Genomic DNA, 57,671 nt, shown 5'->3' on the forward strand with positions numbered 1-57,671 from the left:
GCTGGTCGGCGGCGTCAACACGGGCACGTTCTTCGGGTGTTACCTGCTCCTCCACCCCTGGATGCCGTACTTCGCCGCGTACTCCCTCGCCTTCCTCATCAGCATGGTCGGCTCCTTCTTCCTCAACACCTACTTCACCTACCGCACCCGGCCGACCTGGAAGAAGTTCGCCCTCTTCCCCCTCACCAACGTCACCAACTACCTCGTGCAGAGCGTCGGCCTGTACGCGCTCGTCACCTGGGCCGGCATGGACGACAGGATCGCGCCCCTCGTCGCGGCCGTCGTGGCGATCCCGTTCACCTATCTGCTCTCCCAGCGGATCCTGGTTCCCCGGAAGACTCCAGACGGTCCGGGGGGTCAGGGAGGTCCGGGGGGCCCGGAGGGGTCCGGTCCAGAGAACGGAATGGGCGAGCGGCAGCCGTCCCGGCTCGCGTAGATTGCCTCGCAGCCGCGGCGGGGCACGCGCGGCGCGTGGGACATCCGAGTGAGGACGACGCAGGTGACGACGCAGGTGACGGGACAGACGGACGTGGCAAGGCAGTACGTGACGGAGGCCCGCAGGATCGTCGTCAAGGTCGGCTCCTCCTCGCTCACCACCGCTTCCGGAGGCCTCGACGCCGACCGCGTCGACGCCCTCGTGGACGTCCTCGCCAAGGTCCGCAGCGGCGGCGAGAAGGAGATCGTCCTCGTCTCCTCCGGCGCCATCGCGGCAGGCCTCGCCCCGCTCGGCCTCACCCGCCGCCCCAAGGACCTCGCCCGCCAGCAGGCCGCCGCCAGCGTCGGCCAGGGCCTCCTCGTCGCCCGCTACACCGCCTCCTTCGCCCGCTACGGCGTCCGCGTCGGCCAGGTCCTCCTCACCACGGACGACACCAGCCGCCGCGCCCACTACCGCAACGCCTACCGGACGCTCGACCAGCTCCTCGCCATGGGCGCGCTGCCCGTCGTCAACGAGAACGACACCGTCGCCACGGACGAGATCCGCTTCGGCGACAACGACCGGCTCGCCGCCCTCGTCGCCCACCTCGTCCGGGCGGACCTGCTCGTCCTGCTCTCCGACGTCGACGGTCTTTACGACGGCGACCCGGCCAAGCCCGGCACGTCGAGGATCGCGCAGGTCACCGGCCCCCAGGACATCGCCCACGTCGAGATCGGCTCGGCCGGCAAGGCGGGCGTCGGCACCGGCGGCATGGTCACCAAGGTCGAGGCGGCCCGGATCGCCGCCGCCGCCGGCACCCCGGTGGTCCTCACCTCCGCGAGCCGCGCCGCCGACGCCCTCGCGGGCCGGGACACCGGCACGTACTTCCACCCCACCGGCCGCCGCTCCGCCGACCGGCTCCTCTGGCTCGCCCACGCCTCCACCCCGCAGGGCTCCCTGACCCTCGACGCCGGAGCCGTACGCGCGGTCGTCGAGGGCAAGAAGTCCCTGCTCGCGGCCGGTATCGCGGGTGTCGAAGGCGACTTCGTGGCCGGTGACCCCGTCGAGCTCCGCGACACGGAGGGACGAGCCGTCGCCCGCGGCCTCGTCAACTTCGACGCCAAGGAGATCCCCCAGCTGCTCGGCCGGTCCACGCCCGAGCTCGCGCGGGAACTCGGCCCTGAGTACGAGCGCGAGGTCGTCCACCGTGACGACCTGGTCGTCATCCGCTGAAACGGCTGAAAGTACGGCCATCCGGAAGGGACCTTTACCAAAACCGCCCCATCTGCCGCCTCGGGCTGGTCAACTTTGTCTCGGGGGTAAGAGCAAGGCGGGGTACAGCACCACACGCATCACACAGGAGGCCGCCGGTGAGACGAGCGCGCCCTGGGGCACCGCCCCGCGGGACTGCCGAACGCGCCCTGACCAGTGTCGAGGCCGGAGCCGACTTCGACGAGGCACGGGACAGGTCCACGGACACGAAGACCGAGACCACCACCGAGACACGGGAATCACGCGCCGAGGAGCGGCCCGTGTCCAAACTCTGGCACATCACCCTCAGCGTCTCCGGAGCGGAGTCGCCGCTGAAGGAGGTGCGGCGCGGGCTCGAACAGCTGGCCCACGACCACCCCTTCCTGCTGACCAGCCGCTACGCCAACGACCACGCCGAAATCCGGTACTGGGAGGAGGCCCGCGACCTCCACGACGCCGCGGCCGTCGCCCTGCGCCTGTGGGGCGAGCACCGGCAGACGGCCAAGCTGCCGCCCTGGGAGATCGTCGGTCTCGAGGTCATCGACCGCGAGACCTACCACCTGCGGATCGCGGAGGGCTACGGCCCGCCACCGGCCGCGCCGGTCGGCGTCCACCCCTACTGAGGGGTGTCTCGGAGTGCGGGATACGTGAGGGATGTCCGCAGGGGTGCCAGTACCCTGCGGGCATGACCTCGCTCACGCCCCTCGACAACCTCTCCCCGGTCACCCGGGCCGCCTACCGGGCCCGTGGCGCCGCCGCCGAAATCGCGCCACTCCCGCGCGCGGCCAAGGACGACGCCCTGCTGGCGATCGCGGACGCCCTCGAAGTCCGCACCGCCGAGATCGTCGAGGCCAACGCCGAGGACATCGCCAAGGCCCGTGCGGCCGGCACCGACGAGGGCATCATCGACCGGCTCACCCTCACCCCGGAGCGCGTCCGGGCCATCGCCGCCGACGTCCGTCACGTCGCCGCGCTGCCCGACCCCGTCGGCGAGGTCGTCCGCGGCTCGACCCTCCCCAACGGCATCGACCTCCGTCAGGTCCGCGTCCCCCTCGGCGTCGTCGGCATCATCTACGAGGCCCGCCCCAACGTCACCGTCGACGCCGCCGCCCTCTGCCTCAAGTCCGGCAACGCCGTCCTCCTCCGCGGCTCGTCCTCCGCGTACGCCTCCAACACCGCCCTGGTGAAGGTCCTGCGCGACGCCGTCGGCGGCGCCGGACTGCCCGCCGACGCCGTCCAGCTCGTCCCCGGCGAGTCCCGCGAGTCGGTCCGCGAGCTGATGCGCGCCCGCGGCCTCGTCGACGTCCTCATCCCGCGCGGCGGCGCCTCCCTCATCCGCACCGTCGTCGAGGAGTCCACCGTCCCGGTCATCGAGACCGGCACCGGCAACTGCCACGTCTACGTCGACGCCCACGCCGACCTCGACATGGCCGTCGACATCCTGATCAACTCCAAGGCCCAGCGGCCCAGCGTCTGCAACTCCGCCGAGACCCTCCTCGTCCACCAGGACATCGCCGAGGCCTTCCTGCCCCGGGCCCTCGACGCCCTCGCCGAGGCCGGCGTCACCGTCCACGCCGACGAGCGGGTCCTCGCCCACGCCCCGGCGTCCAAGGCCACCGTCGTACCGGCCACGCCCGAGGACTGGGAGACCGAGTACCTCTCGTACGACATCGCCGCCGCCGTCGTCGACTCCCTCGACAAGGCCGTGGAGCACATCCGCATGTGGTCCTCCGGCCACACCGAGGCGATCGTCACCACCTCGCAGGCCGCCGCGCGCCGTTTCACCCAGCTGGTCGACTCCACCACGGTGGCCGTGAACGCCTCCACCCGGTTCACGGACGGCGGGCAGTTCGGTTTCGGCGCCGAGATCGGCATCTCCACGCAGAAGCTCCACGCCCGGGGCCCCATGGGGCTTCCCGAACTGACCTCGACCAAGTACATCGTCACCGGCGACGGCCACGTTCGATAACCGCCTCCTTCCGGGACGGGCGGGGAGGGTTCGCGCTCTCCCTGCCCAAAACCGGCTCCCGGGTCTACTCTGAATCCGTGCCGGACGACGTGGGGGGCACGCCGTTCCCGGACGGCGGCGACCCTGAGGACTCTGTCGACCGCGGAGGCGCCGACGAGGACTACGCCACCGTGGTCTTCGACGAGGCCTTCGTGCGGGCCGCCACGGTGCACGAGCCCACCGCGGTCGAGCGACTCCTCGCCGCCGCCCAGGCCCGAGCCGAGGCCGAATCCGCCCGGGCCCGCGCCGGCGGCGGATCCATCGACGACGACCCGTACCCGGACGGCTACGACCCCACGGGCCTCACCTACGAGCCCGACGACATCGGGGACGACGCCAGCCCCTACGGCCGCCACGGCGGCGCCCTGCGCCCCTACCGGGGGCGCGCCCGCTGGCACCGGCCCGTCGCCTGGCTCCTGGCCCTCCTCATGGGCATCGGCATGGTCGCCCTCGCCTTCAGCGCCGTCTACCGCGGCGCCGTCGCCAACCGCCAGGACCGGATCCCGGCGCCGGCCACCACCGGCGTGGACACCCCGAACCCGGCCCCGGCCCCGCCCGCGGCCCACGGTTCCCCGGTCCCCGCGGCCCCTCGTACACCCTGACGGCGGAACTCTTCCGAAGTTGTCGCACACCTGGGCGTTTACCGGAGCCTCCGCGGACCTACCCTGAAGGTATGGCAGGGCGTGGCGACCCGCCTGAGGGGACACCCGAGGGTCTCCCCGGCGGTGGTGAGGACGAATACCGATCCGTCGTCTTCGACGAGGCGTTCGTCCGTGCTGCCCGCCTCCAGGAGTTCTCCGCCCAGGAGCGGATGGGGGAGTACGCCCAGGCCGTCAGGTCCCGGGCCTCCAGAGAGGGCCGAACCGGCTCCCGCCAGGCCGTCCTGCTGGTCCTGCTGATCCTCCTCGCCTTCGGCACCGCCATCTACCTGGGCGTCCGCAACCCGTACCAGCCCCCCGTCGACCAGCGGGCCGAACCGCTGCGGACCACCGTGGTCCCGCTCGCCCCGCAGGGCACCGTCCCGGGCGGCCGGCCGGATCAGCTCTTCTCCCACAGCCCGGCCGCCGAGTACCGCACGGGAGCCGCCGGCATCAATCTGCCCGTCGTCGGACGCACCTCCCACTTCGCCGAGAGCCAGGTCGTCGCCGCCCTCAGCATCGCCAAGGACTACCTCGTCGCCTCCTCCCTGGCGCCCGACACCCTCTCCGGGACGACCGTGCGGCCCGTCCGGCTGCTGCTCGACCCGGATCAGCTGGAGCAGTTCGACCGGAGCGTCGAGTCGCCGGCCGACGACGGACAGCACGCCCTCGCCGGCTGGCTCGTCCGCTTCGACCCGCGGCAGGTCGCGCTCGCCGATCCCGGCACCCGCGTGCAGGGCACGCTCCGCTTCGAGGAGTCCGGTCCTGACACGCTGGACGTCACCGCCGACCACACGTACACCTACGCCCTGCGTCCGGCGACCGGGGGTGTGGGACCGGTCACCGCGGCCTCGCTCTTCACCGTCCATCGCGTCGTGCACTTCCGCTTCGACCGCGAGGACCTGCGCATGCACCGGGCCGAGCTGCTGGCCAGCACGGTGGAGGCCGGACCGCAGGCGTGCGGCCCCGGCTCCACCGGCACCCTGAAGCCGCTCCTGGCCGGCGCGCGGGCCCCGGAGGCGGGCGGGCCGGCGGTCACCGACCCGTACGCCACGGCCAGGCCCGCGGCCCCGTCCCTGTGCGGAGCGCTGGCGCCGAGCGCTCAGCCCTCGCCCTGACCGTCCCCGGTCCCGCCGTCGGTCTTGCCGTCGGCCTTGCCGTCCGCGGCCCCGGTCCCCGGCTTGCCGTCGGTGTCCTTGGCGCTCTGGCCGCCGCTGAAGCGGTTGCGCAGTCGCCCGCCCAGGTCGCCCGCGAGGTCACCGGCGCCACCGGCTATGTCTCCGACCAGCTTGATCAGCGGATCCTTGCTGGTCCGCACCGTCTCCGCGTAGTGGTTGGCCGACTCGCGGAAGGAGTCCGTGACCGAGGTGTCCTTGTCCTCGGAGCGCCGCGGGTAGTGCCCGTCCATGATCCGCTGGTGATCGCGGCTCTCCGACCATTTCTTCAGCTCGGCGGCCCGGACGGTGGTGAAGGGGTGCGAGCGGGGCAGCACGTTGAGGATCTTCAGGACCGAGTCCCTCAGGTCGCCGGCCTTCTCGTACTCGTCGGCCTGGGCGAGGAACGCGTCCACGTTCATCTCGTGGAGGTGGTTGCCGCCGGCGATCTTCATCAGGCCGCGCATCGAGGCCTGCACGTCCTGTCCGGCGAGGAGCCCGGCCCGGTCGGCGGAGAGCTCCGACTTGCGGAACCACTCGCGCAGCGCCGTCACGATGGCCGTGATCGCCACGGTCCCCAGCGGCACCCAGGCGATCTTGAGCGCGAGACTGGTGAGGAACAGCAGGATGGTGCGGTACACGGCGTGGCCGGAGAGCGCGTGCCCCACCTCGTGGCCGATGACCGCCCGCATCTCCTCCTCGTCGAGCAGCTCCACCAGGCCGGTGGTGACCACGATGATCGGCTCGTCCATGCCGATGCACATCGCGTTGGGCTTGGGGTCCTGCGTGACGTACATCGACGGGACCTTCTCCAGGTCCAGGATGTAACAGGCGTCCCTCAGCATGTCGTTGAGCTGACTGAACTGCGCGTCGCTCACCCGGACGGAGTCGGAGAGGAAGAGCAGTCTCAGGCTGCGCTCGGGGAGGAGTCCGCTGAGTGCCTTGAAGGCCGTGTCGAAGCCGCTGAGCTTCCGCAGCGCGACCAGCGCCGAGCGGTCGGCCGGATGTTCGTAGGCCCGCGAGGAGATGCCGGGGAACCGCTTTCGCTGCCTGCTCGGCACGTTCCCCTGGTGGTTCTCGGTCATGGATGCCCCCTGTTCGTACGAGTCGGTGCTCGTCCCCCTGACGGAACCCAGCCTAGGCGGTGGCGCTACCGTGTGCCGGAGCCTGTGGATAACTCGGGCACCGTGGACCAGCGAGGAGCACGACCGACATGCCGGACACCATCGACGCCGCCGCGGCCCTGCTCGCGGCCGCCGAACCCGTGGGCCTGGGGAACACCCTCCGGATCGTGCTCGTCGCCTCGATCGTGGGCGGCGCCCTGCTCGCCTGGTTCCTGCTGCGCGGCTACCGCTCCGGCGACACCGGTACGCCCGCCGAAGCCGACACCGGCGCCGACACCAGCACTGACGACGCCAACGCCTGAGTCGGCGTGAGACTGTCCGGACGGCCCGCATACGATGTGCGCGAAGTCTCCGCTCCCATTCCCGATCGATAGGTCCTGTTGACGATGAGCCTCCACAGCACCGCCGCCAACCTGGTCACGCTCGCCGAGGGCGCTGCCGAGCACGGTGGCAACCACGACAGCCTCAACCCGTACCTCACCGGTTTCGGCGCCTTCGGCGCGCTGCTCCTGCTGCTGTGGATCACCACGCGCTTCAACCGCGACCGCTGATCCGACGACCGCCGATCCGGCGTCAGCCGCGGTGCCAGTAGGCTCTGCACGCATGGGAGAGCAGGAAGTGTCTACCGGCGGCCGCGGCAAACGCCGACTCGGCGTGATGGGCGGAACGTTCGACCCGATTCACCACGGTCACCTGGTGGCCGCCAGTGAGGTGGCCGCCCTGTTCCACCTCGACGAGGTGGTGTTCGTGCCGACCGGGCAGCCGTGGCAGAAGGGCCACAAGGCCGTGTCGGCGGCGGAGGACCGCTACCTGATGACGGTCATCGCCACCGCGTCCAACCCGCAGTTCTCGGTCAGCCGGATCGACATCGACCGACCCGGCGCGACCTACACGATCGACACGCTGAGGGACCTGCGCTCTCTCAACAGCGACTCGGACCTCTTCTTCATCACCGGGGCCGACGCGCTGTCGCAGATCCTCACCTGGCGCGACGCCGAGGAGCTCTTCTCGCTCGCGCACTTCATCGGCGTCACCCGGCCGGGCCACGACCTCACCGACGACGGACTGCCCAAGGGCGGGGTCTCGCTGGTCGAGGTTCCCGCGCTCGCGATCTCGTCCACCGACTGCCGGGCGCGGGTCGCGCAGGGCGATCCCGTCTGGTATCTCGTCCCGGACGGTGTGGTGCGCTACATCGACAAGCGCCAGTTGTACCGCGGCGAGTGAGCTTCGGGGAGGGCCACCGGTGAACGACCAGCAGAATCCGTACGACCCGTACTATCCGCAGCCGCAGATCATCGGCTACGACGCGTACGGGCAGCCGGTGTACCAGCAGCCGCAGCCACCGCAGCAGCCCGGTCAGCAGTATGACGACCCGTACGGCGGTCAGCAGCAGGCGCAGCAGCAACAGCAGGCGTACGGCTACGACCCCTACGCCCAGCAGCAGCCCGTCCAGCCCGTCCAGCCTGCCCAGCAGCCGCAGTACGACCCGTACGGGCAGCAGGGCTACGCCTACCCCTCGTACGACACCGGGCAGCAGTGGGCCGCGCAGGCCGAGCCCGCCCCCGTACAGGCCACGCAGGCGATGCCGACGACCCAGGCCATGCCGACCGCCCAGGCGGTGCAGGCCGCACCGGCGGCTCCGGTGGCTCCGGCCGGTGTTCCCGGGCAGCGCCCCGCGTCCGAGCGGCCCGGCCCGGCGCGGCAGGGCGACGACGACCGGGAGTACCGCACCGAGCAGTTCTCGTTCATCGAGGAGCCCGACGAGGACTCCGAGGACGTCATCGACTGGCTGAAGTTCACCGAGAGCCGCTCGGAGCGGCGCGAGGAGGCCAGGCGGCGCGGCCGCAACCGGATCGTCGCGCTCGTCGTCGTCCTCGTGCTCGCCGCCGCGGGCGGTGTCGGCTACCTCTGGTCCGCGGGGATGCTCCCCGGCAGCTCTACCCCGGAGCAGCAGCAGGGCACGGCGACCGGCCCGCAGAAGCGCGACACGATCGTCGTCCACCTCCACGACACGAGGGGCGGCGGGACCTCGACCGCCCTGCTCGTGGACAACACCACCACCAAGCAGGGCACCACCGTCCTGCTCCCCAACTCGCTCGCCGTCGCCGACGGCGAGGGTTCCGCGACCACCCTCGGCAAGTCCGTCGAGGACGACGGTTCGGGCGGCACCCGCGAGGCGATCGGCAACCTCCTCGGCGCGAAGATCACCGGCACCTGGCGGCTGGACACCCCGTTCCTGGAGAACCTGGTCGAGCTGGTCAGCAGCATCGAGGTCGACACGGACACGGCCGTCCCCGACACGAAGAAGGGCGCGCCGCCGCTCGTCGAGAAGGGCGAGAAGCAGACCCTGAACGGCCGCGCGGCCGTCGCCTACGCCACCTACCGCGCGCCCGGCGAGGCCGAGGCCAAGCAGCTCCAGCGCTTCGGCCAGGTCATGAACGGGGTGCTGCGGAAGATCTCCGACGACCCCGAGGCCGCCACGGTCACCGTCGAGTCCCTGGTCCAGATCCTCGACCCGTCGCTCCCCGAGAAGGACCTCGGCGCCTCCCTCGCCAAGCTCGCCGAGCACGCCAAGAGCGGCGCCTACAAGACGGCCCTGCTGCCGGTCGAGCAGGACGGCACGCTGGCCGAGGGCGCGAGCGACAGCGTCGTGAAGGACATCCTCGGCGGCAAGGTCTCCGCCCCCGAGGCGGGCGACGTGCCGCGGGTCTCCGTGCGGGACGGCTCCGGCAAGGAGGCGACCGAGTCGGCCCGGATCGTCCTGATCAACGGCGGGTACGCCTTCATCGGCGGCACCGACGCGGAAACCCAGGAGAAGTCGCAGGTCGTCTACGGTGACGAGGCCCAGAAGGTGACGGCCGCCGAGGTGGCCAAGACCCTGGGGCTTCCGGCCGGCTCGGTCCAGAAGGGCAAGCCCACGGGAACCGCCGCCGTGACCGTGGTCCTGGGCCAGGACTACAAGGTCCCGAAGGCCCGGTAGAGCCCCCCGGATAAACGTTGGCGGGGTCGTCGGCGGTCCGTGAGACCCTGGAGGGGTACTGGACCGCCGACGAAAGCCTGCTTGTGACCGCTACGGATCGCTCCATCGAGCTCGTCAACGCCGCCGCTCTGGCGGCCGCCGACCGGCTCGCTCACGACATCATCGCGTACGACGTCAGCGATGTGCTGTCGATCACCGACGCCTTCCTGCTCGCCTCCGCGCCCAACGACCGCCAGGTCAAGTCGATCGTCGACGAGATCGAGGAGCGGCTGAACAAGGACCTCGGCGCCAAGCCCGTGCGCCGCGAGGGCGACCGCGACGCCCGCTGGATCCTCCTGGACTACGTCGACATCGTCGTCCACGTCCAGCACAGCGAGGAGCGTGTCTTCTACGCCCTCGAGCGCCTGTGGAAGGACTGCCCCGAGCTCCCGCTGCCCGAGGAAGCCCTGAAGACGCGCGGCAAGGCCGCCGAGCACGCCGCCCTGACCGGCGCCGACATCGAAGCCGGGTCCGGCCTGCCCGAGGGACCGGACGGTGAGCTGAGCTGAGCACCACCAAGGGCGGCATCGGCCGCCGCATCGTCCTCTGGCGTCACGGCCAGACCTCCTGGAACCTCGAGCGCAGGTTCCAGGGGTCGACGGACATCGAGCTGACGGAGGCCGGTGTCGCCCAGGCGCGCCGGGCCGCCCGGCTGCTCGCCGCGCTGAAGCCGGACGCCATCGTGGCCTCCGACCTGAAGCGGGCGTCGGCCACCGCCGCCGAGCTCGCCGCGCTCACCGGCCACACCGTCGACCACGACTCCGCCCTGCGCGAGACGTACGCGGGGGAGTGGCAGGGGCTGACCCACGACGAGATCGTCGGCCGGTACGGCGACCAGTACGCCGCGTGGAAGCGCGGCGAGCCTGTGCGCCGGGGCGGCGGCGAACTGGAGACCGAGGTGGCCGACCGGGCCGCTCCGGTGGTCCTGGAGCACGCCGACAAGCTCCCCGAGGACGGCACGCTCGTCGTCGTGAGCCACGGCGGCACGATCCGCACCACCATCGGCCGGCTCCTCGGCCTGGAGGCCCAGCACTGGGAGAGCCTGGGTGGGCTCTCCAACTGCTGCTGGTCCGTCCTCGGCGAGGGCGCCCGTGGCTGGCGCCTGATGGAGCACAACGCCGGCACGCTGCCCGAGCCGGTCCTCGGCGACGACGACTGAGGCACGTGAGCGGCCTGCCGGACCCGGATTTCGCTTTCCGGCAGGTCACAGGCTAAAGTTCTTCTTGTTCGCAGCGCAGAGCGCGAAGAACACGAGGGGCTATAGCTCAGTTGGTAGAGCGCCTGCATGGCATGCAGGAGGTCAGGAGTTCAATTCTCCTTAGCTCCACAGTCACCGAATCCCGTCCCCAACAGGGGGCGGGATTCGTCGTTTCAGCCCAGCGCGCGGATCGCGCGGCGGCTCTCCTCGTCGTTGGGCGTGTACGTCACGATCCGGCACTCCGGCATCCCGTTGACGGACAGGGAGACCGAGGTCATCCGCATCTCGCCGACCGCGTCGTGACGGAAGGTCTTCACCCGGGTCCCGGGCGGGACGACGTCGCCGCTCCGCCAGAGCCGCGCGAAGAGAGGGCTGGCCTCCGCCAGACGCCGTACGAACGCCTCCCAGGAGGGCTCGCCCACGTGCCGTCCGTACGCGCCCCGCAGCTGGGCCACCATCAGCGGCAGCTCCTGCTCGCGGTCGACCAGGGGGCATATCGGCTCCGGCGCGGTGAACAGCGCCCACAGCACGTTGCGTAAACCGAACGGGCCCGTGTCCAGGGTGCTTCCGTCCCACAGGAAGAGCCGCTCGTACGTGGTGTTCGTCGCCAGCACGTCGTACCGCGCGTTGTAGAGCACCGCCGGGTGCGGGTCCAGGGCGTCGAGGATCCCCTGGATCTCGGGGCTGACGACCTCGACGTCAGGGGCCGTGCGCTCCGGGGCGTACGGCACCTCGGCGAGGTGGTAGAGATGCTCGCGCTCGGGCCGGTCGAGGCGGAGCGTGCGGGCGACGGCGTCGAGCACCTGAGCGGAGGCGTTGATCGGTCGGCCCTGTTCCAGCCAGGTGTACCAGGTCACCCCGACGCCGGAGAGCTGGGCGACCTCCTCGCGGCGCAGCCCCGGTGTGCGGCGCCGGAATCCCGGCGGCATGCCGACGTCCTCCGGTGTCACCCGGGCTCTGCGACTGCGCAGGAACGCGGCCAGCTCAGGCCGTCGGCGCGGCTGGGTCGGTACAGCTGCCAAAGTCGTCACACCCCCATGGTCGAGTCCCCGTGCCGCCGTTGCCAGGTGGTGTCAGTACCAGCATCAGCGGGCTCTCGTTACCCGTATCGGACCGAGGTCACTCTCGTCGTATGCCCTCGACCACAACACGTCCCACACCCAGTAAAGACCGTGCCACCGACAATCGCCCCGGACCGCTGCTCGGAGTGGTGCTGGCCGCCCAGTTCATGGCGCTCCTCGACGTCTTCATCGTCAACGTCGCCGCCCCCACCATCCGCACCGAACTCTCCGCGTCCGGAGCCGGACTTCAGCTCGTCGTCGCCGGATACACCATCACCTACGCGGTGCTGCTCATCACCGGGGCCCGGCTCGGGGACCTGCTCGGCCACCGCCGGATGTACCTCGGCGGCCTCGCCCTCTTCACCGCGGCCTCCCTGGCCTGCGGACTCGCCGCCGGAACCGGCCAGTTGATCGCCTTCCGGCTCGTCCAGGGCGCCGGCTCCGCCCTGATGCTCCCGCAGGTGCTCAGCCTCATCCAGCGGAACTTCACCGGCGAGAGCCGGGTCCGGGCGCTCGGCGCGTACTCCGCGGTCCTGGCCACCGGCGCCGCCGCCGGCCAGGTCGTCGGCGGCATCCTCGTCAGCGCCGACCTGTTCGGCACGGGCTGGCGGCCGGTCTTCCTCGTCAACGTCCCGATCGGGATCGCCCTGCTCGTCCTCGGCGCCCGGATCCTCCCCCGCGACGCCCGTACCGGGCCCGAGCGGACCCGTGGCCTCGACCTGCCGGGGCTGCTGCTCCTCGCGGCCGCCGTGTCCCTGCTGACCGTCCCCCTGGTCCTCGGGGAGGAGCAGGGCTGGCCGCTGTGGTCGTGGGTCTCGCTCGGCGGCTCCGCGGTGCTCCTCGCCGTGTTCGGCGCGTACGAGTCGGGGCTGGCCCGGCGCGGCGGCGCGCCCCTCATCGCCCCGCGCGTCCTGCGCGTGCCCGGCATGGGGCGGGCCGTCGTCCGGATCGCTGTGGCGATGGGCGTCAACGCCGGGTTCCTGTTCACCCTCACCCTGCACTTGCAGGGTGGGCTCGGCCACAGCGCCCTGCGCGCCGGACTCACCTTCGGTCCCGCCGCCGTCGCGTTCGGCGTCGTCGGACTGACCTGGCGGCGCTGGCCGGCCCGGACGCAACGCATGCTGATCCCGGGCGGATTCCTGCTCGCGGCCGTCGCCCTGCTCGCCCTCGGACTGTCCCTCGGGGACGGCGGCTCGGGCGGCTGGATGCTCTATCCGGCCCTGTGCGGCGTGGGCGTGGGCATCGCGCTGGCCTTCAGCCCCGCCCTGACCGGCGCGCTGGCCACCGTACGGCCCGAGGACGCGGCGGACGCCAGTGGACTGCTCGCGACCGTCACCCAGCTCGGCCAGCTCATCGGAGTCGCGGCCTTCGGCGCCCTCTTCCTGGGCCGGGTGACGGTTCCCGGAGCGCAGGCCTCCGCCGACGCGCTGTGGGCGACCACCCTGGCCCTGGCCGCCGCGGCGGTCGTGGGCGCCGTGGCGGGGCTGCCCAGGCGAGCGCGCTGACCCCCTTGCGGGGCCATGGCAGAATCGGACGGCCGGAGGGGGACGAGGATCCGGACGGGAGGGTGACCCAAGTGCTCGGCGACAACGGCAGGGTGTCCTATGGGTGCACGGCCTGCGGCCACAGCTGGAGCTGACTGATGGGTGCACACAGGCGGAAGTGCGACTGGTGCGGCAGCGGTACGCCCATCGTGCGCGACATGGACCCCGTCAACCCCGAGTTCCAGTACTGGTGCGAGGAGTGCGCGCGGGCGCTGATCATAAAAGGCGACCCCATCGAGACGTACCGCGAGCTGGAGGGGGAGCCGATCTACGGCCGGCTCCTCGACGAGCACTGCACCCTCAAGCGGTTCTACTCCTTCGCCAGAGCCTGAAGCGGCGCCTCGGCCGGAGCTCGAGCCGGGGCCCCGGCCTGAGCCTGGGGCGGCGCCTGACGCCGCAGGATCAGCACGTACCCCACGAGCAGCGCCGTCGCGGTGAGCGGATAGACGGCGGAGAGCAGCATCTGTCCCGCGTTCTGGTCCAGTTCGGGACGCCCCGGGTCGTGCGGCACCCACCACAGCGCGAACGACGCGAAGGCCACGGCCACCACACCGGTCACCGGCCACGCGCGCGTGGCGCGGTCCGCGAGCAGGATCAGCAGCGGCACGCACCAGACCCAGTGGTGGGACCACGAGATCGGACTGATCATCAGCGCCGTGAACGCGCAGATGACCACGGCCACCGCCTTGTCGCCGCGGACGGCGGCCCGTACCGCGAGGACCATCGCCGCACCGCCCATGACGGCGGCGGTCAGCACCCACCAGATGCCCGGGGAGTCCGTGTGCATCAGCCGGGCCAGGACACCGCTGATGGACTGGTTGGCGGTCTCCTCGGCGAAGCCGACCCGGCCGGTCGCGAAGAGCGTCTCCGTCCAGAACTTCTTCGAGTCCGCCGGCAGGGCCAGCGCCACGGCCAGCGTCGTCGCCAGGAACACCCCGGTCGCCGTCGCCCCCGTGCGCAGCCACTGGTTCCAGGCCCGGTCCCGGCGCCACAGCAGCAGACCGGCGGCGAGCAGCAGGACCACGAAGAGTCCCGGTGTGAGCTTCACCGCTGTCGCGAGGCCGATGCCCAGACCGGCCCAGCGGCTGCCCTGGCGGCGGGTGAGGTCCCAGAGGACCGCCACCGCTATGAGCAGGTTGATCTGGCCGTACCGCAGCGTCGTCCACACCGGCTCGCACCAGACCACGGCCGCGGCGACCCACAGCGTCGTACGCCACAGGTCCGTCCGGGACAGCGCCGGACGGACCAGCTGGAGCGACAGCTGGACCAGGGCGATCACCAGGAGCAGGTTCCCCGCGGTCGCGAGCGTCCGCATCACCGGGACGCTCACCAGGGTCAGCGGGACGAACAGCAGGGCCGCGAAGGGCGGATACGTCATGGCGAGGTTCGCCGAGGTGGCGCGCATCGCGTAGAGGTCGCCGCCGGCCCGCACCGTCTCGCCCTCGGCCCGGTAGACCATCACGTCGAGCATGTTCACGTGGGCGAGGCGTTGCGCCACCCAGAAGGCCGCGAACGAGAGCAGACAGACCGCCGCGGCGGTGACCAGGGGCCACGGCCGGGCGCGGGTTTTGGAGAGCACGGAGACGGACACAGTCGGCGACCCTACCCGGCAGGTCGGAGGGGGTCGGAGAATCGATTTGGAGTTCTGCCGGGGAGCCGGTTAATGTTCTGTCTGTCGCCGCGAGGGAAACCGAAACGGAGACGGAAAACAGCAAGGGGCTATAGCTCAGTTGGTAGAGCGCCTGCATGGCATGCAGGAGGTCAGGAGTTCAATTCTCCTTAGCTCCACAGAAAAGGAAGCGGGTCACCCGGATCGGGTGGCCCGCTTCTTCGTGTGTCCACGCGTGGAACGCCGGTGCGGCTCGCGCGGGCGCTGCGGTACCCTGGCGCCATGCGTGCCGTACGCCTCCTGCTTACCGAGCCGCGCTGATCAGTCCCGGCGCATGACTGTCGTCCCGTCGACCGTCATCCCGCCGGAGTCGGCGCGGCGTCCCCTCCTGTGCGAGGGGATTTTTCGTTTAACGGCAGTTCGTGGCAGTGGGCAGAGACGATCGATGGAGCTTCAAGGACCATGACCGAGATCAATACGACCGCCGAGACGGCGGCCCCGCATCGCTACACGGCAGCCATGGCCGCCGACATCGAGGCACGCTGGCAGGACTTCTGGGACGCCGAGGGCACCTACGAGGCGCCGAACCCCTCCGGTGACCTGGCGGGCGACCCCGAGGTCGCCGCCCAGCCCAAGAAGTTCATCATGGACATGTTCCCGTACCCCTCGGGTGCGGGCCTGCACGTCGGTCACCCGCTGGGCTACATCGCCACGGACGTCTACGCCCGCCACGCGCGCATGACCGGCCACAACGTGCTGCACACCCTGGGCTTCGACGCCTTCGGCCTGCCGGCCGAGCAGTACGCCGTGCAGACGGGCACGCACCCGCGCGTGTCCACCGAGGCCAACATGGAGAACATGAAGGTCCAGCTGCGCCGGCTGGGCCTGGGCCACGACAAGCGCCGGTCGTTCGCCACGATCGACCCCGGGTACTACAAGTGGACCCAGTGGATCTTCCTGCAGATCTTCAACTCCTGGTACGACGACGAGGCCGGCAAGGCCCGTCCGATCGCCGAGCTGATCGAGCAGTTCGAGAACGGCACGCGTGAGGCCCCCGGCACGCGCGCGTGGAGCGAGCTGAGCGCCGCCGAGCGCTCCGACGTCCTGAGCGGGTACCGCCTGGCGTACGCCTCCGACGCGCCCGTCAACTGGTGTCCCGGCCTGGGCACGGTCCTGGCCAACGAGGAGGTCACCGCCGACGGCCGCTCCGAGCGCGGCAACTTCCCCGTCTTCAAGTCCAAGCTGCGCCAGTGGAACATGCGGATCACCGCCTACGCGGACCGCCTGCTGGACGACCTGGACGCGCTGGACTGGCCCGAGGCCATCAAGCTGCAGCAGCGGAACTGGATCGGCCGCTCCGAGGGCGCCCGCGTCGACTTCCAGGTCGGCGACACCGGTGCGATCACGGTCTTCACCACCCGCCAGGACACCCTGTTCGGCGCCACCTACATGGTCCTGGCGCCCGAGCACGATCTGGTCGAGAAGATCGTCCCGGCCGTCTGGCCCGAGGGCACCCACGACGTGTGGACCGGCGGGCACGCCACGCCGTCCGAGGCCGTCGACGCCTACCGCAAGCAGGCCGCTTCCAAGTCCGACGTCGAGCGGCAGGCCGAGGCCAAGGACAAGACCGGTGTCTTCACCGGCGCGTACGCGACCAACCCGGTCAGCGGCGAGCGGGTCCCGGTCTTCATCGCCGACTACGTCCTGATGGGCTACGGCACCGGCGCCATCATGGCCGTCCCGGCGCACGACACCCGTGACTTCGCCTTCGCGCGCGCCTTCGAACTGCCGATGCGCTGCGTCGTCGAGCCGTCGGACGACCGCGGCACGGACCCGTCGGTCTGGGACGACGCCTTCGCCTCCTACGAGGCGAAGCTGGTCAACTCCGCCAACGGTGAGATCTCGCTGGACGGCCTGGGCGTCGTCGACGCCAAGGCGAAGATCACCTCCTGGCTGGCCGACCGCGGCATCGGCGAGGGCACCGTCAACTTCCGGCTGCGCGACTGGCTGTTCAGCCGCCAGCGCTACTGGGGCGAGCCCTTCCCGATCGTCTACGACGAGGACGGCGTCGCGCACTCGCTGCCCGAGTCGATGCTGCCGCTGGAGCTGCCGGAGGTCGAGGACTACTCGCCGCGGACCTTCGACCCGGACGACGCGAACACCCAGCCGGAGACCCCGCTGTCCCGCAACGAGGACTGGGTCAACGTCACCCTGGACCTGGGTGACGGCGCCGGTCCGCGGAGCTACCGCCGCGAGACCAACACCATGCCCAACTGGGCCGGCTCCTGCTGGTACGAGCTGCGCTACCTGGACCCGCACAACTCCGAGAAGCTGGTCGACCCCGCCGTCGAGCAGTACTGGATGGGCCCGCGCGAGGGCATGCCCACCGGTGGCGTCGACCTGTACGTCGGCGGCGCCGAGCACGCCGTGCTGCACCTGCTGTACGCGCGCTTCTGGTCCAAGATGCTGTTCGACCTGGGCCACATCTCCTCGGCCGAGCCGTTCCACAAGCTCTACAACCAGGGCATGATCCAGGCCTTCGTCTACCGGGACGCCCGCGGCATCGCCGTGCCGGCGGCCGAGGTCGAGGAGCGGGACGGCGCCTTCTGGTACGAGGGCGAGAAGGTCAGCCGCGTCCTGGGCAAGATGGGCAAGTCCCTGAAGAACGCGGTGACGCCGGACGAGATCTGCTCCGAGTACGGCGCCGACACCCTGCGCCTGTACGAGATGGCGATGGGCCCGCTGGACGTCTCGCGTCCCTGGGACACGCGCGCCGTGGTCGGCCAGTACCGGCTGCTGCAGCGCCTGTGGCGCAACATCGTCGACGAGTCGACCGGTGAGGTCACCGTCGTCGACACCGCCGCCGACGAGGACACGCTGCGTGCCCTGCACAAGGCGATCGACGGTGTCGCGCAGGACATGGCGGCCATGCGCTTCAACACCGCCATCGCCAAGGTCACCGAGCTGAACAACCACCTGACGAAGACCGGTGGCGCGCTGTCCCGGCCGGTCGCCGAGCAGCTGGTGCTGCTGGTCGCCCCGCTGGCCCCGCACATCGCCGAGGAGCTGTGGCGCAGGCTGGGTCACACCGAATCGGTCGTCCACCAGGACTTCCCGGTCGCCGACCCGGCGTACGTCGTCGACGAGACCGTGACCTGCGTCGTGCAGATCAAGGGCAAGGTCAGGGCCCGCCTGGAGGTCTCCCCGTCGATCACGGACGCGGAGCTGGAGGCGCTGGCGCTGGCCGACCCGCACGTGGTCGCGGCGCTGGGCGGCGCGGAGATCCGCAAGGTGATCGTGCGCGCGCCGAAGCTGGTCAACATCGTCGCCTGACGGCACATAGGGGTTTTCCCTAGGGGCAGGTTGGGGGTTCCGATGGAACCCCTGGCCTGCCCTTTCCGTTTACGGTGGAGAGACCACAGTCGTGGGGACTCGACGGATGCCGGAGGGGCGGACATGGAAGCCGAAGCCGCGATTATCACGATCATGGCGCTGCTCTTCTTCGCCTTCGTGGCGCTCGGGGTCTACGCCACCGTGAAGGTGGCCAAGGCCGCCAAGCGCGGGGTGGACCGCACCCTGGACCAGGCCCGGCGCACCGTGGAGGACACCACGCTGCGGGCCAAGAGCTTCGGCCAGGCCGGGGTCGCGGGCGAGCTGGCCAAGCTGCGGCTCTCCCTGCGCACCTCGATGCGGGCCACGCAGGAGGCGCTCCAGGCGGGCGTCGGCGAGGACGCCTCGCTGAAGGAGTCGCTCGACCTGTTCCACCGGCTCAGCGCGCACGGGCTCGAGCTGGACGACGACCTGAAGCGCATGGAGCGCGAGCCCGACAAGGCGTGGGTGGCCGGACAGCTTCCCGAGCTCACGCGGCGGACGGAGCAGATCGCGGGGTCGGCCGACGCCCTGCGCCGGGCCGCCCGGGACCGGGCCCTGAAGTTCGCCGAGGACGACCTGTCGTCGCTGAGCGCCCAGATCGACGTCGAGGCGGGCGCCCTGCGCCACTGGGACACCCCGGAGGCCGCGCCGGAGACGCGTGCGGCGGAAGGGTGGGGGAGCCCCGCCGGGGCGGCCGGCTCTGCGACCGGTCCTGCTGCCCGTCCTGCGTCCGGACCTGGGGCAGGTTCTGCGGCCGGGGGCGAGCCGCCCGCGATCACGGCGCGTGATCCCCGGCGCACCGCCTACCCGTGGGAGAAGTCGGCGCGCCCGGAGACGACCACCTGACCGACGGCGCGGCGCGTCGTGTCGCCGTGCTTCGTGGTGCCCGTGCCTGGTGGCGCTGTGCCTGTGGTGCCGTAGGAGACGCCGGGGGCGTCCGGCGGGGGGCCGGGCTGCCGCGCCGCGGCTCCGGCGGGTAACCTCCCGCTCATGTCCCGGCATGTCGCGATCGTCACCGATTCCACGGCCTACCTGCCACCCCAGACGAGGGATCGGCACGCCATCACGACGGTCCCGCTGACCGTCGTCATCGGCGACCGCGCGCTGGAGGAGGGCACCGAGATCTCGGCCCGGTCCCTCGCCGAGGCCCTGCAGAAGCGGCGGCCCGTCACCACCTCGCGACCGAGCCCGGAGACCTTCGCCGCGGCCTACCGCGAGGCGGCGGAGGCGGGGGCGCGGGGAGTCGTCTCGCTCCATCTGTCCGCCGAGGTCTCCGGGACGTACGACGCCGCCGTGCTCGCGGCGAAGGACGCCCCCGTGCCGGTGCGCGTGGTGGACACCCGCATGGTCGGCATGGCGCTGGGCTTCTGTGCCCTGGCCGCGGCGGAGGTCGCGGAGGCGGACGGCTCGCTCGACGAGGTCGTCGCTGCGGCCGAGAAGCGCGTCGCGGGAACCTCCGCCTACTTCTACGTCGACACGCTCGACTATCTGCGCCGGGGCGGGCGCATCGGCACCGCGCAGGCGCTGCTCGGCTCCGCGCTCGCGGTGAAGCCGCTCCTCGAACTCGACGGCGGGCGGATCGAGCTGCGCGAGAAGGTGCGGACGGCCTCGAAGGCCATCGCCCGCCTGGAGGAGATCGCCGTGGAGCGGGCCGGATCCGGCGCCGTCGACATCGCCGTGCACCACCTCTCCGCGCCGGAACGGGCCGCCGTGTTGGCCGACCGGCTCAGGGAGCGGATCCCGGGCATCGAGGAACTCCACGTCAGCGAGGTGGGGGCCGTCATCGGCGCGCACACGGGACCGGGGCTTCTCGCGGTCGTCGTCTCGCCGCGCTGAGCGCGTCCGTCCCCCACGGGAGTGACGGAGATATCCACAACCGGAGGCTTGTCCACGGGACTTGAGTGAGTCCCGCACAGGGCGGTCGTGCTCTCTACCGTCACGAGCATGGCTCTTCGTACACGTATCGCATCGATCACCACCACCCGAGTCGCGGACAGGCCGGGAGCTCCGACGAGCGGGCCCGGCAGGGCGCCGGGTTCGGACGGGCGCAGCCGCCCGGGAGGGCGCGGCGTGCCTCCTGGGCGGGCCCGGGGGCGCGCCCGGGTGCGCCGGGTCGCCGAGGTGCCCGGGTCCGTCGTGCGGCGGCGGGGGGACGCCCTGTTCCCACCGGTGGCACGGCCGGCGCCGTCGGTACCGTCGGCGCCGTCGGTCGGGTCCGAGACGCCGGAGGCGCCGGAGCGTGGTTCTCCGGTACGGCCCCGGGGGCGGCTGGCTGCGGCGGTGCGGGAGCGGACTCCGGTGTGGGTGCAGACGCGGTGCGGTCTCGAACCGAGGGCTCTGGCCGCGCTGACCGTGATTCTGCTCGTGGCCGCGGGCCTCGCGGGCGGGTACTTCTGGACGGGGCGGCCGGAGCCGGTGCGGGCCCCCGAGGTCGTCCGTGCCGCCCCCGCGGCGGCCACGCCCGCCGCGCCCGTGTCCGGGGGGCAGGCGCGGCCGGGTAGCGAGCAGGGGCCGCCGCCTGGAGTGGGTGGGGCAGGCGGGGCGAAGGTGGTCGTCGACGTCGGCGGCACGGTGCGCAGGCCCGGAGTGCTGACCCTGCCCGCGGGCTCGCGGGTGGCGGATGCCCTGCGGGCCGCGGGCGGGGCGAAACCCGGGGCCGATCTCACCGGGATCAACCGGGCCCGCGTCCTCATGGACGGCGAGCAGGTCCTCGTCGGGCTGCCGGGGGTGGCCGTCGGCGGTGCCGGTGCCGGGGCCGGGGCCGGTGGGCCGGGGGCGCCGCTGAGTCTCAACGCGGCCACCGTGGAGCAGCTCGACACCCTGCCCGGGGTCGGTCCCGTCCTCGCACGGCACATCGTCGACCATCGCGCGGAGCACGGCGGCTTCCGGTCGGTGGCCGAGCTGCGGGAGGTCAACGGCATCGGGGAGCGCCGGTTCGCCGACCTCGAAACGCTGGTCCGGCCGTGAACCGGGCCGGGGCGGAGGGGCCGGCCGATCTGCGGCTCGTTCCCCTCGCGGTGGCGGCCTGGGCGGCCGCGGCCTGTGCCGTGGGCGTCACCGGGTGGTGGGCGGTGGTCGGTGTCACGGTCTGCCTGGTGGGCGCTGTCCTCCTGCTGGTTCCGGCCCTGGCCCGGCGGCTGGGCGGCGCGGGAAGGGAGCCGGACGGGCCGGGGACGTCCCCGGCGGCGCCCGGGTGGAGGTTGCGGGCGACCGCGTGCGCGGGGGTCCTGCTCTGTGCGGCGGCCGGGGCGGCCTCGGCGGGGCTGCACGCGGCGGATCTGCGGCGGGGTCCCGTGCCGGCTCTGGCGCGGGAGTACGCCCGGGCGGAGGTGGAGGTCACCGTCACCGCCGATCCACGGCTCACCCGGCCCCGGGTGCGGGGTAACGCGATGGCGCCGGTCTCGGTCGTCCTCGACGGCGAGGTGACCCGCGTCGAGCGGTCGGACGGTGCGGCGCACCGGACGCGCGCGCCGGTGCTGCTGATCGTGCCGCCGGGGGAGGGGCGGGAGGAGTGGCTGCGGCTCCTTCCCTCGACCCGGCTGCGGGTCGAAGCCCGGCTGGCGCCGCCGTTGCGTTCCGGTGATCCGTTCGCCGCGGTGCTGAAGGTCGACGGGGCGGGTCCGCCGCGGATCGTGGGGCCGCCGAGCGCGCCGCAGCGCACGGCGGGCGAGCTGCGAGCCGGGCTGCGGAGGGCGACCGAGGGGCTCGCTCCGGATGCGAGGGCCCTGTTGCCGGGCCTTGTCGTGGGGGACACGTCCAGGATCGGGCCGGACCTGCGGGACGCCTTCGAGGCCACCGACCTCACGCATCTCCTCGCCGTCTCAGGTAGCAATCTCTCCGTCGTCCTGCTCCTGCTCATCGGGCGTCCCGGGAGGGCGCACCAGGTGGAGAGGGGCGGGCTCGCTCCCCGGATCGGGCTCTCGCTGCGGGCGACCGCGGTGGCCGGGGGAGCGCTGACGCTGGCCTTCGTGGTGGTCTGCCGGCCCGATCCGAGCGTGTTGCGGGCGGCGGCCTGCGGGCTCGTCGTGCTCCTGGCGATCGGCACCGGGCGCCGGAGATCGCTGATCCCCGCGCTGGCCGCCGCCGTCCTGCTCCTGGTGCTCTACGACCCCTGGCTGGCGCGGAGTTACGGGTTCCTGCTCTCGGTGCTGGCCACCGGGTCGCTGCTGACGGTCGCCCCGCGGTGGAGCGAGGCGCTGCGGCGGCGCCGGGTGCCGGGGCGGCTCGCGGAGGCGCTGGCGGCGGCGCTCGCGGCGCAGGCGGTGTGTGCGCCGGTGGTGGTGGTCTTCGCCGCCCGGGTGAGTCTGGTGGCGATCCCGGCGAACCTCTTCGCCGAACTGGCGGTCGCGCCCGCGACGGTGCTCGGCTTCGCCGCGCTCGCCCTCGCGCAGGTGTGGGAGCCGGCCGCGGTGGGGGCGGCGTGGGCGGCGGGGTGGCCGGCCGGGTGGATCGCGGGCGTGGCCCGTGCGGGCGGGGAGCTGCCGGGGGCCCAGTTGGCCTGGCCGGGCGGGTGGTGGGGCGGGCTGGCCCTGGCGCTGCTCACGGTGCTCGTCCTGCTCGGAGCGCGCAGACTGCCGCACCGGGGGTGGATCGCCGGGCTCGTCGCCGCGCTGCTCCTCCTCGTCGTGGTGCGGCCGGTGCCGTTGACGAGGTGGGCCACCGGATGGCCGCCGCCGGGCTGGGTGTTCGCGATGTGCCAGGTGGGGCAGGGGGACGCGACGGTGCTGGCGGCGGGCGGTGACGCGGCCGTCGTGGTTGACGCGGGACCCGATCCCGTACCGGTGGACCGTTGTCTGCGGGAGCTCGGGGTGCGGCGGGTTCCGTTGCTGGTGCTCACGCACTTCCACGCCGACCATGTGGCCGGGCTGCCGGGGGTGCTGCGGGGGCGGTCGGTGGGGGCGATCCAGACCACGGGGCTCGAAGAGCCGCCCGCCCAGGCCGCGTTCGTGCGGCGGACGGCGGCCGCCGCGCGGGTGCCGTTGGTCCGTGCGCAGCCGGGGGAGCATCGGAGGGCCGGGGCCCTGGAATGGTGGGTCCTGTGGCCGCCGGCGGGTTCCGGCGGGCCGGTCGACGGGTCGGCCGGCGGGGCGAACGACGCCAGTGTCACCCTCCTCGTCCGGGCCGCCGGAGGGCTGAGTCTGCTGCTCCTGGGCGACCTCGAACCACCGGCTCAGCGCGCGCTGCTGAGGAGCAGTCCGGGGCTGGGGCCGGTGGACGTGCTCAAGGTCGCCCACCACGGGTCCGCGCACCAGGATCCGGGGCTGATACGGGCGGCGCGGCCTCGTCTCGCGCTGGTTCCGGTGGGAAACGACAACCCGTATGGGCATCCTTCACCCCGGACGCTGGAGGCCCTGCGGGCCGGCGGGGCGCGGGTGCTGCGGACCGACCGGGACGGGGCGATCGCCGTGGTGGGGGCGGGGCGCGGGCTCGTGGCCGTACCGAGGGGAGCGTGAGTCGTCGGGGCGGAGGGTGAGCCATCGGAGTGAGAGGGCGAGCTTCATGTAAAGAAACGCTTGTAAAGAAGTCTTTCTAAAGATACCTTTCCATCATGCCGGAGATCAGCGAACCGCGACCCGAGGGCGAGCAGCCCCGCAGCATCCGCCTCACCGACCCGCGCGCCCTGCGGGCCTACGCCCACCCCCTGCGGATGTCCCTGGTGGGACTGCTGCGCAGCAGCGGACCCTTCACCGCCACCAAGGCCGCCGAGCTGACCGGTGAGTCCGTGGCCAGCTGCTCCTATCACCTGCGGATACTCGCCAAATACGGCCTCGTGGAGGAGGCGCCGGGGGGTCGGGGGCGGGAGAAGCCCTGGCGGGCCACCGCGCGGTACACCGAGTGGCCCGAGTACAGCGAGGACGCCACGGTCACGGAGGCCGCCGACGCGCTCATGGGCGCCGTCGCCGAGCGCTACTTCGAGCGGGTCACCCGGGCCATGGAGCGCCGGCACACGCTGCCCAAGGAGTGGCGCGAGGCCGAGCGGTTCAGCGACTCGCTGCTCTACCTCACCCCCGAGGAGCTGACCGGCCTGGGAGAGCGGATGAGCGCACTGCTCCGGCCCTACGAGGGGCGCGAGTCCGACCCGTCCCTCAGGCCCGAGGCCGCCCGGGCCGTCAGCATCCTGCACATCGCCTACCTGGAGCAGGACCTCCCCCACCGCCGAGAACAAGAAGAGGAGTGAGCGAGATGGCCCTCGTGGAACGCATACCGGCACTGCTGCGCGAGCGGACCTTCCGCCGCTACTGGACCGGACAGACCGTCTCGCTCGTCGGGGACCAGATCTCGCTCATCGCCCTCCCGCTCGCCGCCGTCCTGATCCTGGGCGCCGACGCCGCCGAGATGGGCTGGCTCAAGACCGCCGAACTCCTCCCCGCCCTCCTGCTCAACCTGCCGCTCGGCGCCTGGGCCGACCGGCAGGCCCGCCGCAGGCGCGCCATGATCGCGGCGGACCTCGGGCGGGCGGCGCTCGTGCTGACCCTCCCCGTGGCCTACGCGCTCGACGCGTTGACGCTCGGTCAGCTGTACGCGGTGGCCTTCGGGATCGGCGCCCTCACCGTCCTCTTCGAGGTCTGCAACGCCACGCTCCTCGTGGCACTCGTGCCCACCGACCGGTACGTACAGGCGAACGCTCTGGTCAACGGCAGCCGTTCGATGTCCTGGCTCGCGGGACCCGGCATCGGGGGCGTCCTCGTGCAGGTCCTCACCGCGCCCTTCGCCCTGGTCGCCGACGCCCTCACCTACGTGGTGTCGGCCGGGTACCTGGCCCGGATCAAGGCGGTCGAACCCCCGCCTGCCCCCGTGGTCAAGGGGCACTTCACCGAAGGACTGCGCTGGGTGCTCAAGAACCCGTCGATGCGCGCGCTGTTCGCCTCCTCCGGCACGGTCCAGTTCTTCAACTACATGTTCCACACCCTCTTCGTGCTCTACGCGACCGCCGAACTCGGCATCGGCGCCGGACTGCTCGGCCTGATCCTCGGAGCCGGAGCGGTGGGCGGACTCATCGGAGCCGCGTGCAGCGGGGCGGTCGTCCGGCGGATCGGCATCGGTGCCTCGCTCGTCGTCGGCTTCCTCGGGTTCACGCTGCCCCTGCTCCTGATACCCCTGGCCGACGGGCCGCTTCCGCTGGTGGTGGCGGTGCTGTTCGTGGCCGAGTTCCTCTCCTGCGTCGCCGTGATGATCGTGGACATCGCCGCGGGGTCGTTCCAGATGGCGGTGATTCCCGACGCCGTACGAGCCCGGGTCATGGGCGCGTACCGCACGCTCAACCACGGCTTCCGGCCTCTCGGCGCGCTCGTCGGAGGCCTGCTCGGCACCGCGATCGGGCTGCGCCCGACGCTGTGGATCGCCACCGGCGGAGCCGTGCTCGCCGTGCTCTGGCTGCTGCCTTCGCCGCTGGCACGGATGCGTGAACTGCCCGTGACTGAGCAGGAGTCGACGCCCGTCGGGGCCGCGTGAGCATGCGGGAGGAGCGAGACTGTCGGTATGACCACTGAACCGGACGCCCCCACCCCGTCGGCGCCTGCCCCCTCGGACGCCGACGCCTACCTGGCGCGGATCGGCGCTCGGCGGCCCGCCCGTGCGGACGGCGCCGCTCTGCGCGAGCTGCACGTGCGGCACCTGCTGAGCGTGCCCTTCGAGAACCTCTCGATCCACCTCGGCGAGGACATCGTCCTGGACGAGAAGGCACTGGTCGACAAGGTGGTCGCCGGCCGCAGGGGCGGCTTCTGCTACGAGATCAACACCACGTTCGCCGTCCTGCTGCGGGAGCTCGGTTACCGGGTCTCGCTGCTTCAGGCGCGCGTCATCGACGGGGAGGGGAAGCTCGGGATCCCGTACGACCACATGGCGCTGCTCGTGGAGACGGCGGACGGGGAGCGATGGCTGGCCGACGTCGGCTTCGGTGACCACAGCCACCACCCGCTGTCCTTCGACGAGCGCGGGGACCAGGCGGACCCGGGCGGGGTGTTCCGTATCCAGGAGGCCGCCGGTGGCGATGTCGGCGATCTGGATGTGTTGCGGGACGGGAAGCCGCAGTACCGGCTGGAGGTGCGGCCCCGCGAGCTCGCGGACTTCACGGCCGGCGCCTGGTACCACCGGACCTCGCCCGACTCGCACTTTCCGCGGTCCCTCGTCTGCTCCCTGCTCACGGAGGAGGGCCGGATCACCCTCAGCGACCGCAAGCTGATCACCCGCGCCCACGGGGAGCGCGTCGAGCGGGTGCTCGACGGGGACGAGGAGGTGCGGGGCGCGTACCGGGACCTGTTCGGCATCGTGCTCGGCGAGCTGCCGGTCGTCGAGAAGCGGAATGCCTAATTCGGACCCTCGGTAACACTTGGCTCGTTTGCCTCGAACGCCTCAACGGTGATCGAATGCGACTTCGTTGCATAGTGAACGAGTCATGCGGGGGTGCGTGAAGAATGTTCGATCGTCTCTTCGGGAAGCGGGCGGCGGGGGCGGCGCGGGGCGGCCCGCTCGCCGGTCTCGCGGTGCCCGCCTCGGCGGGCGTGCTGACCTGCCGGGTCATCGACCCGGTACACGAACCGGTCCGGCAGGCCGAGTTCGTCCTCAGTGACGGCGCGGGCCGCAAGGTGCTGGGCGGGGAGACCGACCCGTACGGCACGGCGCTCGCGACCGTACCGGCGGGCGAGTACCGGCTCGCGGTCACCGCCGAGGGCTACACGCCGTACCACGGCAGCGCCGTCGTCACCGAGGGCGGACACACGGGCGTCGGCGACGTCCTGCTCCAGGTCGCGCCGCAGCCGCAGCTCCCGGAGCCGGGTGACTGGGAGATCGACCCGACGCACTCGCAGATCGGCTTCACCGCCCGCCACATCGGCCTCGCGCGGATCCACGGCCGGTTCAACAGCTTCGCCGGCGCGGTGCGGATCGCCGACCGCATGGAGCAGTCGGCGATGCACGTCGTCATCGACGCGGCCTCCATCGACACCGGGGTGCAGATGCGCGACGACCATCTGCGCTCGGGCGACTTCCTCGACGTCGGCGTGTACCCGACGCTGGAGTTCTACAGCGAGCGCTTCGTCCACCGGGGCGGTAACCGCTGGGCCGTCACCGGGGCGCTCACCCTTCACGGAGTGAGTCGCACGGTGACGCTCGACACCCGGTACCTGGGCCTCGGGAACGGCCTTGAGGGCGAGACGCGGGGGGCCTGCCGGGCCACCACCGAGCTGCACCGGGAGGACTTCACCCTCACGTGGCAGACGCTGCTCGCGCGCGGGATCGCGGCCGTCGGGTCCAGCATCAGCATCGACCTCGACATCCAGATCGTGCCCAAGACCGCGTAGAAGGCCGCGCCAGGGGTTACGGGGCTTCCAGCCAGCCCTCGTACTCGGCGGCGAGGTCGTCGAGCGCCGCCGCGTCGAGCCGGCCGTCCGGGTCCTCGACGACCACCAGCCACTGGGCGTCCTCGGCGTCGTCCTCGCCGGCCAGGGCGTCGCGGACGAGCTGCGGGGCCTCGGCCACGCCGAAGCGGTCGGGGAGTTCCTGGGCGACCTCCTCGGCGGAGTCGCGGTCGGGGAGTACCAGTACGTGTCGTCGTTCGCTCACCGCGCCATTCTCGGGCATGGCCGGAGGACGCCGGCGTCGGGCATGGCTGTCAGTGGCCCGTGGGATGCTGGATCGCGATGGCCACCAGAAAGACTTCCCCCGACGACCTCCTCGGCCCCGTGACGCTCGCCGTGGGGCAGGAGGACCTGCTCCTCGACCGCGTCGTCCAGGAGGTGGTGGCGGCCGCCCGGGCCGCCGACGCCGACACGGACGTGCGCGACCTCACCTCCGACCAGCTCCAGCCCGGGTCGCTGGCCGAGCTGACCAGCCCGTCGCTCTTCGCCGAGCGCAAGGTCCTCGTCGTGCGGAACGCGCAGGACCTCTCCGCCGACACGATCAAGGACGTCAAGGGCTACCTCGACGACCCGGTCGAGGACATCTCGCTCGTCCTGCTCCACGCCGGCGGAGCGAAGGGCAAGGGCCTGCTCGACGCCGCGCGCAAGGCGGGGGCGCGGGAGGTGGCCTGCCCGAAGACGACGAAGCCGGCGGAGCGGCTGACGTTCGTCCGGCAGGAGTTCCGGGCGCTCGGGCGCGCGGCGACGCCGGAGGCGTGCCAGGCGCTGGTGGACTCCATCGGCAGCGACCTGCGGGAGCTGGCGTCCGCGTGCGCGCAGCTGACGTCGGACGTCGACGGGACGATCGACGAGGCGGTCGTCGGGCGGTACTACACCGGCCGCGCGGAGGCCTCGTCGTTCAACGTGGCCGACCGGGCCGTGGAGGGGCGGGCGGCGGAGGCCCTGGAGGCGCTGCGCTGGTCGCTGTCCACCGGGGTGGCGCCGGTGCTCATCACCAGCGCGCTGGCGCAGGGCGTACGGGCGATCGGCAAGCTCTCGTCGGCGCGGGGTGGGCGGCCGGCGGATCTGGCACGTGAGCTGGGCATGCCGCCCTGGAAGATCGACCGCGTGCGGCAGCAGATGCGGGGGTGGACCCCGGACGGGGTGTCCCTCGCGCTGCGGGCGATCGCGGAGGCGGACGCGGGGGTGAAGGGCGGGGGCGACGACCCGGAGTACGCCCTGGAGAAGGCGGTTGTGGCGGTGGCGCGGGCGGCGCGGCTGCGGCGGGAGTAGGGGGCTGCGCCTGTGCCCGGCCCTGCTGGGCCGGGCTGAACTGGGCGGGCCTGTGCCTGTGCCTGGCCCTGCTGGGCCGGACTGAGCTGGGCGGGCCTGTGCCGGGCCGGGCTGAGCTGGGCGGGGCTGAGCTGGGCCGGGGTTGTGGGGCGGGGCTGAGCTGGGCCGGGGTTGTGGGGCGGGGCTGAGCTGGGCCGGGGTTGTGGGGCGGTGCGGGGTGGTTCGTGGCTGGTGTCGGAGCGGGTTCCCCCACCCCACCCCTTCCCGAAACCCTGCCGGGGGGCTGGTGGGGGATGAGGTGAGTTTCCCGGGGGCTCCGCCCCCGGACCCCCGGGGAGACAGCGGCAGCGGCGCGCCGCGGGTCCTGGAAGTTCGCCCCCAGCGAGGTCAGCGGCAGCTTCGCGCCGCAGTGGCGTCAGTGGGGCAGCGGCTGCTTCGTGCCGTGGGGCCTTGGGGCGTCGCCCCCCCCGCCGCAGGTCAGCGGGGGCTTCGGTCCGCAGGCGCCGGTGGGGGCAGTGGCCGTTTTGACCGTGTGTCCCCGGTGCTGGACGCGCCGAAGGCCCCGGGCGCTCCTGGGGAGGAGTGGCCGGGGCCTTCGGGGTAAGACTGGTGGGCTCGCACCCGCGTGGCGAACGCGTCCGCGTGCGAGTCCTGCGTGGTCGGGCGGGAGCGGGAGAGAGGGCCCGCTGGGTCCCGTACGACCGGTTACATCAGAGCTCAGCCCTGGAGGGAGGAAACCTTGATCGCCAGCGCCGACTTCTTGTTGGCGGCGGCGTTCTTGTGGATGACACCCTTCGAGACAGCCTTGTCGAGCTGACGCGAGGCGGCGCGAGTGGCAACGGTGGCCTTCTCGAGGTCGCCGGCGGCGACAGCCTCACGGGCCTTGCGGATCGCGGTCTTGAGCGACGACTTGACGGCCTTGTTACGCAGGCGCGCCTTCTCGTTGGTCTTGTTCCGCTTGATCTGGGACTTGATGTTCGCCACGAAAAGAGCCTTTACAGGTTCGATGTTCCTTCTGGAGTGTGACTCGCAGCTGAGAGGGCACACGAGACACAGCTGTCCACAGTACCAGTCACCCTCGGGGCCGCCCAAACCGGGCACAGGGCGGCGGGCATGGGACCATGGAGCCTACGTATCGATCCGACATCGCCCCGAGACGAGACCCTGCGTGCCCGCGACTCCTACCAACGTGCCCGAGCCGAGCCGTACCGACCCGGCTCTGATCCGCAACTTCTGCATCATCGCGCACATCGACCACGGCAAGTCCACGCTCGCCGACCGGATGCTCCAGCTCACCGGTGTGGTCGACCAGCGGCAGATGCGTGCCCAGTATCTCGACCGGATGGACATCGAGCGGGAGCGCGGCATCACGATCAAGTCCCAGGCGGTCCGACTGCCGTGGGCCCCGACCGACGGGCAGGGTGAGGGTCGTACGCACATCCTGAACATGATCGACACGCCCGGGCACGTCGACTTCACCTACGAGGTCTCGCGTTCGCTCGCGGCCTGTGAGGGCACGGTCCTGCTGGTCGACGCGGCCCAGGGCATCGAGGCGCAGACCCTGGCCAACCTGTACCTGGCGATGGAGAACGACCTCACCATCGTTCCCGTGCTGAACAAGATCGACCTGCCGGCCGCCCAGCCGGAGAAGTTCTCCGAGGAGCTGGCCAACCTCATCGGCTGCCAGCCGGAGGACGTCCTCAAGGTCTCCGCGAAGACCGGTGTCGGTGTCGACGCGCTGCTCGACCGGGTCGTTCGCGATGTTCCCGCCCCGGTCGGCGTCGCCGACGCCCCCGCCCGCGCGATGATCTTCGACTCCGTGTACGACTCGTACCGGGGTGTCGTGACGTACGTGCGAGTCATCGACGGGCAGCTCAACAAGCGCGAGCGCATCAAGATGATGTCGACCGGCGCCACCCACGAGCTGCTGGAGATCGGTGTCTCGTCTCCGGAGATGACGCCGTCCGACGGTCTCGGCGTCGGTGAGGTCGGCTACCTCATCACCGGTGTGAAGGACGTCCGCCAGTCCAAGGTCGGTGACACGATCACCTCCCTGCACAAGGGCGCGACCGAGGCCCTCGGCGGCTACAAGGACCCCAAGCCGATGGTGTTCTCGGGCCTCTACCCGCTGGACGGCTCGGAGTACCCGGACCTCCGCGAGGCCCTCGACAAGCTCCAGCTCAACGACGCCGCGCTCGTCTACGAGCCGGAGACCTCCGCCGCGCTCGGCTTCGGCTTCCGCGTCGGCTTCCTGGGACTCCTCCACCTCGACGTCATTCGTGAGCGGCTCGAGCGCGAGTTCGGGCTGGATCTGATCGCCACCGCCCCCAACGTGGTCTACCGCGTGGTCATGGAGGACGGCAGCGAGCACACGGTCACCAACCCGAGCGAGTTCCCCGAGGGCAAGATCGACGACGTGTTCGAGCCGGTCGTGCGCGCCACGATCCTGGCCCCGAGCGAGTTCATCGGCGCGATCATGGAGCTGTGCCAGACCCGTCGCGGCACGCTGATCGGCATGGACTACCTCTCCGAGGACCGGGTCGAGATCCGCTACACCCTGCCCCTCGCCGAGATCGTCTTCGACTTCTTCGACCAGCTGAAGTCCAAGACGCGCGGTTACGCCTCCCTCGACTACGAGCCCACGGGCGAGCAGGCCTCCAGCCTGGTCAAGGTCGACATCCTGCTGCACGGCGACAAGGTCGACGCCTTCTCCGCCGTCACCCACAAGGACGCCGCGTACGCCTACGGTGTGCGGCTCGTCGCCAAGCTGCGCGAGCTCATCCCGCGGCAGGCCTTCGAGGTGCCGATCCAGGCCGCGATCGGCTCCCGGGTCATCGCCCGCGAGACCATCCGCGCCATCCGCAAGGACGTCCTCGCCAAGTGCTACGGCGGTGACATCTCCCGTAAGCGGAAGTTGCTGGAGAAGCAGAAGGAAGGCAAGAAGCGCATGAAGATGGTCGGCTCGGTGGAGGTGCCGCAGGAGGCCTTCATCGCCGTCCTGTCGAGCGACGAGTCCACCGGCAAGAAGAAGTAGCCGACGGGTCGGCGAGGAGCGGCGGCGAGTAGCTGCTCTGTGCATCTAACGGGTCCATGTGCCGACGGCGCATGGACCCGTTCGTTATGAAGCGGCGCCTTGCAAGCCCTTACGCGCCGGTCCCCGGCCCTTTACTCTGATCCCGAATCGAAGGTTACTCGCCAGTTAGTTACGTAGGCAGTCACGTAGACGGTTACGTAGTTACGCACCGCCAGCAGGCACCGCCGCCGCCCGGAGGACGTCGTGAGCGACACACAGACCCTGATCGAGAACCGGCCGCCCTCCGTGGCGACCCTCTTCCTTGAGCGCGTCGAACGGACTCCCGACGCGGAGGCGTACCGGTACCCGGTGCCCGCCGCCTCCGGTACCGGTCCCGACGACTGGAAGTCGCTCAGTTGGGGGCAGGCCGCCGATCGGGTCTACGCGATCGCCGCCGGCCTCGTCGACCTCGGCGTCCAGCCCGAGGAACGCGTCGCGCTCGCCTCCTCCACCCGGGTGGAGTGGGTCCTCGCCGACCTCGGCGTGATGTGCGCGGGCGCCGCGACCACCACGGTCTACCCGTCGACCAACGCCGAGGAGTCGGCGTTCATCCTCTCCGACTCCGAGTCCAGGGTCCTCATCGCCGAGGACGCGACCCAGCTCGCCAAGGCCGTCGAGCGCCGCGCCGACCTGCCGGACCTCCGGCACGTGGTCGTCATCGACGCCGAGGGCGTGGAGACCGACGGCGACTGGGTCCTCTCCCTCGCCGACCTGGAGACGCGCGGTCGCGCCTACCTGGAGAAGCACCCCGAGTCCGTCAAGGAGCGGGTCGCCGCGATCACCTCCACGCAGCTCGCGACCCTCATCTACACCTCGGGCACCACCGGCCGCCCCAAGGGCGTCCGCCTCCCGCACGACAACTGGTCGTACATGGCCAAGGCCATCGCCGCCACCGGCCTCGTCACCCAGGACGACGTCCAGTACCTGTGGCTGCCGCTCGCCCACGTCTTCGGCAAGGTCCTCACCTCGGGTCAGATCGAGGTCGGGCACGTCACCGCCCTCGACGGCCGGGTGGAGAAGATCATCGAGAACCTGCCGGTGGTCCAGCCGACCTACATGGCGGCCGTGCCCCGCATCTTCGAGAAGGTCTACAACGGGGTCGCCGCCAAGGCCCGCGCCGCCGGCGGCGCCAAGTACAAGATCTTCCTGTGGGCCGCCGACGTCGCCCGCGAGTACGCCAAGGCCACCCAGGACAACTTCCGCCGCACGGGCACCGCCTCCGCGCCCTTCGGCCTCACCGCCAAGCACAAGGTCGCCGACGTCCTCGTCTACAGCAAGATCCGCGAGGCCTTCGGCGGCAACCTGCGCGCCTGCATCTCCGGCTCCGCCGCGCTCGCCCCCGACATCGGCTACTTCTTCGCCGGCGCCGGCATCCACATCCTGGAGGGCTACGGCCTCACGGAGACCTCCGCCGCCTCCTTCGTCAACCCGGGCGAGGCCTACCGCACCGGCACCGTCGGCAAGCCGCTCCCCGGCACCGAGGTCCGGATCGCCGACGACGGCGAGATCCTGCTGCGCGGCCCCGGCGTCATGGAGGGCTACCACGGCCTGCCGGAGAAGACGGTCGAGGTCCTGGAGTCCGACGGCTGGTTCCACACCGGCGACATCGGCGAGCTCTCGGCCGACGGCTACCTCCGGATCACCGACCGCAAGAAGGACCTGATCAAGACGTCCGGCGGCAAGTACATCGCGCCGGCCGAGGTCGAGGGTCAGTTCAAGGCCGTCTGCCCGTTCGTCTCGAACATCCTGGTCCACGGCGCCGACCGGAACTTCTGCACCGCCCTGATCTCCCTCGACGAGCCCTCCATCCTCGGCTGGGCCGCCGACCACGAGCTCGCGGGCAGGACGTACGCCGAGGTCGTCGCCGCCCCGCAGACCCAGAAGCTCATCCAGGGCTACGTCGACCGCCTCAACGAAGGCCTCCAGCGCTGGCAGACGATCAAGAAGTTCCGCCTGCTGCCGCGCGACCTCGACATCGAGCACGGCGAGCTGACGCCGTCGCTGAAGCTGAAGCGGCCGGTCGTGGAGCGGGAGTACAAGGGGCTCATCGAGGAGATGTACGCGGGCTCGCGCGAGTCCTGAACCCTCTCCCGGCCCCGGTCCTGACCTGCGCGGACCTTGGTTGTCCACAGGTCGGTCGGTTTCCTCGGGCAGTACGGGACAATGGGCTCATGCCTTCCGTACTGCCCGATGGTGAGTCCGTTCCCGACGACGGGGCGCTGCCCCCGCACGCCCTCGAAGGGGCGGGGGAGCGGCCGCTCGGGTTCTATCTGCACGTGCCGTACTGCGCGACGCGGTGCGGCTACTGCGACTTCAACACGTACACGGCGAGCGAGCTGCGCGGTACGGGCGGGGTGCTCGCCTCCCGGGACAACTACGCCGAGCAGGTCGTCGAGGAGATCCGGCTCGCCCGGAAGGTCCTCGGCGACGACCCCCGGCCGGTGCGGACCGTCTTCGTCGGCGGCGGCACGCCGACGCTGCTCGCCGCCGGGGACCTCGTACGGATGCTGGGGGCGATCCGTGACGAGTTCGGGCTCGCGGACGGCGCCGAGGTGACGACGGAGGCCAATCCGGAGTCCGTGAACCCGGCGTACCTCGCCGAGCTGCGGGAGGGCGGCTTCAACCGGATCTCCTTCGGCATGCAGAGCGCGAAGCAGCACGTCCTGAAGATCCTCGACCGTACGCACACCCCCGGGCGCCCCGAGGCGTGCGTCGCCGAGGCGCGGGCCGCCGGCTTCGACCACGTCAACCTGGACCTCATCTACGGCACGCCCGGGGAGACCGACGACGACTGGCGGGCGTCGCTCGACGCGGCGATCGGCGCGGGGCCCGACCACGTCAGCGCGTACGCGCTGATCGTCGAGGAAGGCACGCAGCTCGCGCGTCGCATCCGGCGCGGGGAGGTGCCGATGACCGACGACGACGTCCACGCCGACCGGTACCTGATCGCCGAAGAGGCCTTCGAGAAGGCGGGCTTCTCCTGGTACGAGGTGTCCAACTGGGCCACCTCGGAGGCCGGGCGCTGCCTCCACAACGAGCTGTACTGGCGCGGCGCCGACTGGTGGGGCGCGGGGCCCGGGGCGCACTCGCACGTCGGGGGCGTCCGCTGGTGGAACGTGAAGCACCCCGGGACGTACGCGGCGGCCCTGGCCGCCGGGAAGTCGCCGGGCGCGGGGCGGGAGATCCTCGCGGAGGAGGACCGGCGCGTGGAGCGGATCCTGCTGGAGCTGCGGCTCCGGGACGGCGTCGAGCTGTCGATCCTCAAGCCGGCGGGGCTTGCGGCGGCCGCGCGGGCGCTGGCGGACGGGCGACTCGACCCCGCGTCGTACGAGGCCGGGCGGGCCGTTCTGACGCTGCGGGGTCGGCTGCTCGCGGACGCGGTCGTGCGGGACCTGGTGGACTAGGGCGCCGCGCGTCGGGGTGCGGGGTGCGGGGTGCGGGGGCGGAGGCTCCCGCAAGGGAGCCGTCCCGTTGTGCCCACCCGTTCCGCCCCGGCGGAACGAATGCCCACAACGGGCGGGGGCTCGCTAGGGCGCCGTCACGAAGTCGATCAGTTCCTCCACGCGGCCCAGCAGCTCCGGCTCCAGGTCCTTGTAGGAGTTCACGCGCTTGAGGATCGCCTGCCATACCGCGCCGGTGTTGTCCGAGGGCCAGCCCAGGGCGTGGCAGACGCCCGTCTTCCAGTCCTGGCCGTGCGGGACCCTCGGCCAGGCCCTGATGCCCACCGAGGACGGCTTCACGGCCTCCCAGATGTCGATGTACGGGTGGCCGACCACCAGGACGTCCGGGGACGTCACCTGCGCGGCGATCCTCGACTCCTTCGAGCCCGGGACCAGGTGGTCCACCAGGACGCCCAGGCGGGCGTCCGGGGCCGGGCCGAACTCGGCCACGATCGACGGCAGGTCGTCGACGCCCTCCAGGTACTCCACGACCACGCCCTCGATGCGGAGGTCGTCGCCCCAGACCCGTTCGACGAGTTCGGCGTCGTGCCGGCCCTCGACGTAGATGCGGCCCGCCCGGGCGACCCGGGCCCGCGCGCCCGGCACCGCGACCGAGCCGGACGCCGTACGGGTGGGGCGTACCGGGGCGGCGGCGGACGGGCGGACCAGGGTGACCACCCGGCCCTCCAGGAGGAAGCCGCGCGGCTCCATCGGGAAGACCCGGTGCTTGCCGAAGCGGTCCTCCAGGGTCACCGTGCCCGCCTCGCAGCGGATCACCGCCCCGCAGAAGCCCGTGGAGACTTCCTCGACGACGAGGTCGTGGTCCGCCGGGACCTCCGGGACGGGGGCCGACCGCTTCCAAGCAGGTGTCAGGTCCGGGTCGTAGCTGCGCATTTGGGCGAGGTTATGACACGGCGAAGCGGCGTGCCAGTTCCTCGCGCTGTGTCCGGACGAACGTGGCGTCGACCGTCGCCCCGTGGCCCGGTACGTACACCGCGTCCTCGCCGCCCAGCGACAGCAGCCGGTCCAGCGCGTCCGGCCAGCGGGACGGGATCGCGTCCGGGCCCGCCTGCGGCTCGCCCGACTCCTCCACCAGATCCCCGCAGAAGACGACCTCGCGCTCCCCGGGGACGAAGAGCGCCAGATCGTGGCCCGTGTGGCCCGGGCCGACGTTCGCCAGGAGCACCTGCCGACCGCCCAGGTCGAGCGTCCACTCCCCGGAGACCACGTGCCGCGGGCTCACCAGGACGTCGGCGGCCTCCGTCGCCGCCCGCTCGTCGACCCCCTGCGCCATCGCGTCCTTGCGCAGGTCCTCCCGGTCCCGCTCCCGGCTCAGCAACTCGTCCACCCCCACCGCGCCGAAGACCTCCGCGCCCGCGAACGCCGCCGTGCCGAAGACGTGGTCGAAGTGCGGGTGGCTCAGTGCGATGTGCGTCACTCTTCGGCCGTCCGTCAACGCCGCGATCTGGCCGCGCAGCTCGGCGCCCTCCGCGAGCGTCGAGCCCGTGTCGTACAGCAGCAGCCCCTTCGCGCCCACGACCAGGCCCACCGTGGCGTCCCAGCCGGGCAGCCGGCGTCGGCCCACTCCGTCCCCCAGCCGCTCCCAGCCGTACGCTTCCCAATCGATGTCCATGGGGCGACGCTAACCGGTGCGCCCCCGCCTCCTTGCCAGGAGCGTTGCCCGCCGCCGTACACTGGCCGGGGGATTGCTGGCACTCGGGCAGGGTGAGTGCCAAAACCGGAGCAACCGGAGCATCCGGAACGACGAGGACAGCTGGAGGTGCGCACGATGCTCAGCGAACGCAGACTCGAGGTGCTGCGCGCCATCGTCCAGGACTACGTCGGGACGGAGGAGCCGGTCGGCTCGAAGGCGCTCACCGAGCGCCACAAGCTCGGCGTCTCGCCCGCCACGGTCCGCAACGACATGGCCGTGCTGGAGGAGGAGGGCTACATCGCCCAGCCTCACACCAGCGCCGGGCGCATCCCGACCGACAAGGGCTACCGGCTCTTCGTCGACCGGCTGGCCGGCGTCAAGCCGCTGTCGACGCCCGAGCGGCGCGCCATCCACAACTTCCTGGACGGGGCCGTCGACCTCGACGACGTCGTCGGGCGGACGGTCCGGCTGCTCGCCCAGCTGACCCGGCAGGTCGCCGTCGTCCAGTACCCCTCGCTGACCCGCTCGACCGTCCGGCACGTGGAGCTGCTCGCGCTGGCCCCGGCCCGCCTGATGCTCGTGCTCATCACGGACACCGGCCGCGTCGAGCAGCGCGTCATCGACTGCCCCGCGCCCTTCGGCGAGACCTCCCTCGCCGACCTGCGGGCCAGGCTCAACAGCCGGGTCGTCGGCCGCCGGTTCGCCGACGTGCCGCAGCTGGTGCAGGACCTCCCCGAGTCCTTCGAAGAGCTCGAGGACCGCGCCACGGTCTCGACCGTGCTCGCGACCCTCCTCGAAACGCTCGTGGAGGAGCACGAGGAGCGGCTGATGATCGGCGGCACCGCCAATCTCACCCGCTTCGGACCCGACTTCCCCCTGATGATCAGGCCCGTCCTGGAAGCTCTGGAGGAGCAGGTCGTGCTCCTCAAGCTGCTCGGCGAGGCCAAGGAATCGGGCATGACCGTACGCATCGGGCACGAGAACGCCCACGAGGGGCTGAGCTCCACGTCCGTCGTCTCGGTCGGCTACGGTTCGGGCGGCGAAGCAGTCGCCAAACTCGGCGTGGTCGGACCGACCCGCATGGACTACCCCGGAACGATGGGAGCGGTACGCGCAGTGGCACGTTACGTCGGACAGATCCTGGCGGAGTCGTAAGTGGCCACGGACTACTACGCCGTACTCGGCGTGCGCCGCGACGCTTCCCAGGACGAGATCAAGAAGGCCTTCCGGAGGCTCGCGCGCGAGCTGCACCCGGATGTGAATCCCGATCCGAAGACGCAGGAACGCTTCAAGGAGATCAACGCCGCCTACGAGGTCCTCTCGGACCCGCAGAAGAAGCAGGTCTACGACCTCGGCGGCGACCCGCTCTCGGCCTCCGGCGGGGGCGGCGCGGGCGGCTTCGGCGCGGGTGGCTTCGGCAACTTCTCCGACATCATGGACGCGTTCTTCGGCACGGCCTCGCAGCGCGGTCCGCGCTCGCGGACCCGCCGCGGCCAGGACGCCATGATCCGTCTGGAGATCGACCTCAACGAGGCGGCCTTCGGCACCACCAAGGACATCCAGGTCGACACGGCCGTCGTCTGCACCACCTGTTCGGGTGAGGGTGCCGCGCCCGGCACCTCCGCCCAGACCTGTGACATGTGCCGCGGTCGCGGCGAGGTCTCCCAGGTCACCCGGTCCTTCCTGGGCCAGGTCATGACCTCCCGGCCCTGCCCGCAGTGCCAGGGCTTCGGCACCGTCGTCCCGACCCCGTGCCCCGAGTGCGCGGGCGACGGCCGGGTCCGGTCCCGTCGCACCCTCACCGTCAAGATCCCGGCCGGTGTCGACAACGGCACCCGGATCCAGCTCGCCGGCGAGGGCGAGGTCGGCCCCGGCGGCGGCCCGGCCGGTGACCTGTACGTCGAGATCCACGAGATCCCGCACGACACGTTCCAGCGGCGCGGCGACGACCTGCACTGCACGGTGACCATCCCGATGACGGCGGGCGCGCTCGGCACGAAGGTGCCGCTGCAGACCCTCGACGGCATCGAGGAGATCGACATCCGTCCGGGCACGCAGTCCGGCCAGTCGGTCCCGCTGCACGGCCGCGGCGTCACGCACCTGCGGGGCAACGGCCGGGGCGACCTGATCGTGCACGTCGAGGTGCAGACCCCGGGCAAGCTCGACGCGGAGCAGGAGCGGCTCCTGCGCGAGCTGGCCAAGCTGCGCGGCGAGGAGCGGCCCACCGGGCAGTTCCAGCCGGGTCAGCAGGGCTTGTTCTCGCGCCTGAAGGACGCCTTCAACGGGCGGACCTGACCGGACGGCATCGTGAGGGAAGGGGCGGGGCGGCGACGGGCCGTTCCGCCCCTTTCCGTTCTGCCCCCTCCGTCTCCGGAGGACCGCCTTCCGTGACCTGACGTACCGATTCGGCCCGCCGCGGCCGTCATGAAACGATGCCCGTATGTCCACCACCGCACTGAACGATCTCTTTCGGCATCCGATCGTGCAGGCCCCCATGGCGGGTGGCGCTTCCTGTCCCGAGCTCGTCGGGGCCGTCTGCGAGGCCGGTGCGCTCGGTTTCCTGGCCGGCGGGTACAAGACGGCCGGAGGCCTGTACCAGGAGATCAAGCAGGTACGCGGGCTCACCGCGCGCCCCTTCGGCGTCAACCTCTTCGTGCCGCAGGGCGGCCCGCACGCCGACCCCGCCGCCGTCGAGGTCTACCGGCACCAGCTCGCGGGCGAGGCGACCTGGTACGAGACCTCCCTCGGCGAGGCCGACGACTGCCGCGACGACGACGGCTACGACGCCAAGCTGGCGATCCTCCTGGACGACCCGGTCCGCGTCGTGTCCTTCACCTTCGGCTGTCCCGCTCCCGAGACGCTCGCCGCCTTCGCCCGCGCCGGAACGTTCACGCTCGTCACCGTCACCTCGGCCGAGGACGCCCTCGCCGCCGAGCGGGCCGGTGCCGCCGCCGTCTGCGTCCAGGGTGCCGAGGCCGGCGGCCACCAGAGCACGTACCGCGACGACCCGGCCGACGACGGCACCCCGGGGACCGGGCTCCTCGCCCTCCTCACCCAGGTCCGCGAGAGCGTCGCGCTGCCGGTCGTCGCCACCGGCGGGATCATGCGCGGCGCGCAGATCGCCGCCGTCCTCGCCGCCGGCGCCGACGCCGCCATGCTCGGCACCGCCTTCCTCGGCTGCCCCGAGTCCGGCGCGCATCCGCTGCACAAGCGGGCCCTGACCGATCCGCTCTTCACCCGGACCGCCTTCACCCGGGCCTTCTCCGGGCGTCCCGCGCGCGGGCTCGTCAACCGCTTCATGCGCGAGCACGGGCCGTACGCCCCCGCCGCCTACCCCGAGGTCCACCACCTCACCGCCCCGCTCCGCAAGGCCGCCGCCACCTCCGGCGACTCCCAGGGCATGGCCCTGTGGGCCGGGCAGGGCCACCGGCTCGCCCGCGAACTCCCCGCAGGGCAGCTCGTCGAGGTCCTGGCCGCCGAACTCGACACCGCCCTCTCCGACCTGGCCCACAGGAGCGCCTCATGACCGCACCCGTCTTCGTCGTCGACACCGTTCCCGGCCCCGGGAGCTTCCTCCTGGACGGGTCCGAGGGCCGGCACGCCGTCTCCGTGAAGCGGCTGCGCGAGGGCGAGGAGCTCGTCCTCGCCGACGGCCGGGGCCGCTGGGCCGAGTGCGTGGTGCTGGCCGCCGAGGGCAAGGACCAGCTGACCGTGCGGGTCGCCGAGGTGCACGAGGACGCCGAGGAGTCGCCGCGGATCACGGTCGTCCAGGCGTTGCCCAAGGGCGACCGGGGCGAACTCGCCGTGGAGACCATGACGGAGACCGGGGTCGACGCGATCGTCCCCTGGGCCGCCTCCCGCTGCATCACCCAGTGGAAGGGCGACCGGGGCCTCAAGGCGCTCGCCAAGTGGCGTGCCACCGCCCGCGAGGCGGGCAAGCAGTCGCGGCGCACCCGCTTCCCCGAGGTCGCCGACCTGATGACGACCAAGCAGCTCGCCGCCCTCCTCGCGGCCGCCGACTTCGCCGCCGTCCTCCACGAGGACCGCGCGCATCCGTCCGGCGCGCTGGCCACCGCCGAACTGCCCGCGAAGGGCTCGATCGTGCTGATCGTCGGACCCGAGGGCGGCGTCTCCCCGGACGAGCTCGCGGCCTTCGAGGCGGCCGGCGCGAAGCCGTACCGGCTGGGCCGCAGTGTCCTGCGCACCTCCACGGCGGGTACGGCGGCGACGGCCCTCGTCCTGGGGCGCACCGGCCGCTGGAGCTGAAGGATTTAGTCGGAACCCGGTGGACGGGTGCCACCGGGTTCTTCATAGGGTGGCCGCATGGCCGACGAGTCCCCTCTGATCCGCAGTCTGCGCGCCGCCGTTGCCGCCGCCCCCGGTGACGTACCCCTGCGCCTCCACTTCGCCGAGCTGCTCCTTTCCGAGGGGCGCAACGAGGAGGCCGTCGCGGAGGCGGCCGTCGCCCTCCAGCACGCGCCCGGCGACGCGGACGCCCGCGCGCTGATGATGCGGGCGATGGGCATGCCTCCCGCGACGCCTCCCGTGACGCCTCCCGCGGCGGCACCCGCGGCACCTCCTGCGGCGGCACCCGTGACGCCTCCCGCCGTCGAGCAGCCCGCGCCTCCCGCGCCCGCGCCCGCTCCCGAGGCCCCCGCCTCCGCCCCCGCCCCCGCCTTCGACTGGGACGCCGCCGAGCAGCAGGTCCAGGACCTCGTCGGGCCTCGCTTCCTGGACGAGCCGCAGGCCGCCGACGGCGAGGGCGCCGCCGGGGACGCCGCCGCCTGGGACGTGGACGCCCCCGGCGCCGTGCGGCTCGCCGACGTCGGCGGCATGGAGGAGGTCAAGGACCGCCTGGAGGCCGCCTTCCTCGCCCCCATGCGCAACCCCGAACTGCGCAGGCTGTACGGAAAGTCGCTGCGCGGCGGCCTGCTCCTGTACGGGCCGCCCGGCTGCGGCAAGACCTTCATCGCCCGGGCCGTCGCGGGCGAGCTCGGCGCGAACTTCCTCACCGTCTCGCTCTCCGACGTCCTCGACATGTGGATCGGGGCCTCCGAGAAGAACATCCACGACATCTTCGAGACCGCGCGCCGCCAGGCTCCCTGCGTCGTCTTCCTCGACGAGCTGGACGCCCTCGGCGCCAAGCGTTCCCGTACGCACCACAGCGGGCTGCGCAACGTCGTCAACCAGCTCCTCACCGAGCTCGACGGCATCGCGAGCGGCGCCGGCAACGAAGGCGTCTTCGTGCTCGCCGCCACCAACGTGCCCTGGGACGTGGACATCGCGCTCCGCCGCCCGGGCCGCCTCGACCGCACGCTCCTCGTGCTGCCGCCGGACGCCGCCGCCCGGGAGGCGATCCTCCGCTACCACCTGCGCGAGCGCCCCATCGAGGCCGTCGACCTCGGCAAGCTCGTCAAGGTCACCGAGGACTTCTCCGGCGCCGACCTCGCCCATCTCTGCGAGACCGCCGCCGAGGCCGCGCTCCTCGACTCCGCCCGCAGCGGCTCCGTACGCCTCATCACCACCAAGGACCTCCTCGGCGCGGCCAAGCAGATCAAGCCGTCCACGGAGCCGTGGTTCGCCGCCGCCCGGAACGTCGCCATGTTCGCCAACGAGGGCGGGCTGTACGACGACCTCCTCGCCTACCTGAAGCGGAAGCGCAAGCTGTGACCACTCCGACCGCGCTCCTGCGCGCCGAGGCGCTGTACGACACCGGGCGGTACGAGCAGGCCGGGGCGCTCGTCGCCCAGCACCTGGCGACCGACCCGGAGGACGCCGACGCCCTCGTCCTGCTCGCCCGCTGCCACCACCGGGCCGGCGACGGTCCGGCCGCCCTGGCCGCCGTGGACCAGGCGCTGGGCGCCCGGCCCGAGCTGCTCATGGGCTGGCTGATGCGCGTGCAGATCCTGCTGGGCCTGAAGCGGTTCCCGGAGGCCGAGACGACCGCCCGGCGCGCCGTCGCGATCGCCCCGCAGTACTGGGGCAGCCACTACGCGCTCGGCACCGCCCTCGCCGAGCACGCCGAGCACTCCCGCACCCCGGCCCGCGCGGTCGAGGCGTACGAGGCGGCCCGGGCCGCCGTCGCCCTCGGCCCCGAGGAGGACGCGGCGCACTTCCTCGTGGGCCTGACCGCCCAGCGCCGGGGCGACCACGCCACCGCGCAGCGGGCGTACGAGGCTGCTCTGCGGCTCAACCCGCAGAGCAGCGAGGCCCACAACAACCTCTCGCTGCTCCGGCTGCGGCGCCGCTGGTTCCGGCGCGGTGCCTGGACGCAGGCCGCCGAGGGCTTCGTCGCCTCCGCCGCGCTCGACCTCGACGACCGCAAGGCCCGGTACAACCTGGAGGCCATGGCCTGGAACACCGCAGCCGGGGCCCGCTGGGTGGCCCTCGTCGGCTTCATCGCCTCCTTCCTCGCCACCGCCCCGGTCCGCTCCGGAGCCACCGGCGCCGAGGCCGTCGTCCCCTTCGTGATCGGCGCGGCCGTCGTCGTCGGCGCCTGGGGCGGCTGGGTGCTGTGGATGGGCCGCCGGGTCCCGGCCCGGCTGCGCCGCCCGATGCTGCTCGTCGCGCGCGCCTGCCGGCCGGTGATCGCGATGGCGACCGCGGTGGGGCTGCTCGGTCTGTACTCGGTGGTGACGTTGGCGTTGTGGTCGTTCGATTCGGGCGTCGTGGGCGGGCTCGGGACGCCGCTGTTCTGGGCGGTGATCATCACGTACTGGGTGAGCCGCTCCGCCCTGAACCGCCGCGCGCCGAAGGACTGACCGGGGGACGACGGTCATGTCGCCGGCGGCGGATAGCATTCCCGTTGGACCGATCCACATCAGAGGCGAGGAGGCCCGGGCCATGGCCGGAGAGCCGCAGAGCGACTGCCTGTTCTGCAAGATCGTGGCGGGGGAGGTGCCGGCGACGATCGTCCGCGAGACGGAGACGACGGTCGCGTTCCGCGACATCAACCCGCAGGCGCCCACCCACGTCCTCGTCATCCCGCGGCTCCACTACCCGGACGCGGCCTCCCTGGCAGCCGCCGCGCCGACCGTCGCCGCCGACATACTGCGCGAGGCCGGAGAGATCGCCGCGCAGGAGAAGGTCGACGGCCACGGCTTCCGGATCGTCTTCAACACCGGCGCCGGCGCGGGTCAGACCGTCTTCCACGCCCACGCGCACGTGCTGGGCGGCCGCGGTCTCAACTGGCCGCCCGGATAGTCCGTGTCCGTACGCGAACTGGTCGTCCTCGGGACCGCCAGCCAGGTCCCGACCCGGCACCGCAACCACAACGGCTATCTACTGCGCTGGGACGGCCAGGGCATCCTCTTCGACCCCGGCGAGGGCACGCAGCGCCAGATGCTGCGGGCCGGGGTCGCCGCGCACGACCTGGACCGGATCTGCGTCACGCACTTCCACGGCGACCACTCGCTCGGCCTGGCCGGGGTGATCCAGCGGATCAACCTCGACCAGGTTCCGCACCCGGTCACCGCCCACTACCCGGCGAGCGGGCAGCACTTCTTCGAGCGGCTGCGGTACGCCACGGCCTACCGCGAGACCGTGAAGCTGACCGAGGCGCCCGTCGCCGCCGACGGGCCGCTCGCGGTCACCGAGGCGTACACCCTCGACGCGCACAGGCTCTCCCACCCCGTCGAGTCCTACGGCTACCGGGTCACCGAGCCCGACGGGCGCCGGATCCTGCCCGAGCGGCTCGCCGCGCACGGCATCAAGGGCCCCGACGTGGGCCGGATCCAGCGGGACGGCGTGCTGGACGGCGTGACCCTCGAAGAGGTCAGCGAGGTCCGGCGCGGGCAGCGCTTCGCCTTCGTCATGGACACCCGCCTCTGCGACGGGGTGCACGCGCTCGCGGAGGGCGCCGACATGCTCGTCATCGAGTCGACCTTCCTCGACGAGGACGTCCGGCTCGCCACCGACCACGGGCATCTGACGGCCGGACAGGCCGCGGCCGTGGCGCGGGACGCGGGCGTGCGCCACCTCGTCCTGACCCACTTCTCGCAGCGCTACGACGACCCGGCCGAGTTCGAGCGACAGGCGCGGGCGGCCGGGTTCGACGGCGAACTGAGCATTGCCCAGGACCTCATGAGGGTCCCCGTACCGAAGAGATAGAGCACCACCCATGCCCCTCCCCACGGAACTTCCCACGGCACTCCCCACGGCGCTCCCCAAGGCCGAGCTGCACCTCCACATCGAAGGCACCCTCGAACCCGAGCTGGCCTTCGCGCTCGCCGCGCGCAACGGCGTCACCCTGCCGTACGCGGACACCACCGCGCTGCGCGAGGCGTACGAGTTCAGCGACCTCCAGTCCTTCCTGGACCTCTACTACGGGCTGATGGCGGTCCTGCGCACCGCCGGGGACTTCACGGAGCTCGCCGACGCCTATCTGGAGCGGGCCGCCGGCCAGGGCGTCCGGCACGCCGAGATCTTCTTCGACCCGCAGGCGCACACCGCGCGCGGGGTCCCGATCGGCACGGTGATCGAGGGCCTCGGGGCAGCCCTCGACCGGGCCGAGGAGCGGTACGGGATCTCGACGCGGCTCATCATGTGCTTCCTGCGCGACGAGTCCGCCGAGTCGGCCATGGCCACCCTGGAGGCCGCGAAGCCGTACCTGGACCGGATCACCGGCGTCGGACTGGACTCGGCGGAGGTCGGCCACCCGCCGGCGAAGTTCCGCGAGGTGTACGAGGAGGCCGCCCGGCTCGGGCTGCGGCGCGTCGCCCACGCGGGCGAGGAGGGCCCCGCGGAGTACGTCCGCGAGGCCCTGGACGTCCTCGGGGCGGAGCGCGTCGACCACGGTCTGCGCTGCATGGAGGACCCGGAGCTCGTCGGCCGGCTGGCCCGCGAGCGGGTGCCGCTGACGCTCTGCCCCCTGTCGAACGTCCGGCTCCGCGTCATCGACACGCTCGCCGACCATCCGCTCCGCGCGATGATGGCCGCGGGTCTGCTGGTGACGGTGAACTCCGACGACCCGGCCTACTTCGGCGGCTACGCGGGCGACAACTTCGACGCGGTGCGGGAATCCCTCGGTCTCACGGAGGACCAGCTGCGCACCCTCGCCCGCAACTCCTTCGAGGCCTCCTTCCTGGAGGACGACGAGCCGCGCAGGGCCCGCTTCCTCGCCGAGGTGGAGGCCTACGACTTCGGCGCCTCCTAGGGCTCTCCTAGGGCTCTCCCAGCGCTCCCCGGTGTCGATGATCGCGCCTTCGCACCGGCCGACCATCCGATGATTCCTCGGCGGTGATCGCCCGGTCGAGCACACTTGCAAGCGGTGGCGGCGGGCAGGCGTGTTGCCCGTTTCGGGTCCGATGGCGAGTGCCATCATCGGGCAAAAATCCGCTCCTCTATCAATGGGGCCGTGAGGCCTTGAGGAGGACCATCGCATGTCAAGGGTCGGTCGGTGCGCGCGTCTGTTCGCCGCACTTCTGTTGATGCTCGTGGGCTCGGCCGCCGTAGGCGCCACTTCCGCCCACGCCGCCACCGAGCAAATCACCGTGAGCCTCTACCGGGTCGTCGAAATCTCCTGTGACGAGGGAGACGGCGAGGCGTGTGGGAACGACTACTATCCGAAATTCGAGATCGACCATCAAGGGCTGTTCGACGGGAAAGACGACTACTGCTGCGCCCACGGGGCCGACTTCAGGACCAACTGGGTCCGGACGGCGACCGTGGACACCAGCCACAACCCCGTCGCCATCCACTTGGAGCTGTGGGACCAGGACGACCTGAGCGCCGACGACCCCGTCAAGTGGGTCGGTGGGAGCAACGACCTCAACCTCTCGTTCGACCTGATGACCTGCACGTTCACCGGAGGCGGTCTGACCGGTCAACAGGGAGCGGGGGTCCCCACCCTGGCCGGTGAGAGCGAGGGCTCCGTCGCCCGGGGCTACTTCACGATCACCACACCCTCGTGCGTGAGCCTGGCGAACAGCGTGGACAGCGACGGCGACGGCCTCATGAACACCTGGGAGGTCCCGGGCAGGGGCTACGACTTCGACACCGACGGGACCGTGGACCTGCCCCTGGGCGACCAGCCGTACGGGGCCGTCCCCTACCGCAAGGACCTGTTCGTCGAGGCGGACTACATGGCCGAGACCAAACCGCAGGCCGAGGCGCTCGCCGACGTGGTCAAGGCGTTCGCCGAGGCTCCGGTCGACCCGTACCCCGATCCGGCCGACGCGACGAAGACCAAGTTCCGGGGCGTCAACCTCCATGTGACGGAGGGAGAGGCCGTCACGACCGTGAACCCCCTCATGTGGCGGTCGAACGGCCCTGGCACAGCGGACGACTTCAACGACCTGAAGAGCGGGAGCCCGCCGGGCCCTTGCACCGGATTCTTCGGCTCGGCAGCCGATCGGTCCAGCTCCAACTGCGCGAACATCCTGAGTGCGAAACGCCAGGCCTTCCGCTACATGCTCTTCGCCATCAGCTTCTTCGACGGATCCACGCCGCCCAAGGCGTCGACGGCGTCGGGCAGTTCCGAGTGGACCTCCGCGGGCCCGCAGGGCGGCAACGACTTCATCGTGACCCTGGACACCTGGGTTCCCTCGACGATCGCGAAGATCGGCGCACGCAGGAAGGCCGAGGCCGCCACCTTCATGCACGAGCTCGGGCACACGCTGAGCCTGGGACACGGCGGCAACGACGCGGTCAACTGCAAACCGAACTACCTCAGCGTCATGAACTACACGCTGCAGTTCGCGGGCAGGGACCCCGACAGGCCGCTGGACTACTCCAGCGCGGCCCGGGGCACGGCCCTCGGGACGACCCCGGCCACGGTGCTCAACGAGGCGAGCCTGAACGAGAACAACGGCGTGTACGGGACGCCCTCACCCGCGCGCAAGACCGTCTACGGAGTCGGCGGCAAGCTGCGCGTCGCACCCGCCACGAACGGTCCCCTCAACTGGAACGAAACCGGCGGCGACAAGGAATCCGCCATCCCGGCCGACATCAACTACATCCAGTCCATCGGTCCTGACGACGGCGGATGCAGCAAGGCCAGCCCCGGCCAGAGCCTGGGCGGCTTCGACGACTGGGCGCACATCCAGTACAACCCCCGCCTCAACGCCGAGTTCTTCGCCGACGGAGACCGCCCGCTCCTGCCGGAGCTGACCGAGGAATCGGTCCGCGCCATGTTCCAGCAGGCCGACCTCAAGATCGCCAAGTCCTCCGACGAAGCCGACGCCACCGGCGGGGACACGGTGCACTACACGACCACCGTGACCGACCTCGGCCCCGGTACCGCCACGGGCATCCACGTGGACGACACCCTGCCCGACGGCAGCACCCAGCAGCGCTCGCTCGCCGACCTGGCCAACGGCGCCACCGCCACGGTCACACCGGCCTTCACCTACCTCGTGCCGTGCGACACGGCAGACGGCACGGTCCTCACCAACCGCGCCACGGTCACCGGCACCGACACCGAGGGCGTGCCCGACCCGTACACGGACGACAACACGGCACGGGCGACCACCACCGTGCACGCCCCGGTCCTGACCGTGGACAAGGCCGCCACGGCCACCGTCGACGCGGGCCAGGCCATCACGTACACCCTCACCTACGCGAACACGGGGAGCGGCGCCGCATCCGGTGTCACCCTCACCGACACCCTGCCGGCGGGCGTGTACTACAGCCAGGCCCTCGATCTCGGCACCGGCCCCAGGCCGAGCTCCGTGACCCTCAACGACGACGGCACCCGGACCCTGGTCTGGAACGTCGGCAGCCTCCCGGCGCACTCCGGCGACCGGCAGATCGTCTTCACCGCGAGGCCGACGCTCCTGGCCCTGGCCGGCACCACCTACACCGACACCGTGTCCGTCGGCTACAAGAACGCCGGCGGGGCGTGCACCTTCGCGCCCGTCACGGACTCCGCCACCACCACCATCACCGTGACCCCGCCCAGCCGCGACCCGCTCTCCCAGGGCTACTGGAGGAACCACCCGGGGCAGTGGACCGCCGAGTTCCTGGCCCGCGTACAGGCCACCGACCAGCGGTACGACACCGACCGGAGCGGGGCCCTGTCCGCCGCCGAGGTCACCGCGGCATTCCGCGACGACAACGCGCCCAAGAGCATCCTGGGCAAGCAGCTGTTGGCCGTCTACTTCAACCTGGCCACCCGGCGCATCAACGCCGGAACGGCCATCCTCTCGCGTACCACCCAGTCACTGGGCCTGCACAACGTCCGCGAGGCCGTGATCTACGCACAGGACACGCTGCTCCTCCCGGTGAACTCCGGCACCGCGCAGCGCTACAGCAGGATCATCGGAGTGCTGGACGACATCAACGCCAACAGGATCGAGCAGTACTGACGGCTGCCCGAAAGGCCTTCCGTACGCTCCGAGGCCCCGCTCCCGCGCATTTCCGCGCCGGTGGCGGGGCCTCGCCGCGAGGTGTCCGCGCAGCCGCCCCGCCTCCCCGCAGGGCGGCTCCGCGGACCGCGTCAGGCGCGGCAGCGCAGCAGTTCCAGCGGCGGGTCGGAGAGCATGTCCGCCCAGAACTCCTCGCCGTACTCGCGGATGCCCGCCTCGGACACCGAGAGCGGGACCCACTCCAGCGCGCCGAACCCGGCCGCCTTCAGGGACTGTTCGTAGACCTCGCGGCGCGGGCACGTGGTGATGATGGTGATCGGCTGCGGATCGAGAAGAGCGGTGAGCCGACCCCGGCTGCCCGTCTCGATCTGCTCGCCCGTCGCCTCGATGCGGAAGCCGTACTTGTCCAGCGGCGGACCGTCGTACCGGTAGTCGGGCGTCTGGACGAGCAGGAAGAACTCGCCGCCCGGCTTCAGGTTCCGGTGGATGTTCGCGCACATCCGCTCCGTCTCCGCGATGTCCGCCGCGTAGTTGAGACACTGCACGCCCAGCGCGATGTCGAAGCGCCGGTCGAGCTGCCGCAGCTTGGACACATTGCCGACCTCGTAGACCACGCCCAGCGGGTCACGCCGGTCGATCTCCTTCGCGGCGGCGATCATCTCGACGGAGATGTCGACGCCGAAGACCTCGGCGGCGCCGCGCCGCTTGAACTCCCTGCTGTAGAAGCCGGTGCCGCACGCCAGGTCGAGGACCGACTTGCCGGTCACGTCCCCGACCAGGCTCAGGAAGCTCGGTACTTCCCCGTAACGCATCAGCGGCAGGGACTTGAATCCCTCGAAGGCCTCACCGATCTCGTCGTACTGATCCTGCACGCTCACGTGCTTCCCCCATCTGGGTCTGTCCTGTGGGCGGCCATGCCGAACAGCCCCCCGATGGAGGAGGGTTGGCCGGCAGTGGTCGTGGCAGTGAGTCTGCGCCCGCCCTGCCCGGCCTCCGTATGGGCGGATCGCACGAAGAAGTCGGCAGGGTGGCGCTCGTATCACCCAACAAGCAGATCCACCGCGAGGTGAACGTCGCAGGTGGCAGGGGGTGGAGCCGCCGCTATCCGCGGTCCGAGGGACGCGCCAGGCGGAAGGCCGATTTGACCGCGCGGCGGCGTGCCGCGCGGACGGGGAACTCGGTGACCGGCTGTTCCGGGGCGCCCATCTGCGGGACGAGGGCCGGGGTCGCCGAGGCCGTGCCCGCGAGGACCGCGGCGGGGGCGCCGCCGCGCCGGCGGACGGAGCCCGGGACCAGCGGGCGGCCGGAGGCGTGGCGGGCGACGGCCGTCATGGGGATCGCGACGAGGAGCAGCAGGGTGCAGAGGACCACGCCCATGCCCGTGTATCCGGCGCTCTCCGAGAGCAGGCTGCCGACGACGGGGCCGCAGGCCACGCCCAGGGAGGACGCCGAGCCGACCAGGACGGCCCAGCGGCCGCGCGGGTCGAGGGAGGCGGCCAGGCCGAGGAGGTACGAGAGGACGACCGGGTAGACGGCGTTCCACAGGATCTCGCCGGTCGCGAAGGAGGCCAGGCTCCCGGCGGCCGAGCTCAGCAGCACACAGGCCCCGATGACGGCGGTGCCCACGCCGATCGGCACCGCACGGCCGAGCCGCGAGCCGAGCGCGCCGGCCGCCGTGACCCCGGCGAGCCCCGCGCCGAGCGCCGCCGCGAAGACCGCGCCGACGGTGACCTCGGAGAGTCCGGCCTGGGTGAGCCCGATGCGACCGCTCACGCCCCAGAGCGCGTTCTGCGCGAGGGACCAGCACAGGATGCCGCCGGCGAGCACGGCCCCGGCCCGGCGGTACGGCAGCGGACCGGTGGGGGAGGCCGCCTGCTCCGTACGGGCTCCACGCGCGCGCGGGGAACCCGCGAGACGGCCCGTCAGCGGCCACACCAGGGCCGCCGCGCAGGCGATCGCGAGCAGCGGGGGAGCGTGGCCGCCGCCCAGGTGCGGCAGCGTGAGGTAGAGGGCGCCCGCGGTGGCCGAGACGGTCAGCAGGCCCAGCGTCGAGGCCCGGTGCGGGTCGCGCCGGCCGGCGATCCCGGCCGCGGCGACCGCCGTCGCCGTGCCCGAGCCGAGGCCGCCGAGGACCGCGCCCGCGACCACCAGGGGCACGGTGTGGGTCGCGGCGGCGGAGCCGTATCCGACGGCCATGGCGAGGAGGCCCGCGCGGGCCGCCGTGCGGGGGCCGATCCGCTCGCCGCGCGCGGCGAGCGTGAATCCGGCGGCGGAGGAGCCGAGCAGCAGCACGGAGCCGACCAGGCCCGCCTGGGAGGGGCCGAGGCCGAGACCCGAGGCGAGCCGGCCGACGACGGTCGGCAGCAGGTACGGGGCGAGGTAACCGGAGGTGAAGAGGGCGACGAGGGCGACGAGGGCCCCCGAGCCGCGCAGGCGCGACGACATGGGCGTTCCCGGGAAAGGAAAAGGGAGGGGTGGAGCGCCCGGTGGTGCGAGAAGCACGGGGTCGCGGAACCATGTGTATCAAGCAGGTGAGTTGCCGGAGAAGGTGGTATCCGAGAGTAAAGTGTGTGATCCGGGTCACTGTCGGTTTCGTGTGCGGGTTTACGGGTATGGGGTCGACCTTCCTCGTGCGTCCCACCCGTCCCCCGGTCCCCATCGGGCACACTGAGCTGATCCGCACCAGTTCGGGGAGCCGCCGTGAGCACAGCAAGGGGAGACAAGCCGCAACACCACGCCGGGGTCGACCCGTTGGTGTGCCTGCGCGAGCCCACCGACCCCGACTGCGACGTCTTCCTGACGGGCACGGTCTTCCTCGACATCATCTTCACGGGCCTCGACAGCGCCCCCGTCCGCGGCACCGAGTCCTGGGCCCGCGGCATGGGCTCCAGCCCCGGCGGCGTCGCCAACATGGCCACCGCCCTCGCCCGCCTCGGCCTGCGCACCTCCCTCGCCGCCGCCTTCGGCGACGACCACTACGGCGAGTACTGCTGGGACGCCCTGGAGCAGGGCGAGGGCATCGACCTGACGCTCTCCCGCACCGTCCCCGGCTGGCACTCCCCGGTGACCGTCTCCATGGCCTACGAGGGCGAGCGCACGATGGTCTCCCACGGCCACGAGGCCCCGCCCGACGTCGACGCCGCCGCCGGCGCCCTGCCCGCCTACCCGCCGCACGCCCGCGCCGCCGTCGCCTCCCTCGTCCCCGGCCGCAGCGAGGAGTGGGTCGCCCAGGCCGCCCGCGGCGGCGCCAAGGTCTTCGCCGACGTCGGCTGGGACGACACCGGCCAGTGGGACCTCGCGGGCCTCACCGACCTGGAGCACTGCGAGGCCTTCCTGCCCAACGCCGCCGAGGCCATGCGGTACACCCGCACCGACTGCCCCCGGGCCGCCGCCCGCGCCCTCGCCGACAAGGTCCGCTACGCCGTGGTCACCCTCGGTGCCGAGGGCGCCTACGCCGTCGACGGCGCCACCGGCGAGACCGCCGAGGTCCCCGCCATCCAGGTCTCCGCCCTCGACCCGACCGGCGCAGGGGACGTCTTCGTCGCCGGCTTCGTCACCGGCACCCTCGCCGACTGGCCCCTCGCCGACCGGCTCGCCTTCGCCGGCCTCACCGCCGCCCTCTCCGTCCAGGAGTTCGGCGGCTCGCTCTCCGCCCCCACCTGGGGCGAGATCGCCGCCTGGTGGCAGCACGTCCAGGGCCACGCCAAACAGGACCCCGAGGCGCTGCGCGGCCGGTACGCCTTCCTGGAGCGGCTCCTGCCGGCCCCCGCGCGTCCCTGGCCGCTGCGCCGGGCGGTACCGACGATCGGCTTCCGTGCGGCCGCTTCGTAAATCCCTTCGGCCGGTCGCCGCCAGGTCGTAGGCTTGGAAGTCGAGAGGTTGTCGAGCAGCGAGAACCCTGCAACGGGAGGTATGTGCAGGCCACAGTGCCGGCCCATGACGCAGACACCCACAGCCCACGACGGAGCGTCCCTCGACGGGACGACCGACCAGGCCCGCGCCCACTTCACCGTCCCCGCGAAGCATCCGATGGTGAACCTGCTGGGCTCCGGTGACGCGCTTCTCCGCGTCATCGAGAAGTCCTTCCCGCGGGCCGACATCCATGTCCGGGGCAACCAGGTCAGCGCGGTCGGGGACGCGGCGGAAGTCGCCCTGATACAGCGCCTGTTCGACGAGATGATGCTGGTGCTCCGCACCGGTCAGCCGATGACGGAGGACGCAGTGGAACGTTCGATCGCCATGCTCAGGGCGAGCGACAACGGATCGGCGGACGGCGGCGAGACCCCCGCCGAGGTGCTCACGCAGAACATCCTCTCCAGCCGGGGCCGCACGATCCGCCCCAAGACGCTCAACCAGAAGCGGTACGTCGACGCGATCGACAAGCACACGATCGTCTTCGGCATCGGACCCGCCGGTACCGGCAAGACCTACCTCGCCATGGCCAAGGCGGTCCAGGCCCTGCAGTCCAAGCAGGTCACCCGGATCATCCTGACCCGGCCCGCCGTCGAGGCGGGCGAGCGGCTCGGCTTCCTGCCCGGCACGCTCTACGAGAAGATCGACCCGTACCTGCGCCCGCTCTACGACGCGCTGCACGACATGCTCGACCCCGACTCGATCCCCAAGCTCATGGCGAGCGGGACGATCGAGGTCGCGCCGCTGGCCTACATGCGAGGCAGGACGCTCAACGACGCGTTCATCATCCTCGACGAGGCGCAGAACACGAACCCCGAGCAGATGAAGATGTTCCTCACCCGCCTCGGCTTCGACTCGAAGATCGTCATCACCGGTGACGTCACCCAGGTCGACCTGCCGAACGGCACGAAGAGCGGTCTTCGTCAGGTCCGCGACATCCTGGACGGTGTCCCGGACGTCGCCTTCTCGACGCTCACGTCGCAGGATGTCGTCCGGCACAAGCTCGTCGGCCGTATCGTCGACGCGTACGAGCAGTACGACCTCCGCACCGAGAGCCGCGACGAAAGCCGCGGCGAGCACCGGCGCGGCCGTAACGGGAAGTAGAACGCAGAACACATGTCGATCGACGTCAACAACGAGTCCGGTACCGAGGTCGACGAGCAGGCGATCCTCGACGTCGCCCGCTACGCGCTCGCGCGCATGCGCATCCACCCCCTCTCCGAGCTCTCGGTGATCGTCGTGGACGCGGAGGCGATGGAGCAGCTCCACATCCAGTGGATGGACCTGCCCGGACCGACGGACGTCATGTCCTTCCCGATGGACGAGCTGCGTCCGCCGGCGAAGGACGACCAGGAGCCCCCGCAGGGGCTCCTCGGCGACATCGTGCTCTGCCCCGAGGTCGCCACCCAGCAGGGCAAGGACGCGCCGACGGAGCACTCCATGGACGAGGAGCTCCAGCTCCTCACCGTCCACGGGGTGCTCCACCTCCTCGGGTACGACCACGAGGAGCCCGAGGAGAAGGCCGAGATGTTCGGCCTCCAGGCGGCGATCGTCGACGGCTGGCGTGCGGAGAAGGGCCTCACCGGCCCGTCCCCCGCGCCGACCGTCTCCTGACCCGATGGACGTCTCGCTGATCCTCGGCGCGGTCGCCCTGGTCGTCGTCGCCTGGCTCGCCGCCTGCGCCGAGGCCGGTCTCGCCCGCGTCTCCAGCTTCCGCGCCGCCGAGGCCGTACGGTCCGGGCGGCGCGGGGCCGAGAAGCTCTCCCAGATCGCCGCCGACCCGACCCGCTATCTCAACGTGGCGCTGCTCGTCCGCGTCGCCTGCGAGATGGCGGCCGGCGTCCTCGTCACGTACGCCTGCCTGGAGGCCTTCCCCGAGACCTGGGAAGCGCTGCTCGTCGCCATCGCCGTCATGGTCCTCGTCTCGTACGTGGCCGTCGGCGTCTCGCCGCGCACGATCGGCCGCCAGCACCCGCTGAACACGGCGACCGCCGCCGCGTACGTCCTGCTGCCGCTCGCCCGGATCATGGGGCCGATCCCGCAGCTGCTGATCCTCATCGGCAACGCGCTGACGCCCGGCAAGGGCTTCCGCAAGGGTCCCTTCGCCTCCGAGGCCGAGCTGCGGGCCATGGTCGACCTCGCCGAGCAGGAGTCGCTCATCGAGGACGAGGAGCGCCGCATGGTGCACTCCGTCTTCGAGCTCGGCGACACGCTCGTCCGCGAGCTCATGGTGCCGCGCACCGACCTCGTCTGCATCGAGCGGTACAAGACGATCCGTCAGGCCCTCACGCTCGCGCTGCGCTCCGGTTTCTCCCGGATCCCGGTCACCGGCGAGAACGAGGACGACATCGTCGGCATCGTGTACCTGAAGGACCTCGCCCGCAAGACGCACATCAACCGCGAGTCCGAGGCGGACCTCGTGTCGACCGCGATGCGGGCCGCCGCCTTCGTCCCCGACACGAAGAACGCAGGCGACCTGCTGCGCGAGATGCAGCAGGAGCGCAACCACGTCGCCGTCGTCATCGACGAGTACGGCGGCACGGCCGGCATCGTCACCATCGAGGACATCCTCGAAGAGATCGTCGGCGAGATCACCGACGAGTACGACCGCGAGCTGCCGCCCGTCCAGGACCTGGGCGAGGGCAGCCACCGCGTCACCGCCCGCCTCGACATCGGGGACCTCGGCGAGCTGTACGGCTTCGGTCCCGACGAGTACGACGACGAGGACGTGGAGACCGTCGGCGGACTGCTCGCCAAGGCCCTCGGCCGCGTGCCGATCGCCGGCGCGAAGGCGGTCGTGGAGCTGCCGGACGGCCGCTCGCTGCGGCTCACGGCCGAGTCCCCGGCCGGCCGCCGGAACAAGATCGTCACCGTGCTCGTGGAACCGCTGGAACCGCAGGAAACCGAGGAGTAGCCCGCATGACCCCCGAGCAGCTGCGCGCCTTCTGCCTGGACTTCAACGACGCGACGGAGGAGTTCCCCTTCGGCCCGGACGTCTCCGTCTTCAAGGTCGCCGGGAAGCTGTTCGCGCTGTCGTGGCTCGACGCCGAGCCGTTGCGGGTCAACCTCAAGTGCGACCCGGACGAGGCCGTACGCCTCCGCGAGGAGCACCCGGCCGTCGCCCCCGGCTATCACATGAACAAGCGCCACTGGAACACGGTGACCGTCGGAGAGCTCCCGGACCGGATGGTCCGGGAGCTCGTCGAGGACTCGTACGACCTCGTCGTCGCCGGTCTCCCCAAGGCGGTACGGCTCCGCCTCGACAGGCCCTAGGGCCTGACCGCCCAGGTCAGGAGCGTCGGCGCAGGCCGAGGGCGACGAGCACCGCAGTGCCGAGCACGATCGCCGCGTCCAGGGCGAGGACCGTGCGGACACCGCCGAACAGATCCCCGCCCGTGGTCGCGAGCACCCCGAGCAGCGGGATCCCGATCGTGAGCCCGACCTGCTGGGTGGTCGTCACCAGCCCGGTCGCCAGACCCTGCTCCTCGTCCGGGACGCCGGAGGTGACGATCAGTCCGTACGAGATGATCGCGCCCAGGTGGAACATGCAGGCCAGCGAGGCCGCGACCGTCGCCAGGAGCACGCCCGAGTCCCGCCCGACCCCGAGGATCGCGGCCGTCAGCAGGCCCTGCCCGGCGAGCGAGCCGACCAGGACGCGGCGGGCGCCGAACCGGCCGATCACCTTCGGCGCGAGCATCCCGGCCACGACCGCGAAGACCCCCTGCACACCGAAGACGAGACCGGTGGCGAACGGCGAGAGCTCCAGCGTCTCCTGGAGGTACAGGGTCAGGACGAAGACGACGGTCGACATCATCGAGAAGGTGATCAGCCCGCCCAGGTTGCCGAAGGCGACCGTGCGCCGCCGCAGCATCGGCAGCGACACCAGCGGGGCCGCGTGCCGGGACTCGACCCGGACGAAGACCGCGAGCAGCAGCAGCCCCGCCACCAGTGTGACCTGCACGTCCGTACGGCCGAAGCCGTGCTCGGCGGCCGTCGACAGGGAGTAGATCAGGGCGAGCAGACCACCGGTGACGGTGACCGCGCCCGGCACGTCGAGCCGGGGCCGCTCGGGGGTGCGGGACTCGGGCAGCAGACCCGGCGCCAGCGGCAGCACGATCACGGTGAACAGGGCGAGCAGGCCCATCGTGGAGCGCCAGCCGAGGGTGTCGGTCATGACCCCGCCGAGCACCATGCCGACGGTGAAGCCCAGCGAGAGCAGGGTTCCGGAGATGCCGAGCGCCTTGTCCCGCAGCGGGCCCTCGGGGA

General features: G+C 71.9%; 52 protein-coding genes and 2 tRNA genes (2 of these 54 running past the window's edge). 44 read left to right on the plus strand and 10 right to left on the minus strand.

Going from position 1 to position 57,671, the window contains the following annotated elements:
• The 6 genes from ACZ6K0_RS15145 to ACZ6K0_RS15170 form a co-directional block, all read left to right on the plus strand.
• Positions 1-436: the 3' portion of a GtrA family protein gene (locus tag ACZ6K0_RS15145; protein ID WP_469233534.1), read on the plus strand. It extends 104 nt beyond the left edge of the window; only the last 436 of its 540 coding nucleotides appear in the window; the start codon falls outside the window, past its left edge; it ends in the stop codon at positions 434-436.
• A 108-nt stretch (positions 437-544) separates the two neighbouring features.
• Positions 545-1,648 (plus strand): glutamate 5-kinase, encoded by a 1,104-nt coding sequence (gene proB / locus ACZ6K0_RS15150; protein WP_469233825.1) that lies wholly within the window; start codon positions 545-547, stop codon positions 1,646-1,648.
• Between the two features lie 137 nt (positions 1,649-1,785).
• Positions 1,786-2,289 carry a hypothetical protein gene (locus tag ACZ6K0_RS15155; RefSeq protein WP_376405949.1) on the plus strand — a complete coding sequence of 168 codons (504 nt, stop codon included), beginning with the start codon at positions 1,786-1,788 and terminating at the stop codon, positions 2,287-2,289.
• Positions 2,290-2,351: 62 nt separating this feature from the next.
• Complete coding sequence (locus ACZ6K0_RS15160) at positions 2,352-3,635, plus strand: glutamate-5-semialdehyde dehydrogenase (RefSeq protein ID WP_376405951.1); 1,284 nt, start codon at positions 2,352-2,354, stop codon at positions 3,633-3,635.
• Between the two features lie 77 nt (positions 3,636-3,712).
• Complete coding sequence (locus ACZ6K0_RS15165) at positions 3,713-4,276, plus strand: SCO2584 family spore wall biosynthesis protein (RefSeq protein WP_376405953.1); 564 nt, start codon at positions 3,713-3,715, stop codon at positions 4,274-4,276.
• A 71-nt stretch (positions 4,277-4,347) separates the two neighbouring features.
• Positions 4,348-5,430 carry an SCO2583 family membrane protein gene (locus ACZ6K0_RS15170; RefSeq protein WP_376405955.1) on the plus strand — a complete coding sequence of 361 codons (1,083 nt, stop codon included), beginning with the start codon at positions 4,348-4,350 and terminating at the stop codon, positions 5,428-5,430.
• Here ACZ6K0_RS15170 and ACZ6K0_RS15175 read toward each other — a convergent pair.
• Complete coding sequence (locus tag ACZ6K0_RS15175) at positions 5,415-6,551, minus strand: M48 family metallopeptidase (RefSeq protein WP_469233532.1); 1,137 nt, start codon at positions 6,549-6,551, stop codon at positions 5,415-5,417. The genes ACZ6K0_RS15170 and ACZ6K0_RS15175 overlap by 16 nt on opposite strands.
• Before the next feature lie 128 nt (positions 6,552-6,679).
• Between ACZ6K0_RS15175 and ACZ6K0_RS15180 the strand changes: the two genes are divergently transcribed.
• The 7 genes from ACZ6K0_RS15180 (at position 6,680) to ACZ6K0_RS15210 (ending at position 10,936) form a co-directional block, all read left to right on the plus strand.
• Positions 6,680-6,892, plus strand: coding sequence for a hypothetical protein (locus ACZ6K0_RS15180; protein ID WP_469233842.1), 213 nt, complete (start codon positions 6,680-6,682; stop codon positions 6,890-6,892).
• 84 nt (positions 6,893-6,976) lie between these two features.
• Positions 6,977-7,141: a hypothetical protein gene (locus ACZ6K0_RS15185; protein ID WP_099054282.1), complete on the plus strand. Its 165-nt coding sequence runs from the start codon at positions 6,977-6,979 to the stop codon at positions 7,139-7,141.
• Positions 7,142-7,193: 52 nt separating this feature from the next.
• Positions 7,194-7,814, plus strand: coding sequence for a nicotinate-nucleotide adenylyltransferase (nadD, locus tag ACZ6K0_RS15190; protein ID WP_024756717.1), 621 nt, complete (start codon positions 7,194-7,196; stop codon positions 7,812-7,814).
• Positions 7,815-7,833: 19 nt separating this feature from the next.
• Positions 7,834-9,570: an LCP family protein gene (locus ACZ6K0_RS15195; RefSeq protein WP_469233530.1), complete on the plus strand. Its 1,737-nt coding sequence runs from the start codon at positions 7,834-7,836 to the stop codon at positions 9,568-9,570.
• 83 nt (positions 9,571-9,653) lie between these two features.
• Entirely contained in the window at positions 9,654-10,118 is a 465-nt protein-coding gene (rsfS, locus tag ACZ6K0_RS15200; RefSeq protein ID WP_055646289.1) for a ribosome silencing factor, read from the plus strand.
• Positions 10,115-10,768: a histidine phosphatase family protein gene (locus tag ACZ6K0_RS15205; RefSeq protein ID WP_376406247.1), complete on the plus strand. Its 654-nt coding sequence runs from the start codon at positions 10,115-10,117 to the stop codon at positions 10,766-10,768. Before rsfS ends, ACZ6K0_RS15205 begins: the two co-directional genes overlap by 4 nt.
• A 95-nt stretch (positions 10,769-10,863) precedes the next feature.
• Positions 10,864-10,936, plus strand: a tRNA-Ala gene (locus ACZ6K0_RS15210).
• 44 nt (positions 10,937-10,980) lie between these two features.
• Here the strand turns inward: ACZ6K0_RS15210 and ACZ6K0_RS15215 are convergent.
• Complete coding sequence (locus ACZ6K0_RS15215; RefSeq protein WP_376405962.1) at positions 10,981-11,838, minus strand: helix-turn-helix transcriptional regulator; 858 nt, start codon at positions 11,836-11,838, stop codon at positions 10,981-10,983.
• Positions 11,839-12,017: 179 nt separating this feature from the next.
• On the opposite strand from ACZ6K0_RS15215, the gene ACZ6K0_RS15220 reads away from it, so the two are divergent.
• Complete coding sequence (locus tag ACZ6K0_RS15220; RefSeq protein WP_376405964.1) at positions 12,018-13,373, plus strand: MFS transporter; 1,356 nt, start codon at positions 12,018-12,020, stop codon at positions 13,371-13,373.
• A gap of 137 nt (positions 13,374-13,510) precedes the next feature.
• A complete protein-coding gene (locus tag ACZ6K0_RS15225; protein ID WP_024756723.1) occupies positions 13,511-13,744 on the plus strand; it encodes a hypothetical protein in 234 nt (77 codons plus the stop codon).
• Here ACZ6K0_RS15225 and ACZ6K0_RS15230 read toward each other — a convergent pair.
• Positions 13,723-15,003 carry a glycosyltransferase 87 family protein gene (locus ACZ6K0_RS15230; protein ID WP_469233528.1) on the minus strand — a complete coding sequence of 427 codons (1,281 nt, stop codon included), beginning with the start codon at positions 15,001-15,003 and terminating at the stop codon, positions 13,723-13,725. The two genes, ACZ6K0_RS15225 and ACZ6K0_RS15230, sit on opposite strands and share 22 nt — an antisense overlap.
• 124 nt (positions 15,004-15,127) lie before the next feature.
• Between ACZ6K0_RS15230 and ACZ6K0_RS15235 the strand changes: the two genes are divergently transcribed.
• From ACZ6K0_RS15235 to ACZ6K0_RS15280, 10 genes are all read left to right on the plus strand, one after another.
• A tRNA-Ala gene (locus tag ACZ6K0_RS15235) sits at positions 15,128-15,200 on the plus strand.
• Between the two features lie 283 nt (positions 15,201-15,483).
• The gene (gene leuS, locus ACZ6K0_RS15240) at positions 15,484-18,354 is read left to right on the plus strand and encodes a leucine--tRNA ligase (RefSeq protein ID WP_469233527.1); all 2,871 of its coding nucleotides are present in this window, start codon (positions 15,484-15,486) and stop codon (positions 18,352-18,354) included.
• A 123-nt stretch (positions 18,355-18,477) separates the two neighbouring features.
• Positions 18,478-19,239: a hypothetical protein gene (locus ACZ6K0_RS15245; protein ID WP_469233525.1), complete on the plus strand. Its 762-nt coding sequence runs from the start codon at positions 18,478-18,480 to the stop codon at positions 19,237-19,239.
• A 144-nt stretch (positions 19,240-19,383) separates the two neighbouring features.
• Positions 19,384-20,229 (plus strand): DegV family protein, encoded by an 846-nt coding sequence (locus ACZ6K0_RS15250; protein ID WP_376405972.1) that lies wholly within the window; start codon positions 19,384-19,386, stop codon positions 20,227-20,229.
• A 462-nt stretch (positions 20,230-20,691) separates the two neighbouring features.
• Positions 20,692-21,360 (plus strand): ComEA family DNA-binding protein, encoded by a 669-nt coding sequence (locus ACZ6K0_RS15255; protein ID WP_376405974.1) that lies wholly within the window; start codon positions 20,692-20,694, stop codon positions 21,358-21,360.
• Positions 21,357-23,846 (plus strand): ComEC/Rec2 family competence protein, encoded by a 2,490-nt coding sequence (locus ACZ6K0_RS15260; protein WP_469233522.1) that lies wholly within the window; start codon positions 21,357-21,359, stop codon positions 23,844-23,846. Before ACZ6K0_RS15255 ends, ACZ6K0_RS15260 begins: the two co-directional genes overlap by 4 nt.
• A 95-nt stretch (positions 23,847-23,941) precedes the next feature.
• On the plus strand, positions 23,942-24,571 hold the full coding sequence (locus ACZ6K0_RS15265; protein WP_376405978.1) for a winged helix-turn-helix domain-containing protein: 630 nt from the start codon (positions 23,942-23,944) through the stop codon (positions 24,569-24,571).
• Positions 24,572-24,576: 5 nt separating this feature from the next.
• Entirely contained in the window at positions 24,577-25,845 is a 1,269-nt protein-coding gene (locus tag ACZ6K0_RS15270; protein ID WP_376405980.1) for an MFS transporter, read from the plus strand.
• 27 nt (positions 25,846-25,872) lie between these two features.
• Entirely contained in the window at positions 25,873-26,703 is an 831-nt protein-coding gene (locus ACZ6K0_RS15275) for an arylamine N-acetyltransferase family protein (protein ID WP_469233520.1), read from the plus strand.
• 104 nt (positions 26,704-26,807) lie between these two features.
• A complete protein-coding gene (locus tag ACZ6K0_RS15280) occupies positions 26,808-27,692 on the plus strand; it encodes a YceI family protein (RefSeq protein ID WP_376405984.1) in 885 nt (294 codons plus the stop codon).
• A 16-nt stretch (positions 27,693-27,708) separates the two neighbouring features.
• On the opposite strand, the gene ACZ6K0_RS15285 is transcribed toward ACZ6K0_RS15280, so the two are convergent.
• The gene (locus ACZ6K0_RS15285) at positions 27,709-27,972 is read right to left on the minus strand and encodes a hypothetical protein (RefSeq protein WP_376405986.1); all 264 of its coding nucleotides are present in this window, start codon (positions 27,970-27,972) and stop codon (positions 27,709-27,711) included.
• A gap of 59 nt (positions 27,973-28,031) precedes the next feature.
• On the opposite strand from ACZ6K0_RS15285, the gene holA reads away from it, so the two are divergent.
• Positions 28,032-29,021 (plus strand): DNA polymerase III subunit delta, encoded by a 990-nt coding sequence (gene holA / locus ACZ6K0_RS15290; RefSeq protein ID WP_469233517.1) that lies wholly within the window; start codon positions 28,032-28,034, stop codon positions 29,019-29,021.
• A 717-nt stretch (positions 29,022-29,738) separates the two neighbouring features.
• Here holA and rpsT read toward each other — a convergent pair.
• The gene (gene rpsT / locus ACZ6K0_RS15295) at positions 29,739-30,005 is read right to left on the minus strand and encodes a 30S ribosomal protein S20 (RefSeq protein ID WP_317595090.1); all 267 of its coding nucleotides are present in this window, start codon (positions 30,003-30,005) and stop codon (positions 29,739-29,741) included.
• 184 nt (positions 30,006-30,189) lie between these two features.
• On the opposite strand from rpsT, the gene lepA reads away from it, so the two are divergent.
• From lepA to hemW, 3 genes are all read left to right on the plus strand, one after another.
• Complete coding sequence (lepA, locus tag ACZ6K0_RS15300) at positions 30,190-32,055, plus strand: translation elongation factor 4 (RefSeq protein WP_469233515.1); 1,866 nt, start codon at positions 30,190-30,192, stop codon at positions 32,053-32,055.
• A 243-nt stretch (positions 32,056-32,298) separates the two neighbouring features.
• Complete coding sequence (locus tag ACZ6K0_RS15305) at positions 32,299-34,176, plus strand: AMP-dependent synthetase/ligase (RefSeq protein WP_469233513.1); 1,878 nt, start codon at positions 32,299-32,301, stop codon at positions 34,174-34,176.
• An 89-nt stretch (positions 34,177-34,265) separates the two neighbouring features.
• Positions 34,266-35,498, plus strand: a complete 1,233-nt coding sequence (hemW, locus tag ACZ6K0_RS15310; protein ID WP_469233512.1) for a radical SAM family heme chaperone HemW — start codon at positions 34,266-34,268, stop codon at positions 35,496-35,498.
• A 123-nt stretch (positions 35,499-35,621) separates the two neighbouring features.
• Here hemW and ACZ6K0_RS15315 read toward each other — a convergent pair whose 3' ends face one another.
• A complete protein-coding gene (locus ACZ6K0_RS15315) occupies positions 35,622-36,428 on the minus strand; it encodes a DUF3097 domain-containing protein (protein WP_376405996.1) in 807 nt (268 codons plus the stop codon).
• Positions 36,429-36,438: 10 nt separating this feature from the next.
• Positions 36,439-37,167 carry an MBL fold metallo-hydrolase gene (locus ACZ6K0_RS15320; RefSeq protein WP_376405998.1) on the minus strand — a complete coding sequence of 243 codons (729 nt, stop codon included), beginning with the start codon at positions 37,165-37,167 and terminating at the stop codon, positions 36,439-36,441.
• Positions 37,168-37,323: 156 nt separating this feature from the next.
• Between ACZ6K0_RS15320 and hrcA the strand changes: the two genes are divergently transcribed.
• The 10 genes from hrcA (at position 37,324) to ACZ6K0_RS15370 (ending at position 49,493) form a co-directional block, all read left to right on the plus strand.
• A complete protein-coding gene (gene hrcA, locus ACZ6K0_RS15325) occupies positions 37,324-38,343 on the plus strand; it encodes a heat-inducible transcriptional repressor HrcA (RefSeq protein WP_376406249.1) in 1,020 nt (339 codons plus the stop codon).
• Complete coding sequence (dnaJ, locus tag ACZ6K0_RS15330) at positions 38,344-39,483, plus strand: molecular chaperone DnaJ (protein WP_376406000.1); 1,140 nt, start codon at positions 38,344-38,346, stop codon at positions 39,481-39,483.
• 145 nt (positions 39,484-39,628) lie between these two features.
• Positions 39,629-40,714 carry a nitronate monooxygenase gene (locus ACZ6K0_RS15335; protein WP_469233509.1) on the plus strand — a complete coding sequence of 362 codons (1,086 nt, stop codon included), beginning with the start codon at positions 39,629-39,631 and terminating at the stop codon, positions 40,712-40,714.
• Entirely contained in the window at positions 40,711-41,454 is a 744-nt protein-coding gene (locus tag ACZ6K0_RS15340; protein ID WP_376406004.1) for a 16S rRNA (uracil(1498)-N(3))-methyltransferase, read from the plus strand. Before ACZ6K0_RS15335 ends, ACZ6K0_RS15340 begins: the two co-directional genes overlap by 4 nt.
• 57 nt (positions 41,455-41,511) lie before the next feature.
• On the plus strand, positions 41,512-42,858 hold the full coding sequence (locus tag ACZ6K0_RS15345) for an ATP-binding protein (RefSeq protein WP_469233507.1): 1,347 nt from the start codon (positions 41,512-41,514) through the stop codon (positions 42,856-42,858).
• Positions 42,855-43,949 (plus strand): tetratricopeptide repeat protein, encoded by a 1,095-nt coding sequence (locus tag ACZ6K0_RS15350; RefSeq protein ID WP_376406008.1) that lies wholly within the window; start codon positions 42,855-42,857, stop codon positions 43,947-43,949. The genes ACZ6K0_RS15345 and ACZ6K0_RS15350 overlap by 4 nt, the downstream gene beginning before the upstream one ends.
• A gap of 82 nt (positions 43,950-44,031) precedes the next feature.
• On the plus strand, positions 44,032-44,391 hold the full coding sequence (locus tag ACZ6K0_RS15355) for a histidine triad nucleotide-binding protein (RefSeq protein ID WP_376406010.1): 360 nt from the start codon (positions 44,032-44,034) through the stop codon (positions 44,389-44,391).
• Positions 44,392-44,394: 3 nt separating this feature from the next.
• On the plus strand, positions 44,395-45,297 hold the full coding sequence (locus tag ACZ6K0_RS15360) for a ribonuclease Z (RefSeq protein ID WP_469233505.1): 903 nt from the start codon (positions 44,395-44,397) through the stop codon (positions 45,295-45,297).
• Positions 45,298-45,307: 10 nt separating this feature from the next.
• Positions 45,308-46,342 carry an adenosine deaminase gene (locus ACZ6K0_RS15365; RefSeq protein ID WP_469233503.1) on the plus strand — a complete coding sequence of 345 codons (1,035 nt, stop codon included), beginning with the start codon at positions 45,308-45,310 and terminating at the stop codon, positions 46,340-46,342.
• A gap of 226 nt (positions 46,343-46,568) precedes the next feature.
• Positions 46,569-49,493 (plus strand): DUF7507 domain-containing protein, encoded by a 2,925-nt coding sequence (locus ACZ6K0_RS15370; protein WP_469233501.1) that lies wholly within the window; start codon positions 46,569-46,571, stop codon positions 49,491-49,493.
• A gap of 131 nt (positions 49,494-49,624) precedes the next feature.
• Here the strand turns inward: ACZ6K0_RS15370 and ACZ6K0_RS15375 are convergent, their stop codons facing one another.
• Both ACZ6K0_RS15375 and ACZ6K0_RS15380 read right to left on the minus strand, forming a co-directional pair.
• The gene (locus tag ACZ6K0_RS15375) at positions 49,625-50,371 is read right to left on the minus strand and encodes a class I SAM-dependent methyltransferase (RefSeq protein WP_469233499.1); all 747 of its coding nucleotides are present in this window, start codon (positions 50,369-50,371) and stop codon (positions 49,625-49,627) included.
• A 223-nt stretch (positions 50,372-50,594) separates the two neighbouring features.
• A complete protein-coding gene (locus ACZ6K0_RS15380; protein ID WP_469233497.1) occupies positions 50,595-51,938 on the minus strand; it encodes an MFS transporter in 1,344 nt (447 codons plus the stop codon).
• 255 nt (positions 51,939-52,193) lie between these two features.
• Between ACZ6K0_RS15380 and ACZ6K0_RS15385 the strand changes: the two genes are divergently transcribed.
• From ACZ6K0_RS15385 to ACZ6K0_RS15405, 5 genes are all read left to right on the plus strand, one after another.
• Positions 52,194-53,324: a carbohydrate kinase family protein gene (locus tag ACZ6K0_RS15385; RefSeq protein ID WP_469233495.1), complete on the plus strand. Its 1,131-nt coding sequence runs from the start codon at positions 52,194-52,196 to the stop codon at positions 53,322-53,324.
• 105 nt (positions 53,325-53,429) lie between these two features.
• The gene (locus ACZ6K0_RS15390) at positions 53,430-54,509 is read left to right on the plus strand and encodes a PhoH family protein (RefSeq protein ID WP_376406024.1); all 1,080 of its coding nucleotides are present in this window, start codon (positions 53,430-53,432) and stop codon (positions 54,507-54,509) included.
• Positions 54,510-54,521: 12 nt separating this feature from the next.
• The gene (gene ybeY, locus ACZ6K0_RS15395; RefSeq protein WP_376406026.1) at positions 54,522-55,019 is read left to right on the plus strand and encodes an rRNA maturation RNase YbeY; all 498 of its coding nucleotides are present in this window, start codon (positions 54,522-54,524) and stop codon (positions 55,017-55,019) included.
• 4 nt (positions 55,020-55,023) lie between these two features.
• A complete protein-coding gene (locus tag ACZ6K0_RS15400) occupies positions 55,024-56,319 on the plus strand; it encodes a hemolysin family protein (RefSeq protein ID WP_376406029.1) in 1,296 nt (431 codons plus the stop codon).
• A 5-nt stretch (positions 56,320-56,324) separates the two neighbouring features.
• Positions 56,325-56,678: an MmcQ/YjbR family DNA-binding protein gene (locus ACZ6K0_RS15405; protein WP_267043557.1), complete on the plus strand. Its 354-nt coding sequence runs from the start codon at positions 56,325-56,327 to the stop codon at positions 56,676-56,678.
• Positions 56,679-56,694: 16 nt separating this feature from the next.
• Here ACZ6K0_RS15405 and ACZ6K0_RS15410 read toward each other — a convergent pair whose 3' ends face one another.
• A protein-coding gene (locus ACZ6K0_RS15410) for an MFS transporter (protein WP_376406031.1) crosses the window boundary here: on the minus strand, positions 56,695-57,671 show its 3' portion. The gene runs 430 nt beyond the window's last position; the window shows 977 of its 1,407 coding nt (coding positions 431-1,407); its start codon lies beyond the right edge, outside the window; it ends in the stop codon at positions 56,695-56,697.

It is taken from the genome of Streptomyces sp. NPDC042346 (genome assembly GCF_055581845.1).

Coding starts and splice junctions, on each gene's coding strand:
- ACZ6K0_RS15160 (WP_376405951.1), top strand. CDS start 2,352: ATGACCTCGCTCACGCCCCTCGACAACCTCTCCCCGGTCACCCGGGCC.
- ACZ6K0_RS15170 (WP_376405955.1), top strand. CDS start 4,348: ATGGCAGGGCGTGGCGACCCGCCTGAGGGGACACCCGAGGGTCTCCCC.
- ACZ6K0_RS15175 (WP_469233532.1), bottom strand. CDS start 6,551: ATGACCGAGAACCACCAGGGGAACGTGCCGAGCAGGCAGCGAAAGCGG.
- ACZ6K0_RS15180 (WP_469233842.1), top strand. CDS start 6,680: ATGCCGGACACCATCGACGCCGCCGCGGCCCTGCTCGCGGCCGCCGAA.
- ACZ6K0_RS15185 (WP_099054282.1), top strand. CDS start 6,977: ATGAGCCTCCACAGCACCGCCGCCAACCTGGTCACGCTCGCCGAGGGC.
- nadD (WP_024756717.1), top strand. CDS start 7,194: ATGGGAGAGCAGGAAGTGTCTACCGGCGGCCGCGGCAAACGCCGACTC.
- ACZ6K0_RS15225 (WP_024756723.1), top strand. CDS start 13,511: ATGGGTGCACACAGGCGGAAGTGCGACTGGTGCGGCAGCGGTACGCCC.
- leuS (WP_469233527.1), top strand. CDS start 15,484: ATGACCGAGATCAATACGACCGCCGAGACGGCGGCCCCGCATCGCTAC.
- ACZ6K0_RS15245 (WP_469233525.1), top strand. CDS start 18,478: ATGGAAGCCGAAGCCGCGATTATCACGATCATGGCGCTGCTCTTCTTC.
- ACZ6K0_RS15250 (WP_376405972.1), top strand. CDS start 19,384: ATGTCCCGGCATGTCGCGATCGTCACCGATTCCACGGCCTACCTGCCA.
- ACZ6K0_RS15265 (WP_376405978.1), top strand. CDS start 23,942: ATGCCGGAGATCAGCGAACCGCGACCCGAGGGCGAGCAGCCCCGCAGC.
- ACZ6K0_RS15270 (WP_376405980.1), top strand. CDS start 24,577: ATGGCCCTCGTGGAACGCATACCGGCACTGCTGCGCGAGCGGACCTTC.
- ACZ6K0_RS15275 (WP_469233520.1), top strand. CDS start 25,873: ATGACCACTGAACCGGACGCCCCCACCCCGTCGGCGCCTGCCCCCTCG.
- ACZ6K0_RS15280 (WP_376405984.1), top strand. CDS start 26,808: ATGTTCGATCGTCTCTTCGGGAAGCGGGCGGCGGGGGCGGCGCGGGGC.
- ACZ6K0_RS15285 (WP_376405986.1), bottom strand. CDS start 27,972: ATGCCCGAGAATGGCGCGGTGAGCGAACGACGACACGTACTGGTACTC.
- holA (WP_469233517.1), top strand. CDS start 28,032: ATGGCCACCAGAAAGACTTCCCCCGACGACCTCCTCGGCCCCGTGACG.
- hemW (WP_469233512.1), top strand. CDS start 34,266: ATGCCTTCCGTACTGCCCGATGGTGAGTCCGTTCCCGACGACGGGGCG.
- ACZ6K0_RS15315 (WP_376405996.1), bottom strand. CDS start 36,428: ATGCGCAGCTACGACCCGGACCTGACACCTGCTTGGAAGCGGTCGGCC.
- ACZ6K0_RS15320 (WP_376405998.1), bottom strand. CDS start 37,167: ATGGACATCGATTGGGAAGCGTACGGCTGGGAGCGGCTGGGGGACGGA.
- hrcA (WP_376406249.1), top strand. CDS start 37,324: ATGCTCAGCGAACGCAGACTCGAGGTGCTGCGCGCCATCGTCCAGGAC.
- ACZ6K0_RS15335 (WP_469233509.1), top strand. CDS start 39,629: ATGTCCACCACCGCACTGAACGATCTCTTTCGGCATCCGATCGTGCAG.
- ACZ6K0_RS15340 (WP_376406004.1), top strand. CDS start 40,711: ATGACCGCACCCGTCTTCGTCGTCGACACCGTTCCCGGCCCCGGGAGC.
- ACZ6K0_RS15345 (WP_469233507.1), top strand. CDS start 41,512: ATGGCCGACGAGTCCCCTCTGATCCGCAGTCTGCGCGCCGCCGTTGCC.
- ACZ6K0_RS15355 (WP_376406010.1), top strand. CDS start 44,032: ATGGCCGGAGAGCCGCAGAGCGACTGCCTGTTCTGCAAGATCGTGGCG.
- ACZ6K0_RS15365 (WP_469233503.1), top strand. CDS start 45,308: ATGCCCCTCCCCACGGAACTTCCCACGGCACTCCCCACGGCGCTCCCC.
- ACZ6K0_RS15370 (WP_469233501.1), top strand. CDS start 46,569: ATGTCAAGGGTCGGTCGGTGCGCGCGTCTGTTCGCCGCACTTCTGTTG.
- ACZ6K0_RS15380 (WP_469233497.1), bottom strand. CDS start 51,938: ATGTCGTCGCGCCTGCGCGGCTCGGGGGCCCTCGTCGCCCTCGTCGCC.
- ACZ6K0_RS15390 (WP_376406024.1), top strand. CDS start 53,430: ATGACGCAGACACCCACAGCCCACGACGGAGCGTCCCTCGACGGGACG.
- ybeY (WP_376406026.1), top strand. CDS start 54,522: ATGTCGATCGACGTCAACAACGAGTCCGGTACCGAGGTCGACGAGCAG.
- ACZ6K0_RS15400 (WP_376406029.1), top strand. CDS start 55,024: ATGGACGTCTCGCTGATCCTCGGCGCGGTCGCCCTGGTCGTCGTCGCC.
- ACZ6K0_RS15405 (WP_267043557.1), top strand. CDS start 56,325: ATGACCCCCGAGCAGCTGCGCGCCTTCTGCCTGGACTTCAACGACGCG.